The sequence below is a fragment of the Streptomyces sp. GL_140 genome, from assembly GCF_057834465.1.
This window is the reverse complement of sequence record NZ_CM174404.1, coordinates 6,235,368-6,293,038: the sequence shown is the minus strand read 5'-3', so window position 1 is coordinate 6,293,038 and position 57,671 is coordinate 6,235,368. Positions and strand designations below refer to the sequence as shown.

Genomic DNA, 57,671 nt, shown 5'->3' with positions numbered 1-57,671 from the left:
ACATCAACGGTTTCTGACTCGCCGACCGGCCGGCAGACCGATCAAAAGAATTCCCACAACCCCGCATGCGCAACCCCTGCCGGGTATCACACGCATACGGTTTGGCCTGATCCGGTTTCGCTCGCCACTACTCCCGGAATCACGGTTGTTTTCTCTTCCTGCGGGTACTGAGATGTTTCACTTCCCCGCGTTCCCTCCACACTGCCTATGTGTTCAGCAGTGGGTGACAGCCCATGACGACTGCCGGGTTTCCCCATTCGGACACCCCCGGATCAAAGCTCAGTTGGCAGCTCCCCGGGGCCTATCGCGGCCTCTCACGTCCTTCATCGGTTCCTGGTGCCAAGGCATCCACCGTGCGCCCTTAAAAACTTGGCCACAGATGCTCGCGTCCACTGTGTAGTTCTCAAGCAACGACCAGCCACCCATCACCCTCACCTACTAGAAGTGAAGTTCACTGGGGCCGGCATCGCAGAAGATAAGACCTTACGGCCGTACCCTCAGATACCCAACAACGTGCCAAGCACGATCCCCGCCACTCAAACTGTTTTCCACGCCGAAGCAGTACTCACAGAAGGTTTTGGAAACCGTGCCAACTAATCAACGTTCCACCCTGAGCTGACCGTGCAGAACGTTTGTCTGCAATCGGTACTGTGCTCCTTAGAAAGGAGGTGATCCAGCCGCACCTTCCGGTACGGCTACCTTGTTACGACTTCGTCCCAATCGCCAGTCCCACCTTCGACAGCTCCCTCCCTTACGGGTTGGGCCACCGGCTTCGGGTGTTACCGACTTTCGTGACGTGACGGGCGGTGTGTACAAGGCCCGGGAACGTATTCACCGCAGCAATGCTGATCTGCGATTACTAGCAACTCCGACTTCATGGGGTCGAGTTGCAGACCCCAATCCGAACTGAGACCGGCTTTTTGAGATTCGCTCCACCTCACGGTATCGCAGCTCATTGTACCGGCCATTGTAGCACGTGTGCAGCCCAAGACATAAGGGGCATGATGACTTGACGTCGTCCCCACCTTCCTCCGAGTTGACCCCGGCGGTCTCCTGTGAGTCCCCATCACCCCGAAGGGCATGCTGGCAACACAGGACAAGGGTTGCGCTCGTTGCGGGACTTAACCCAACATCTCACGACACGAGCTGACGACAGCCATGCACCACCTGTATACCGACCACAAGGGGGGCACTATCTCTAATGCTTTCCGGTATATGTCAAGCCTTGGTAAGGTTCTTCGCGTTGCGTCGAATTAAGCCACATGCTCCGCTGCTTGTGCGGGCCCCCGTCAATTCCTTTGAGTTTTAGCCTTGCGGCCGTACTCCCCAGGCGGGGAACTTAATGCGTTAGCTGCGGCACCGACGACGTGGAATGTCGCCAACACCTAGTTCCCAACGTTTACGGCGTGGACTACCAGGGTATCTAATCCTGTTCGCTCCCCACGCTTTCGCTCCTCAGCGTCAGTAATGGCCCAGAGATCCGCCTTCGCCACCGGTGTTCCTCCTGATATCTGCGCATTTCACCGCTACACCAGGAATTCCGATCTCCCCTACCACACTCTAGCTAGCCCGTATCGAATGCAGACCCGAGGTTAAGCCTCGGGCTTTCACATCCGACGTGACAAGCCGCCTACGAGCTCTTTACGCCCAATAATTCCGGACAACGCTTGCGCCCTACGTATTACCGCGGCTGCTGGCACGTAGTTAGCCGGCGCTTCTTCTGCAGGTACCGTCACTTTCGCTTCTTCCCTGCTGAAAGAGGTTTACAACCCGAAGGCCGTCATCCCTCACGCGGCGTCGCTGCATCAGGCTTTCGCCCATTGTGCAATATTCCCCACTGCTGCCTCCCGTAGGAGTCTGGGCCGTGTCTCAGTCCCAGTGTGGCCGGTCGCCCTCTCAGGCCGGCTACCCGTCGTCGCCTTGGTGGGCCATTACCCCACCAACAAGCTGATAGGCCGCGGGCTCATCCTTCACCGCCGGAGCTTTTAACCCCCGCCCATGCAGGCAGGAGTGTTATCCGGTATTAGACCCCGTTTCCAGGGCTTGTCCCAGAGTGAAGGGCAGATTGCCCACGTGTTACTCACCCGTTCGCCACTAATCCACCCCGAAGGGCTTCATCGTTCGACTTGCATGTGTTAAGCACGCCGCCAGCGTTCGTCCTGAGCCAGGATCAAACTCTCCATGAATGTTTACCCGTAATCGGGTGCACACGCACTTAGAGCGGGACAGTCATGTCGGAATAAGACCGACCGTCCACTGCGTCCTCGCTGTGTAATTGCCTGCAAGCATCACGGCAGAACCGCGACCTCACAGGTCTTTTTCAAAGGAACCTCATCCACCGAAATGGACGGGGTATCAACTTTATGGCGTTGATTTTTGGCACGCTGTTGAGTTCTCAAGGAACGGACGCTTCCTTTGTACTCACCCTCTCGGGCTTTCCTCCGGGCGCTTCCTTCGTTGTTCTTGCGTTTCCGACTCTATCAGACTCTTTCGTGTCCGATTTCCCAGTCAGCGGGATTTGCTTTCCAGTTCTTCGCTTTCGCGTTTCCCTTTCCGGCGATTCCAACTCTACCAGATCATTTCCGCACCCTGTCGGGATTGGATTTGGATTGGACGGCCATTGGAGAGCCATTCCCTTTCGGGCGAGCCAGACTTTATCAGGTTTCCCAGGTCTGGATTCCCACCCGCCCGCGCCGACGCGGCCGGACACACGTGTGTGCCGGGGTGTCGTGCGGGGTGGAGACGTAAACGTACTGGAGCGGGGCCCCCGGACGCAAATCCGGTTGCCCCGCTCCAGTGAGGTCGCTACGGCGAGGGTCAGACCTCGACGACGACCGGGAGGATCATCGGGCGGCGGCGGTAGCCGTCCGAGACCCACTTGCCCATCGTGCGACGGATGAGCTGCTGGATCTGGTGCGGCTCTGCGACGCCATCGGCCGCGGCGCGGGCGATGGCTTCCTCGATCTTCGGCAGGACCGCGTTGAAGGCGGAGTCCTCGATGCCGGAGCCGCGGGCCTGGATGTTCGGGCCGCTGACGACCTTGCCGGTGGTGCTGTCCACCACGACGTAGACCGAGATGATGCCCTCGTCGCCGAGGATCCTGCGGTCCTTGAGCGAGGCTTCGGTGACGTCGCCGACCGAGAGGCCGTCCACGTAGACGTAGCCGGCCTGGACCTTGCCGGAGATCCGCGCCTTGCCGTCGATGAGGTCGACGACCACGCCGTCCTCGGCGATGACGATGCGGTCCTTCGGTACGCCCGTCAGGGCACCGAGCTCGGCGTTGGCGCGCAGGTGGCGCCATTCGCCGTGGACCGGCATGAGGTTCCGCGGCTTGCAGATGTTGTAGAAGTACAGCAGCTCGCCGGCGGAGGCGTGACCGGAGACGTGCACCTTGGCGTTGCCCTTGTGCACGACGTTGGCGCCCCAGCGGGTCAGGCCGTTGATCACGCGGTAGACCGCGTTCTCGTTGCCCGGGATGAGGGACGACGCCAGGATGACCGTGTCGCCGGGGACGATCCGGATCTGGTGGTCGCGGTTCGCCATGCGGGACAGGGCCGCCATCGGCTCGCCCTGCGAACCCGTACAGACCAGGACGACCTCGTGGGGCGGCAGGTCGTCGAGGGTCTTGACGTCCACGACGAGACCGGCCGGGACCTTCAGGTAACCCAGGTCACGGGCGATGCCCATGTTGCGGACCATCGAGCGGCCGACGAAGGCGACCCTGCGGCCGTACTCGTGGGCGGCGTCGAGGATCTGCTGGATCCGGTGCACGTGGCTGGCGAAGCTCGCCACGATGATCCGGTTGTTGGCGTTCGCGAAAACCGTGCGCAGGACGTTGGAGATCTCGCGCTCGGGCGGTACGAAGCCCGGGACCTCGGCGTTCGTGGAGTCCGAGAGGAGGAGGTCGATGCCCTCTTCGCTCAGACGCGCGAAGGCGTGGAGGTCGGTGAGGCGGTTGTCCAGCGGCAGCTGGTCCATCTTGAAGTCGCCGGTGCAGACGACCATGCCCGCACCGGTGCGGATGGCCACGGCCAGCGCGTCCGGGATGGAGTGGTTGACCGCGACGAACTCGCAGTCGAAGGGGCCCAGGTTCTCGCGCTCGCCTTCCTTCACCTCGAGGGTGTAGGGGCGGATGCGGTGCTCCTGGAGCTTCGCCTCGATGAGGGCCAGCGTCAGCTTGGAGCCGATCAGCGGGATGTCCGGCTTCTCCCGGAGGAGGTAGGGGACTGCGCCGATGTGGTCCTCGTGGCCGTGCGTGAGGACGATGCCCTCGATGTCGTCGAGGCGATCCCGGATGGACGAGAAGTCCGGCAGGATCAGGTCGATGCCCGGCTGCTCCTCTTCGGGGAAGAGGACGCCGCAGTCGACGATCAGCAGACGGCCGTCGAACTCGAAGACGGTCATGTTGCGGCCGATCTCACCGAGGCCACCCAGAGGGGTGACCCGGAGGCCGCCCTTGGGGAGCTTCGGCGGCGGACCGAGTTCAGGATGCGGATGGCTCAAAAGGTTCTCCTTCACCACGCCCGCCACGTACCCCTCGAGGCACGTGGCGAGCGTGTCATTCGTGCACTTGCTGTTGTCTTGTGTGGTGCCGCTTGTTCAGTTGTGAAGTCTGATGTCAGAGCTGTACCCCGCCGGCAGCAAGATCGATCTTGAGCTGTGCCGTCTCTTCGGCGGTCAGCTCGACCAGCGGGAGCCTCAGCGGGCCCGCGGGCAGACCCTGCAGGTTCAGCGCGCCCTTGGTGGTGATCACACCCTGGGTGCGGAACATGCCGGTGAAAACGGGGAGCAGCTTCTGGTGGATCTCGGTGGCCTTCTGAACGTCGCCGCCCAGGTACGCCTCGAGCATCGTGCGGAGCTCGGGGCTGACCACGTGGCCGACCACGGAGACGAAGCCGACCGCGCCGACCGACAGGAGCGGCAGGTTCAGCATGTCGTCGCCCGAGTACCAGGCCAGGCCGCTCTGGGCGATGGCCCAGCTGGCGCGGCCGAGGTCGCCCTTGGCGTCCTTGTTGGCCACGATACGGGGATGCTCGGCCAGCCGGACCAGAGTCTCGGTGTTGATCGGAACACCGCTGCGGCCGGGGATGTCGTAGAGCATGACCGGCAGCTCGGTGGCATCGGCGATCGCGGTGAAGTGCCGGAAGAGGCCTTCCTGCGGCGGCTTGCTGTAGTACGGGGTGACCGCGAGCAGGCCGTGTGCGCCGGTGCGCTCGGCCTGGCGGGCGAGCTCGAGCGTGTGGCGGGTGTCGTTCGTGCCGATGCCGGCGACCACGTGGGCCCGGTCACCGACCGCTTCGAGTACGGCTCGTACGAGGTCGTTTTTCTCCGCGTCGGTGGTGGTCGGAGACTCACCGGTGGTGCCGTTGATGATCAGGCCGTCGTTGCCTGCGTCCACCAAGTGGACGGCGAGACGCTGCGCGCCGTCGAGGTCAAGTGCGCCATCCGCCGTAAACGGCGTGATCATGGCGGTGAGGACCCGCCCGAAGGGGGTCTGCGGAGTCGAGATCGGAGCCATGGGTAACACGCTACTCGCTGCCATGCTCGCGGTGTCCCCTCGGGGGACGTGATGACGGTGTTGGAGCCCGGCACTGCCTGCTCGGGGGTTCAAGCAGTGCCGGGTCCGTTTGATCAGCCTAGATGAACTTTACCAAACGCCGCAATACGGACACTTCGGACTTGCTTCGCACATATGTACGGTAAAGCCCGATTCGGCCCTACGGGGCGACGCGGCCGTTGCCGTTGAAGGCCGCGTACGTGAGCGGCATGAGGGCCGCCCAGTGCTGCTCCATCTTCTCGCCGACCATCTCGATCTCCCGCTGCGGGAAGGACGGGACCGCCGCCAGCTCGTGCTGGGTGCGCAGGCCGAGGAAGTGCATGAGCGAGCGCGCGTTGCAGGTGGCGTACATCGAGGAGAAGAGTCCGACCGGCAGGACCGCACGGGCGACCTCGCGGGCCACGCCCGCCGCCAGCATCTCCTGGTAGGCCTCGTAGGCCTGGACGTAGGAGTCCTCCATGACCCGGCCCGTCAGCTCCTGCTGCGCCTGGGTGCCTTCGACGAAGACGTACTTGCCGGGACGGCCCTCCTGGACCAGCTTGCGCTCGGCGTCCGGAACGTAGAAGACCGGCTCCAGCTCCCTGTAGCGACCCGATTCCTCGTTGTAGGACCAGCCCACGCGGTGCCGCATGAACTCGCGGAAGACGAAGATCGGGGCGCTGATGAAGAAGGTCATCGAGTTGTGCTCGAAGGGGCTGCCGTGGCGGTCCCGCATCAGGTAGTTGATGAGGCCCTTGGAGCGCTCCGGGTCCTTCTGCAGCTCCTCCAGCGACTGTTCGCCCGCCGTGGAGACGCGCGCCGCCCACAGCACGTCGGAGTCGGCGGCGGAGTGCTTCACCAGCTCCACCGTCACATCACTGCGGAAGCTGGGTTTCAGGTCTGAAGCGGCGGTCTCGCTCACCGGGGGTCCTTCCGAACGGGTCTTACTGGGGGCCGCGACCACTCTACGGCGGTCCGCGGGGCGTTCCGCGCAGAGCCGGACGGCCCGGCCCTGCCGACGCCCGATCTGACGCGGTGCCATAAAATTTGGTTAATGTCCCGAAATCCGGCACCGATCGGGGCTCTTGCGCGTCCTACGTAGCAGAACGCACAACCCACACCACCCCAGGGCCCCACGGCCCCGATCGTGAGGAGACCGCTCCCGTGTTTCGCCGGCGCGAACCCGTCCCGTTTGCCTTCGTCGCCGAGGCCGACCGTTTTCGCAGCAACGTCACTCCCCCGCCGCGCGAGAGTCTGAGCAGGACCCAGCTCGCCGCTCGTAGTCTGGTCGGACTGACCGTGGTGGCCGGGCTCGTCGGTTCGCTGCTCTTCGGGCTGCCCGCGCTCCAGCCGACCGCACCGGCGAAGTCGCAGCAGTCGGAGGCCTCCGAGGGGCGGTAGCCTCACGGGCACAGCCCAACCGAACGTGCATGTGAGTGAGGTCCTGCCGTGCCCCTGCCCTTCCTGACGGCCGACGGCGCATTCGACGCGCACGACAACGGGGAGACGCTCCCCTACGAGGACCCCGACCGCTGGCACCGCCCCTACCGTCCGGGGCCCTGGCGGGTGGCCATCGCCGCGATCCTGCTCCTGCTGGGATCCTTCATGCTGCTCGCCACGGTGATCATCGCCGCGGCGGGCACCTGGGGCGGCACCCTGGGCGGCCTGATCGCCTCGCTCGCCGTGATCGGCACCGCCCTGCGGCTGCTGCGCACGGGGGTCTGGGTCAGCCGCAAGGGGCTGCGCCGGGTCGGATTCTTCACGACCCGCTCGGTGCCCTGGAGCCAGGTCGGCGAAGTCCGCACGGTGCAGCAGCCCGTGCGGTGGCTCGGACTGCCGAGGACCGTACAGGGCCAGGCCCTGACGGCGACCCCGCGCGGTGGCGCGCCGCTGCCGGTGCTGCTGACCGACCACAGCGCCGATTTCCTCTCGCGCACCGAGGCGTTCGACCGGGCCGCCGGCTCGGTCGAGGCCTGGGCGGAGGAGTACCGGACGGCCGTACCCGCCTGAGCGGCGCCTGCCCGCGCGGCAGTGCCCGTACAAGGACCGTGCCCGTACAGGAGTCATTCCTGTACGGGCACGGTCGTGTACGGGCACGGTCGCCTAAGAGCGCTGCCGTCCGTCGTGCAGGGAGATGGCCCGCTGCATGGCCTGGCGGGCCCGCGGGGTGTCGCGGGCGTCGCGGTAGGCCACGGCGAGGCGGAACCAGTTGCGCCAGTCCCCCGGCGCGTCCTCCGTCTCGGCCCTGCGGCGGGCGAAGACCTCGTCGGCCGAGTCCCGCTTGATGCGGCCGTACGCGTCCCGTTCCAGCTCGTCCACGGGGAGTCCGCCCTCGGCCTCCAGCTCGGTCGCGAGCCGGTTGGCCCTGGTGACGAAACGGGTGTTCTGCCAGAGGAACCAGACGCCGATGACCGGCAGGATCAGCACCGCCAGCCCGAAGGTGACGGTGAGCCAGGTCCCGTGCCGGATCAGCATCAGGCCCCGGCTGCCGGCCAGGACGAAGTACACGACCAGGACGGCGGCCGTGATGAAGTAGGCGATCTTCGCGCGCATGGTTCCGCTGTCCGCTCGTCAGCCGAGTTCGAGGAAGTTTTCCAGGCCGAAGGTGAGGCCCGGGGTCTGCGTCACGCGGCGCGCGCCGAGCAGGATGCCCGGCATGAAGCTGCTGTGGTGCAGGGAGTCGTGACGGATGGTCAGGGTCTCGCCCTCGCCGCCCAGGAGGACCTCCTGGTGGGCCAGCAGGCCCCGCAGCCGGATCGCGTGCACCGGGACGCCGTCGACGTCCGCGCCGCGCGCGCCGTCGAGGGCGGTGGCGGTGGCGTCGGGCTGCGCGCCGAGGCCGGCCTCGGCGCGGGCGGCCGCGATGAGCTGCGCCGTACGGGTCGCCGTGCCGGAGGGGGCGTCGACCTTGTTCGGATGGTGCAGCTCGACGACCTCGACGGACTCGAAGTACCGGGCGGCCTGGGCGGCGAACTTCATGGTGAGGACGGCGCCGATCGAGAAGTTCGGTGCGATGAGCACACCGGTCTGCGGCGAACCGGCGAGCCAGGTGTTCAGCTGGGCGAGGCGGTCCTCGGTCCAGCCGGTGGTGCCGACCACTCCGTGGATGCCGTGGCGGATGAGGAAATCGAGGTTCCCCATCACCGAGGCGGGGGTGGTCAGCTCGACGGCGACCTGGGCGCCGGCCTCGGCCAGCGTCTCCAGCTTGTCCCCGCGGCCGAGGGCGGCCACCAGCTCCATGTCTTCGGCGGCCTCGACGGCCTTGACCGCCTCGGAACCGATGCGCCCCTGGGCGCCGAGGACTGCCACGCGCAGCTTGCTCATGATTACTTCGTCCCTCGATGAAATGCGGACTCGCGTCCTGATGGAACTCTGCCGGTGGAACTAGGCGACGGCCTCGTCGAGACGGGCCGCCTGCTTCTCCTTCAGCGGGCCGATCACCGCGAGCGAAGGCCGCTGGGCCAGTACGTCCCGGGCGACCGACCGCACGTCGTCCGGGGTGACCGCCGCGATCCGGGCCAGCATGTCGTCGACCGACATCTGGTCGCCCCAGCACAGCTCGCTCTTGCCGATGCGGTTCATGATCGCCCCGGTGTCCTCCAGGCCGAGGACGGTGGAGCCGGACAGCTGGCCGACGGCCCGCCGGATCTCCTCGTCGGTGAGCCCGTCGGCGGCGACCTTGTCGAGCTCGTCCCGGCAGATCCGCAGTACGTCGTGGACCTGGCTGGGGCGGCAGCCCGCGTAGACGCCGAAGAGACCGGTGTCGGCGAAGCCCGAGGTGTACGAGTACACGCTGTAGGCCAGGCCGCGCTTCTCGCGGACCTCCTGGAAGAGGCGGGAGGACATGCCTCCGCCGAGCGCGGTGTTCAGCACGCCCAGCGCCCAGCGGCGCTCGTCGGTGCGGGCCAGGCCCGGCATGCCGAGGACCACGTGGGCCTGCTCGGTCTTGCGGTTGACCAGCTCGACACGGCCGGAGGTGCGGATCCGCTTGGTGCCGGTGCGCGGGCCGATCGGCTCCGCGTCGGTCCGGGTCAGGGATCCGGCCTTCTCGAAGGCCGCGCGGACCTGTCGTACGACCTTGTTGTGGTCGACGTTGCCCGCGGCGGCCACGACCAGGTGGGTCGGGTCGTAGTGCTTCTTGTAGAAGCGGCGGATCCGGTCGGCCGTGAGCGCGTTGATCGTGTCGACGCTGCCCAGGACGGGGCGCCCGAGCGGGGTGTCCCCGTACATGGTCTGGGCGAACAGGTCGTGGACCATGTCGCCCGGGTCGTCCTCGGTCATCGCGATCTCTTCGAGGATGACGCCGCGCTCGGCGTCGACGTCGGATTCGAGGATCAGCGAGCCGGTGAGCATGTCGCACACGACGTCGATGGCCAGCGGCAGGTCGGTGTCGAGCACCCGCGCGTAATAGCAGGTGTACTCCTTCGCCGTGAAGGCGTTCATCTCCCCGCCGACCGCGTCGATCGCGGAGGAGATGTCGAGGGCACTGCGCTTGTCGGTGCCCTTGAAGAGGAGGTGCTCCAGGTAGTGCGTGGCGCCGTTCAGCGTGGGCGTCTCGTCCCGGGAGCCGACGTGGGCCCAGATGCCGAAGGTGGCGGACCGGACGGACGGCAGGGTCTCCGTGACGACGCGCAGTCCGCCGGGGAGGACGGTGCGCCGGACGGTGCCGATGCCGTTGGTGCCCTTGAGCACGGTTTGGGTACGGGCGACGGCCCGCCCCTCCGAAGAGGGGCGGGCCGTCACACGGGAACTACGCGACGTCACTTGTCGGAGTCGTCCTTGTCGGCGTCGTCGCCGGCGGCTTCGCCGTCGATCACGGGGACCAGGGAGAGCTTGCCGCGGGAGTCGATCTCGGCGATCTCGACCTGCACCTTGGTGCCGACCGCGAGCACGTCCTCGACGTTCTCCACGCGCTTGCCACCGGCGAGCTTGCGGATCTGCGAGATGTGCAGCAGGCCGTCCTTGCCGGGCATGAGGGAGACGAAGGCACCGAAGGTGGTGGTCTTGACGACCGTACCCAGGTAACGCTCGCCGACCTCCGGCATGGTCGGGTTGGCGATCTGGTTGATCGTGGCGCGGGCGGCCTCGGCGGCCGGGCCGTCGGAGGCACCGATGTAGATGGTGCCGTCGTCCTCGATCGTGATCTCGGCGCCGGTGTCCTCCTGGATCTGGTTGATCATCTTGCCCTTGGGGCCGATGACCTCACCGATCTTGTCCACCGGGATCTTGACGGTGATGATCCGGGGGGCGAAGGGGGACATCTCGTCCGGCGTGTCGATCGCTTCCATCATCACGTCGAGGATGTGGAGGCGGGCGTCGCGGGCCTGCTTGAGGGCGGCGGCCAGAACCGAGGCCGGGATGCCGTCGAGCTTGGTGTCCAGCTGGAGCGCGGTGACGAACTCCTTGGTGCCGGCGACCTTGAAGTCCATGTCGCCGAAGGCGTCCTCCGCACCGAGGATGTCGGTGAGGGCGACGTAGTGGGTCTTGCCGTCGATCTCCTGGGAGATCAGGCCCATGGCGATACCGGCGACGGGGGCCTTGAGGGGCACACCGGCGTTCAGCAGCGACATGGTGGAGGCGCAGACCGAGCCCATGGAGGTCGAACCGTTGGAACCGAGGGCCTCGGAGACCTGACGGATCGCGTAGGGGAACTCCTCGCGCGTCGGCAGGACCGGCACGATCGCGCGCTCGGCGAGCGCGCCGTGGCCGATCTCGCGGCGCTTCGGCGAACCGACGCGGCCGGTCTCGCCGACCGAGTACGGCGGGAAGTTGTAGTTGTGCATGTAGCGCTTGCGGGTCACCGGGGAGAGGGTGTCCAGCTGCTGCTCCATGCGGAGCATGTTCAGGGTGGTGACGCCCAGGATCTGGGTCTCGCCACGCTCGAACAGCGCCGAGCCGTGCACGCGCGGGATGGCCTCGACCTCGGCGGCGAGGGTACGGATGTCCGTGATCCCGCGGCCGTCGATGCGGACCTTGTCCTTGATGACGCGCTCGCGGACCAGGGCCTTGGTCAGGCTGCGGTACGCGGCGGAGATCTCCTTCTCGCGGCCTTCGAAGGCCGGGAGGAGCTTCTCGGCGGCGATCTCCTTGACGCGGTCCAGCTCGGCCTCGCGGTCCTGCTTGCCCGCGATGGTCAGCGCCTGGGAGAGCTCGCCCTTGACGGCGGCCGCGAGGGCCTCGTACACGTCGTCCTGGTAGTCCAGGAAGACCGGGAACTCGCCCTCGGGCTTGGCGGCCTTCGCGGCCAGGTCGGCCTGGGCCTTGCACAGGGCCTTGATGAACGGCTTCGCGGCCTCGAGGCCGGCGGCCACGACCTCTTCGGTCGGCGCCTCGGCGCCGCCCTTGACGAGGGCGATGGTCTTCTCGGTGGCCTCGGCCTCGACCATCATGATCGCGACGTCGCCGTCTTCGAGCGCACGGCCCGCGACGACCATGTCGAAGACGGCGTCCTCGAGCTCGGTGTGCGTCGGGAAGGCAACCCACTGGCCGCGGATCAGCGCGACGCGGACGCCGCCGATCGGGCCGGAGAAGGGCAGACCGGCCAGCTGGGTGGACGCGGACGCGGCGTTGATCGCGATGACGTCGTACAGGTGGTCCGGGTTGAGCGCCATGATCGTGGCGACGACCTGGATCTCGTTGCGCAGGCCCTTCTTGAAGGACGGGCGCAGCGGGCGGTCGATCAGGCGACAGGTGAGGATCGCGTCCTCGGAGGGGCGACCCTCGCGGCGGAAGAAGGAGCCGGGGATCTTGCCGGCCGCGTACTGCCGCTCCTCGACGTCGACCGTCAGGGGGAAGAAGTCGAGCTGGTCCTTGGGCTTCTTCGACGCGGTGGTGGCGGAAAGCACCATCGTGTCGTCGTCCAGGTAGGCAACGGCGGAGCCGGCGGCCTGGCGGGCCAGACGGCCCGTCTCGAAGCGGATGGTGCGGGTGCCGAAGGAACCGTTGTCAATGACGGCCTCGGCGTAGTGGGTCTCGTTCTCCACTAGCGTTTTCTCCATTTTCGTCGTCTCCGTCCGCCACCCGTGTGGTGGCCGACGGTTGCGGAGAAGCGCTCCTTGCGTGCGGGCCGGTCTTCGATCGAAGCATCCGGGCTCAAGCCCCTGGGGCTTTCCGGATGCCACTACCGAGGACCGGCGGCGTAGGGAGGGCGCTCCTCCTCTTCAGTTGTGCGCGTCCGTGGACGTCACGGCTTCCAGACTACAAAGGGTCCGTCCGCGGCGCGCACGTACAGCAAAGGGAGCGGCCCCCTCAGCGCGGGTGCCGCTCCCTCCACAGCGTTTTTACTTGGCGCCGGCCGCACCGCGGCGGATGCCGAGGCGCTCGACCAGGACGCGGAAGCGCTGGATGTCCTTCTTGGCCAGGTACTGCAGCAGGCGGCGACGCTGGCCGACCAGGATCAGCAGACCACGACGGGAGTGGTGGTCGTGCTTGTGGGACTTCAGGTGCTCGGTCAGGTCCGAGATGCGGCGGGACAGCATGGCGACCTGGACCTCGGGGGAGCCGGTGTCGCCCTCCTTGGCACCAAACTCTGCGATGAGCTGCTTCTTTACTGCGGCGTCGAGCGGCACGCGTACTCCTCGTAATAGGTCTTCGTTGCCACCGAGTGCCCCAGGTCGAATTCTCTGGGGATCTTCCGTAACTCGGGAGGCGGGGTCCGCTGAGCGCAGCCTCCAGAAGAATCCGGGGGCGCGTACACAAACGGCCGTCACACAGCGTACCAGGCTGCCGCTCCGCCCCGTCTCAGCTGGTGAGAGAGCGGACCCGGGCGTAGACGTCGAGCACGGCCAGGGTCAGCGGGACGAGGCTGAGCAGGACCGCCGCCTCGGTGAGGTCGAGCAGCCGCCCCCAGAAGGGTGACAGACCCTTGCGGGGAATGACCAGCGCAATTCCCGCGAGGAGGGCCGCGCCGGCGGTCACGGCCGCGGAGAGCCAGATCGTACGGAGGTCGAGGCCGCTGCGGTCCCCGTAGTCCGAGAGGTCCTTGAGCAGGGCCAGCGGCGGGTGCATCGCCAGGCCCAGGACGAGCAGGCCCAGGGCGGCCATGCCGGCCACGAGGGTGCAGGCGACCTGGGAGGTGTAGCGGAAGAGACGGGCGCGCAGCAGCATGGCGAGCCCGGTGGTCAGGGCCAGGAGCCGGGCCCAGGTGTTGTCGGAGAAGCCGAGGACGGCGGCGGAGCCCACGGCGACCGCGGCGCAGCCGCCGACGAGACCGAGGAGCATCTCGTGGCCGCGGCGGGCCTGGGCCGCGATGGCCTCGGCGTCGAGCGGGGTCCCGGAGTCGTGCTGGTCGGCGCCGGTGCGCTCACCGTGCGGCTCGGTCTCGTAGCGGTCCGGGGTCTCGTACTCGGCCACGGCGCTCTGCGGGGCCGCGTAGCCGATCGGGAGCCGGGCGAAGCGGGCCGAGAGGCCCGGGAGGAAGGCGACGAGGCCGACGGCGACGGGGGCGCAGACGGCCGCGGCGGAGGTCGCGCCGGCGTCGGCGGTGATGGCCGCGAAGGTGGCCAGGGTCCCGGTGGCGGCGAGGAAGGTGGTGGCGACGAAGGGTGCGTCGCCGTCGGGGGTGAGCGCGACGAGGGCGACGGAGGCGACGAGCACGCACACGCAGCCGAGGAGGAACTGGAGCCGGCCGGGTCCCTGGCCGGCGGCGGGGGCGACGATGCCGACCCCGGCGAGCAGCAGGTGGGGCACGGCCGCGAGGCCGAGGGCCACGGCGGAGCCGCGGTCCCGGTAGACCCGGGCGCGGACTCCGGCGGCGGCGGTCAGGAGCACGCCGACGGAGCCGGCGATGATGCCGGGCAGTCCGTGCATGTCGTGCAGGGCCGGGTCGGCGTACCAGAGGACGAAGCCGAGGAGCACGAAGAGCAGGGCGGCGCCGGCCAGGCCCGCGCCGCGCAGCATGTCGTCGCTCCAGCGGTGGCGGTCGCGGACCACGGCGGAGGCGACGGCGTCGGAGACGTCGTCGAAGACGGCGGGCGGCAGGGACTCGGCGAAGGGGCGCAGGCTGAGCACCTCGCCGTCGAGGACCTGCTGGGCCGCGAGGGTGCGGGCGCCGTCGAGGACGGTGCCGGAGCGCAGGACCAGGTGGAAGCCGGTGGGGGCGCCGACGGGCTGGGTCTGGCCGGTGAGGCGCAGCAGCTCGGGGTAGATGTCGGCGACGGCGATGTCCTCGGGGAGGGCTACGTCGATGCGGCTGTCGGGGGCCACGACGGTGACCCTGCGGAAGCCGGTCGCCTCGGCGGTGTTCACCTGGATGTCCCCCGGTTGCTGTGTGCGTGGTGTCGGTCGGTGTCTGCTGATGTCGCTGGTGCGCAGTCGATTCGCGGATGCGCATGCTGCGCGCGCCACCCTACCGGGAGTGCCGTCGACTGTCGGCAAGTAGGATCACCTCTCTGCGGAGGAGACCCCCTTCGCGCCCGGGACTTGAGGGCGCCGGTTGCGACGTCCCGTCTGTTTTCAAGGGATTGATGCTCCGGTGAGCCAGATCGTCGTCAAACGTCCGCCCCGGTCCCTGCCGCCCGAAGTGCCTTCGGACGAACTGCGGCTGGAGGCTCCGCCGGAGCTTCCGCGCGGGCAGCAGGAGGGCGTGCTGATGCAGCTCCTCCCGATGCTCGGGATGGGCTCTTCCGCCGTGTTCTTCTTCATGCCGGGTGCGCTTCCCGTGATGCGCATCATGGGCGTGCTGATGATGGTGTCGACGGTCGGCATGCTCGTCGCCCAGCTGATGCGCCATCGGCGCGGTACGCAAGGGCAAATGGCCGATACGCGGCGGGACTACCTCAAATACCTGGCGCAGACCCGTCGTCAGGTCCGCAGGACCGCGCGGGCGCAGCGTGACGCGCAGTTGTATCTGCACCCGTCGCCCGAGCAGTTGTGGTCGGTGGTGGCCGAGGGTTCGCGCCTGTGGGAGCGGCGGGTCGGCGACGCGGACTTCGGGCAGGTGCGGCTGGGGCTGGGCGCGCAGCGGCTGGCGACTCCACTGGTGGCTCCGGACACCGCTCCGGTGGACGAGCTGGAGCCGTTGACGGCGGGCGCGATGCAGCGCTTCCTGAAGGTGCACTCCTCGCTGGACGGGCTGCCGGTGGCGGTGTCGCTGCGGGCGTTCTACCACGTGACGGTGTCCGGGGAGCCGGAGTCGGCGCGGGGTACCGCGCGGGCGCTGGTGGCGCAGCTGGCGACGCTGCACTCCCCCGAGGACCTGGTGGTGGCGGTGGTGGCCGCGCCGGGCGCAGTCCCGGAGTGGGACTGGGTGAAGTGGCTGCCGCACACCCAGGTGCCGGGTCAGATCGACGGGGCCGGTACGAAGCGGCTGTTCGGCGACGACCTGGTCGAGCTGGAGGGGCTGCTGGGCTCCCGGCTGGAGGGGCGGCCGCGGTTCAGCCGGGAGGCGAACCCGGTGATGGACCAGCCCCACGTGATCCTCGTGCTGGATTCCGGTTCCCGGGGCGGTCTGGTGCCGCCGGACTCGGTGTTCGCGGCGGCCGAGGGGTTGCAGGGCGTCACCGTGGTCGAGGTGGTGGCGGGCGATCTGGACGAGGCGCGCGGCGGCCTGTCGGTCGTGGTGCGGCCGGGCCGGCTGCGGCTGGAGTCGGGTGCGGGCGTGGCCTACGAGGGCGTGCCCGACGTGCTGTCGCTGCCGGCGGCCGAGGCGCTGGCCCGGCAGCTGGCGCCGCTGCGCACGGGTGGCGGGGACGACGACGAACCGCTGCTGGCCAATCTGGACTTCACGGACCTGCTGAACCTGGGCGACGCCGCGGCCGTGGACGTGGCCCGGACCTGGCGGCCGCGTTCGGCCGGTGAGCGGCTGCGCGTGCCGATCGGTGTCGGCGAGGACGGCTCGCCGGTGATGCTGGACCTGAAGGAGGCCGCGCAGGAGGGCATGGGCCCGCACGGGCTGTGCGTGGGCGCGACCGGTTCGGGCAAGTCGGAGCTGCTGCGCACGCTGGTGCTGGGTCTGGCGGTCACGCACACCTCGGAGACGCTGAACTTCGTACTGGCGGACTTCAAGGGTGGTGCGACCTTCACCGGGATGGGGCAGATGCCGCACGTCGCGGCGGTCATCACCAACCTGGCGGACGACCTCACGCTCGTGGACCGCATGGGCGATTCGATCCGCGGCGAACTGCAGCGCCGCCAGGAGCTGCTGCGTTCGGCGGGCAACTACGCGAACATCCACGACTACGAGAAGGCCCGTGCGGCCGGCGCCCCGCTGGAGCCGCTGGCCTCGCTGGTGCTGGTCATCGACGAGTTCTCCGAACTGCTGACGGCCAAGCCGGACTTCATCGACATGTTCATCCAGATCGGCCGCATCGGCCGGTCGCTGGGCGTGCACCTGCTGCTGGCCTCGCAGCGGCTGGAGGAGGGCAAGCTGCGCGGTCTGGACACCTATCTGTCGTACCGGATCGGTCTGCGGACCTTCTCGGCGGCGGAGTCGCGGACCGCGATCGGGGTGCCGGACGCCTATCACCTGCCGTCGGTGCCCGGTTCGGGCTACCTGAAGTTCGGTACGGACGAGATGACGCGCTTCAAGGCCGCGTACGTCTCGGGCACCTACCGGGTGGGCGGGCCCGACCTGTCGGTCGGGATGTTCCCGGTGGAGCGGCGGCCGGTGCTGTTCACGGCGGCTCCGGTGCCGGTCGTCTACGCGGCCCCCGACCCGGCGTACCTGACGGCGCGGGCGGAGGAGGCCGCGCGCGGCGGGCAGGGCGACGACGCGCTGGCGGACACGGTGCTGGACGTGATCGTGGGACGGCTGGAGGGGCAGGGGGTGCCGGCGCACCAGGTGTGGCTGCCGCCGCTCGACCAGGCTCCACCGCTGGACCAGCTGCTGCCGGCGCTGGCGCCGTCCGCCGAGCGCGGGCTGCATGCGGAGGGGTACACGAGGCCGGGCGGGCTCGTGGTGCCGCTCGGGCTCATCGACAAGCCCTTCGAGCAGCGGCGCGAGGTGCTCTACCGGGACTTCTCGGGTGCGGCGGGCCACATGATGGTGGTGGGCGGCCCGCAGTCGGGCAAGTCCACGCTGATGCGGACGCTGATCACCTCGTTCGCGCTGACGCACACCCCGCGCGAGGTGCAGTTCTACGGGCTGGACTTCGGCGGTGGCGGTCTGGCCTCGGTCGCGGACCTGCCGCACGTGGGCGGGATCGCCTCCCGGCTGGACCCGGAGCGGGTGCGGCGCACGGTCGCGGAGGTCAGCGGCGTGCTGCGGCGGCGCGAGGAGTTCTTCCGGGCGAACGGCATCGACTCGATCGGCACCTACCGGCGCCGGCGTGCGGCGGGCGAACTGCCGGGCGAGGCCTGGGGCGACGTCTTCCTGGTGATCGACGGCTGGGGCGGGTTCCGCAACGAGTACGAGGCCCTTGACCAGATCGTCACGGACATCGCCGCCCGGGGTCTGGGGTACGGCATCCACGTGGTGATCACGGTCTCCCGGTACATGGAGGTCCGGGCCGCGCTGAAGGACCAGATGCTCAGCCGGCTGGAGCTGCGCCTGGGTGACGTCATGGACTCGGAGTTCGACCGCAAGGTCGCGGCGAACGTCCCGACGGGCATGCCGGGCCGCGGTCAGGTCGCGGAGAAGCTGCACTTCCTGAGCGCGCTGCCGCGCATCGACGGCTCGCACGCGGCGGAGGACCTCTCGGAGGCCACGGCCGCCTTCGTGGCGGCCGTCAAGCAGAACTGGGCGGGCCAGGCGGCCCCCGGCGTACGGCTGCTGCCGCGGCTGCTCCACGCCGACCAGCTGCCCAAGGGCGGGGAGTACCCGGAGCGCGGGATCGCGATCGGCATCGACGAGACGGAACTGGAGCCGGTGTTCGTCGACTTCGAGACCGATCCGTTCCTGCTGGTGTTCGGCGAGAGCGAGTCGGGAAAGACGAACCTGCTGCGGCTCATCGCCCAGCGGATCGCCGAGCGCTACACCCCGGACCGGGCGCGGCTCGTGGTCGGCGACTACCGGCGCAGCCTGCTCGGGGCGCTGCCGGAGTCGCACATGCTGGAGTACGCGCCGATGGCGAGCTCCCTGCAGATGCACATGGAGGCGCTGGGCGGGGTGTTCGCCCGGCGCCAGCCCCCGCAGGACGTCACGCCCCAGCAGCTCCGCGACCGGAGCTGGTGGACGGGCCCGGACGTGTTCATCGTCATCGACGACTTCGACCTGGTGGCCACGAGCCAGGGCAACCCGCTGGCCCAGCTGGTGGAGTTCCTGCCGTTCGCCCGGGACACGGGCGTCCGCTTCATCATCGCGCGCAGCTCGGCGGGCGCCTCGCGCGCGCTGTACGAGCCGTTCATGCAGCGGATCAAGGAGCTGGGCGCGCAGGGCGTGGTGCTGTCCGGCGATCCCTCCGAGGGCGACCTGGTCGGCAATGCCCGGCCGCGTCCGATGCCGCCGGGCCGGGCCTCGTTCGTCTCGCGCAAGCGCGGGACCTCGCTGATCCAGATCGGGCGGATGCAGGGGCACTAGCGCGGTGCCGGGCCCGGCGTCGGGCCCGGCACCGGTTCCTCACCCGGCGCCGCGCCGGGGGTTCCGCGTCAGGTTCCGCAAAGGCTCCCGCGGGCGGCGGGCCTGCACCGATAATCGGCAGCGACCGCACCACCGAAGGAGAGGCCGCACATGGGCACTCAGCAGGAGAAGGACGAGCTCTACGCGCTCGACATCAGCGGTGTCGAGTGGGAGGGCCCGCCCGGGACCAATCCGGACGAGGAGCGCGTCGAGATCGCCCGGCTGCCCGAGGGGGCGGTGGCGATGCGGTCCTCGCTGGACCGGGACACCGTGCTGCGCTACACCAAGGCCGAGTGGGAGGCGTTCGTACTGGGCGCCAGGGACGGGGAGTTCGACCTCGACCGCGGTCCGCGCCCGTAGGCCTCCCGGCGCATGAGGAAGGGGCGCGCCCGCTGCGGGCGCGCCCCTTCCTCGTACCACGTACCGCGTGGCATGCGGCCGGGCTCAGAAGGCCTCGGTGAACAGGCGCGAGGCCTTCACGTCGGTGGCGCGGTAGTCGTTCTTGCCGCGCTCGATGAGGTCCGCGACCTGGCGCAGCGTGGCGCGCATGTGGTCGGCCTTGGCGTTGTACTTGCGCTGCAGCTCGATGTACTGGGTGTGCGCCTCGCCGTCCCAGGTGTCGGTGACGACCGTCAGGGCCGCACCCATCTCGTCGAGGTCCTTCTTGATGTTGTCCGAGACGATGCGGATGCGGTCCGCCATCACCTGGACGCTCTCGTACCGGACCTTGGTGTGCCCGTCGTTCGCGGTCATGTTCTTCTCCTTCGCACGGTGCGGGGCAGGTGGTTGGGGGAAACGGTCAGATTCCGTTGAGGGCGGAGGTGTTGCCACCGCCGCCACTGGCGGCCTTGACCGCCTGGAACGCCGAAACCACGTCGTCGTCCTGCGCGTTGCTCAGGTTCTTGGTCTGCGAAACGGCGTTGTGCAGGACGCCGAGCAGCCGGCGGATCTCGTCGTGGTCCTCGTTGACGACCGTCTGAGCGGAGGTGAACCCCGACGCACCCACACCGGTCCAGCCGGCGCTGACGGTGGCGAGGATGTCGGCCAGCTCTCGGGACTGCCGGGTGACGCTGTCGGCGGTCTCCGAGATCTTGTTCATCGCTTGCTTGACCGGGTCATCAGCGAGTCCGAAATTGTTGGTCATCCGAAGCTCCTCATTATCTCAATTCACCAGACGGAACGGGTGGATCGCGCGGCGGAGCGGCAGCTCGGAGGCGCGGTTTCAAGCCACGCACCCCCGGAGTCCCCCTCCGCTTCACGCCACATCCCCGATCACAGTCGTGAAGCCTGCGATCACTTTAGTCAGTTCACCGGCCTTACCCAACACCGCTCTTAGGGATCGGTAGCAGAACCGTGACTGTTCACTGCAAACGGCGCCTTCGGTTCCGGGCATCCCGGACGACGGTCGCCGCACCGGCGATCACCGTGATCAGTACGCCGCCGATCCCCAGAGCGTAGGTGCCGATGCGCTCGTCGCGCTCGCGGGCCGTCTCGCTCGTGCGCATCGCGGCCGGTTCCGGGGCCACCGCGGGCGGCGGACCCGCGTCCGGTACGGGCGCCTTGGGCGTCTCGTGGTCCTGGCTCAGCGCGCGGACCGGGTCGACCACGCCCCAGCCGACGTAGTCGTCATGGCCGTTGACGGAGCGCTCGGCGGTGTTCTGGAGCTGCCAGACCACCTCCTGCGCGGACCACTGCGGGTGCTTGGCGCGCACCAGGGCCGCCACCCCGGCGACGTAGGGCGCGGAGAAACTGGTGCCGTTGTCCACGCACTGGCCGAAGCCTGGGACGGTGGAGACCATGTCCACGCCGGGCGCCGCGATCCCGATGAAGGAGCCGGGCTGGGAGAACGCGGCGCGCTCGTTGTTGCGGTCCGAGGAGCCCACGGCCAGGACGCCGGGGAAGGCCGCCGGGTAGGTGGGGCGCTTCTGGCCGCTCAGGCCGTCGTTGCCCGCCGAGGCGATGACGACCACGTTCGACTCGATGGCCTTCTTGACCGCCTGGCCGAGGGCGGAGTCCTGGCTGAGCGGTACGTCGGTGTCCTGCGAGATGTTGATGATCTGCGCGCCCTTTTCCACGGCGTGCTTGATGGCATCGGCCAGGGTCCCCGCGTTCCCGGCGCCCTGTCCGTCGTTCTGCCGGACCGGGATGATCGTGGCCTCGGGGGCGATGCCGACGAAGCCGGTACCGGGCTTCGCGCGGCCCGCGATCAGCCCGGCGACCTTGGTGCCGTGCCCGACGGTGTCGTTGGTGCCGTCGCCCTTGGGGTCGAGGAAGTCCCGGCCCGCGCCGATGTCGAGGGCGTCGCTGAGCTGCGGGTTCACCCGGTCGACCCCGGTGTCGATGACGGCGACGCGCACGCTCTTGCCGTCCTTGGCACGGCCCTTGGTGTCCGCCCAGAGCTCGTCGAGCAGCAGCCGCTGGAGCGCCCAGGGGCGGTCCTCGATCTGCTTCTTCATGGGGAAGGTGCACTCGCCGGCGCCGGCCAGGCCCAGCGGGTACGGGGCCTCGCGCGGACTCTCGTACGGGGCCTGCGGCGGCGCGGCCGCCAGAGCCAGGGCGGCGGCCGCGAGCAGAACCGCGACCGCGGGCTTCGATGCGGGCGTCCGTGCGGGCTGCGGCGCGGGCTGCGGCGCGGGCTGCGGTGCCCGCTTCGTGGCGCGGCCCATCACGAACCCTGCGGCTGGCGGGCGGCGTTGCTGTCGAGGCGCGGCCCCTTGGAGAGGAACTCCGACCACGCGATGGGCACTGTCACCGGGACCACGCCTCCGTAGCCAAGCCGGGCCTGGGCCTGGCTGGGTGCGGGGCGGCCGTCGGAGGTGGTCTGCCCGGTGGCGCCGGGGGCCGCGGAGGCGCCGGGCACCGGGCTCGACCCGCTCGCTCCGGGCGAGGGCTGGGCGGCGTCGCTGTCGCCGTTGGCCTGCACCGCGTACCGCAGTCCGGTGTCGGTGACCAGGAAGAGGGCGCCGCCCGCGGTGGTCTGGCGGCCCTGCGCCTGGGTGTAGAGCAGGCCCGTGCCGGGGGTGACGTAGGCGCTCGTACCGCTGGCGGTGATGTCCACGGGGAAGCCGGTGCCCGCCCAGGTGCTCACGGTCTGGTTGCCCTGGGCGTCGACCGAGCGCAGGACGCTGCAGACCGTGTCGCGGGCGGTGTCGGAGGCGGGTGCGGTGGCGCCGGCGGCGCGGACCTCGTTGATCCGATCGGTCTTCTTCTGCGGCCACTTCGCGTCGCCCTTGAAGGGGACGGTGTCCGGGTTGATGGACTGGAGGTCCACCTCGTGGGCCTTGCCGTGCATGTCGAGCCCGTCGGTCGCGGGCGAGGAGATCATCAGCCAGGCGACGAAGTCGGATACGGGGACCACCTTGCCGGGCACCACCAGGTAGTGCTGCGCGCCGGAGCCGGTCACGGCCTTGATCACCATGCCGACCTTGTCGTCGGCACTGGCCAGGCCCTTGACCCCGGCGGGGGTACCGGACTTGCCGGCGGGCAGCGGCGGGAAGGCGAGGTCGTCGCCGGAGTTGAGCGTGGCCAGCCACTCGTCGGTGACCGGCTGCGGGAGGGCGCTGCCTCCGACCAGGGCGTTGGTCATGGTGTTCGCGTCCGCGGTGCCCTCGGGGAACTTGTACTTCGTGCCCGCCGCGTCGACCAGGAACCGGGCCTTGACCGGGCCGGTGCTCTGGACGTACAGCGCCTGGGTGTCGGAGAGCCGGCGCCCGTCGTCCATCAGCTTCGCCTCGCGGTCGGCGAGGACGAAGGTGGCCGTCTGCACGCCCTGACCGTTGCCGCCCGGCTGCTGGCAGACCGCCCAGCGCTTGGCCTTCGCGGCCTCCGCGGGCGCGGGCAGCCGGTCCGGGGCGTACGGGATGCCGATGATCGGGCCGCGCGGCACCTTGCCCGCATCCAGCACCTTGTCGTCGACCTGTACGACCTTGGCCTTGTTCGGGTCGAGCAGGAGCCGTGCGGAGGCGAGGTTCAGGACGGGGTGCAGCCGGACCTGGTCCTTGCCGTCGATCTTGGTCGACAGGACGACGTACCGGGTCGTCGACTGCTTGCCGACGATCACCTGGGCGCCCGGGGCGTCCCAGCCCTTGGGGGCCGTCGGCTTGAACATGCCCCAGGCTCCGAAGGCCGCCAGCACGACCGCCGCCGTCACCACACCGGGCAGGACTGCGCGCAGCGGCCGCGGCGCGCCCTCTTCGGTGCCCGTCGCGGAAGGCTGAAGGAACGCGGCCACCGTGCGTCGCTTCGCAAAGGTGTACGCGTTGAGCTCGTCACGTCGTGATGCCATGGCCGCCTGCTTCTCCCCGCACGGCCCGGTCGGTGCATGCGGTCTCCGGGCCTCGATTGTCCGACCGGCCACCTACTATGCCTCTTGACGGAGGGTAGGCAGGGGCCGGGTAGGGTGAGGCAGCCGCTCCACGCCTTCCGGGCCGGGGGAAACAAGGGGTGTTGGGGCGGATTGGGGAGATTCCGGGGTCAAGCGGCCGGCTGTCGCGCGTGACGCCCGGGCTCAGGGGTCCGAGCCCTCGAAAGGGGAGGTGCGCGAGTGATGGCCACTGCTGTGAGGCCGCGGGCAGGGGCGCCCGCACCCGCGCGCGCCGGTGTGACGCCGTATCCGAAGTCCAGCCCGGGGCGGTTCGGGCCGTTCCGATTGCAACAACTCGTACTCCTCCAAGTCGCCGCGGCCGCCATGCTGGTGGCCTGGGTCGTGGAACCGCTGCTGCTCCTTCCCGCCGGTGCGCTCGCCCTGGTCCTCGTGGTCCTCGCGGTCGTACGCAGGCACCGGCGCTCGCTGCCCGAGTGGATCGGCGGCGCCCTCGCCCTGCGCACGCGCCGCCGCCGGGCCGCCGCCACCGCCGTGCCAGCGGGCACCGAGCCGGGGCTGGCCCCGCTCGTCGAGGCCGATCCGGCGCTGCGGACCCTCACGTTCAGCGAGCGCGAGCGGGAGCGCGGCCGGGACCGGCGGCCCGTAGGAATGGTCGGCGACGGCACCTTCCTGACCGCGGTCGTCCAGGTGGACATGGACTCCACCGCGCTGCGGCCCGACCGGACGGCGCGGCCGCTGCCGCTGGCCCTCGTACGGGACGTGCTCGAAGTGGACGGCATCCGGCTGGAGTCCGCGCAGCTGGTGCAGCACACGCAGCCGGCGCCGGCCCCGCACCTGCCGGCCCAGTCGATGGCGACGCGCAACTACGCCCCGCTGCAGGCCATGACGGGAAGTCCGGCGGTGCGGATCACGTGGATCGCGCTCAAGCTGGATCCGGAGCTGTGCCCCGAGGCGGTCACCGCGCGCGGCGGCGGGCTGATCGGCACACAGCGGTGCCTGGTCCGGGTCGCGGACCAGTTGGCGAGCCGGCTGGCGGGCGCCGGGTTCACGGCGACCGTACTGACGGAGCAGGAGCTGACGGGCGCCCTGGCGACCTCCTCGTGCGCGAACCCGATGGCGATCACCCAGGCGGGAAGGTCGGCGGCCACGGGCCGGCGCACGGAGGAGACCGCGCGGACCTGGCGTTGCGACGACCGCCGCCACACCACCTACTGGATCAGCCGCTGGCCGCAACTGGGCGGCTCCGGCGCGGGGCTGCCGCAGTTCGTGGCGCTGCTGACCTCGCTGCCCGCGCTGGCGACGAACTTCAGCCTGACGATGACCCCGGCCGCGCGGCACGAGGTGACGCTGGCCGGGCACGTCCGGGTCACCGGGCGCAGCGACGAGGAACTGGTCACCGCCCGGCGCGCCTTGGAGCAGACGGCCCGGGGCGTCAAGGCCGGGCTGGTGCGGCTGGACCGGGAACAGGTGCCGGGGCTGCTGGCCTCGCTTCCGCTGGGAGGGACACGATGAGGGGCTCCGGCGGATCCACGAGGCGCAGGGCGAGGGGCTCGGAGCGGGGACCGGCGGAGGGTTCCGCCGGACGTCCGGCCGAGCGCCCGGCGCGGGCCGCCTCGGCGGAGGCCGCGGCGCGGGTGTCCTCCCGGGGCGGCTTCGGCCTGGTGGGCCCGCGCAGGGAGCGGCACGTGGTCGCCGCGGCGGACCTGGACGCACTGGCACTGCCCGTCGGGGACGACGGGGTCGTCATCGGCGTGGACGCCCAGGGCCGTCCGGCGGTGCTCGGCATCAACCGGCCCGCGCCCTACGAGGTGACGCTGGTCGGCGGCCTGTGGACGGCGCAAGTCCTGGCGCTGCGGGCGGCGGCCACCGGCGCGCGCGTGGCGGTGGAGACCGGCCGCGGCCAGGTCTGGTCCGGTCTCGCCCAGGCGGCGGGCGGCGGTCAGCAGTGCGTGACCCTGCACGACGTGGGGCGGGTGCCGCCCCAGGGCGCGTCGGCGGGCAGCCCCGTGCTGGTGATCCGCGACTGCGGGATGCGCCCGCCGCGCGGACGGGTGGCGGCGGGACCCTGGCAGTCCGTGCTGACCCTGCTGCCGTACCTGAGCCCGACGGCCCCCCGACTGCTGCGCAACTCCTCCCTGGTGGGCGTCCAGCGGGTCTCCCCCGACGAGGCGGAGCAGATCGGCCGGCTGATGCGGCTGCCTTCCGGGGCGGTGGAGTCGCTGCCGACGCTGGGCGACGGCGTGACGCTGTGGTGCAACGCGCTGGACCGGCAGTTCGTGATGACGCAGCCGACGGACACGGAGACGGGGCTGCTCGGTCCGGCGCGCCGGATCGACTGACTCAGCCGACTCGGCTGACTCGGCTGACTCGACCTGGTCGAGCGCCGTGCTCGTCGGTTCCCGGGCCCGTCCGGTCGGCCCGGCGGAGATTCAGCCTCACGGGGGACGGGGAACCACGGACGGGCCGTGAGCGGGTGGAACGGCTCCGGGCCCGCGCGGGGCGGCACTTGGCGGCGACGCGCGGGGTGGCCGCCCCGCGCGGCCGACGGAGCGGCAGGATGGAAGCGGTCCGCGTCCCGTGGTCGACCTCGGGGAGCGGGCCGACGGGGGCGGATACTGGCTGCGGGGCGCGATTAGGCTGAGCGTCGGCGTGGCGTGGTGGTAGACGCCGGACCAGTGTTCGATAGACCAGGAGGACCAGTGAGCGGCGATCGGCACGAGAGGCGCGGCGGGACGTGGGACGTCCCGACGGACGATCAGTCCGACGCGGAGTCCGAGCTGACGGGCGAGTTCACCATCGACTACACGCCGCCGGCCTGGTACACCCAGGGCGCCGCGGCTCCGGCCGCCACGCCGGTCCCGGGTCTGCCCGAGGGCAGCGGCTTCGAACCCCACCGGCCGTCGGACCCGGTCGCACCGTCGACCATGCGGATCGCTCCGCCGGCTCCCCGCACGCCGTCGGACCCCCCGGCCCTGTCGGCCCCGACGGGCACGGAGCCCCCGCCGCCGCCGTACCTGAACACACCTCAGCCCATCGCCCCCGCCTACCCGGCTCCGGCCGCGCCGGCCCCGCCCTACGGCGTCCCGGCCGCGGGCGCGACCCCCGCCGAAGCGCCGTCCCACTCGGGCCATGCCCCGACCGCCCCCGCTCCGCTCGAGGGCCAGGGCCAGGCGGACGCGACGCCGTACGCGGGCGCGACCCCGGCGAACGCAGCGCCCAACGCGGGCGCGAACCCGACCGATGCAGCGCCCTACGCCGGCGCGACCCCCACCGGCTCCGGCTCGTACCCGGGGCAGGCGTCGGCCGACGCGGTGTCCCAGGTGGGCCGGGCCCCTGCGGAGGCAGCGCCTTACTCGGGCGCGACTGCCACCGACGCGGCCGCCTACCCGAGCCAGGCACCCGCCGACGCGGCACCGTACGCGGGCTCAGGCTCCGCCGACTCGGGCGCGCACCCGGGCCAGGCGCCGGCCGACGCGACGCCGGGGAGCACTGTCCCGGCCGACGCTGTCGCCGTGCCGTACCCGGGCGTGCCTTCGGCCGACGGTGCGGTCCTCGGCGGTTCGGCTCCGGCCGCGGTGCCGTACCCGGACGGTGCCGCCTCCGGCTCCGTGGACCGGACCCCGGCTCCGGCCGAGCCGGTGACGCCGTACCCGGGGGCCCCGCACGCCGGGGCCGCGGCTGCCGGACCGGTTCCGGCCGACGCGGAACCCCCGTACCGGGGCGGGTCCCTGCCCGACGCCACCGCTGCGGCCGGTCCGGCCCCGGACCCGGCTCCGGAGTACCCGGCCGCGCCGTCCTATCCGGCCGGCACCCCGGGCGATTCCGCATCCGGGGCCTTCGCCGACCGGGCTCCGGCCGAGGCCGTGTCCGAAGCCGCCGCGCCGCCGTACCCGGGCGCGGCTGCGGCCGACGGCGCGCCCTGGCCCGCGAAGACGCCTACTCCCGCCGCGGGGACGGCCGTTCCGGCCTCGCCGGCGCAGAGCCCGCTCGGGGTTTCCGCCCCGGCGCCGGACTCCCCCGCCGCAGTGCTCCCGGAGCCCCAGGACGCGGTGCCCGGCGCCGGACTTCCGGCGCTGCCCCCGGAGTTCCCGGCCTCCACCGCTCCGCAGCCCGGGTACGGATTCCCGCCCCCGGCCCAACAGCAGCCCGCCGGCTACGGGTTCCCCCCGCCCGCCCCGCAGCCGCACATCGCGCAGGCACCGCAGGACGGCTACGGGTTCCCGCCCGCGCAAGCACAGCCGCAACCGCAGCCGTACGCACCCCAGGCACCCCAGGCAGCCGGTCCCGCGCAGCCGTACCAGCCGCAGCCGCAGCCGCCGGAGGCAGCCGCCCCGTACACGGACCCCCGCACGGGCGGCCAGTGGCCGCACGGGCACGCACCGCAGCCCCCGCATGGTCCGGGACCGCAGGGTCCCCAGGCCGGCCACGACCCCCGCTACAGCGCCGCCCAGCCCTCCGGCGGCGCCCCGCTCGGCTACACCGCCGCCGTGGAGCTGTCCTCCGACCGCCTCCTCCGCGGCAAGCAGAAGCCGAAGAGCGGCAGCAACGCACCCGGCGGCGGCCTGTTCCGCTTCGGCGGCAAGGCGGCCGAAGCGGAGCGGCGGCGCAAGCTGGAGCTGATCCGTACCCCGGTCATGTCCTGCTACCGCATCGCCGTCATCAGCCTCAAGGGCGGCGTCGGCAAGACCACGACCACCACCGCCCTCGGCGCCACCCTCGCCACCGAGCGCCAGGACAAGATCCTGGCCATCGACGCGAACCCCGACGCCGGAACCCTCGGCCGCCGGGTGCGCCGCGAGACCGGGGCCACGATCCGGGACCTGGTCCAGGCGATCCCGTACCTCAACTCGTACATGGACATCCGGCGGTACACCTCCCAGGCCCCCTCGGGCCTGGAGATCATCGCCAACGACGTCGACCCGGCTGTTTCCACGACCTTCAACGACGAGGACTACCGCCGCGTCATAGAGACGCTCGGCCGCCAGTACCCGATCATCCTCACCGACTCGGGCACCGGCCTCCTCTACTCCGCGATGCGCGGCGTCCTGGACCTGGCCGATCAGCTGATCATCATCTCCACCCCGTCCGTGGACGGGGCGAGCAGCGCCAGCACCACCCTGGACTGGCTCTCCGCGCACGGGTACGCCGATCTCGTCTCGCGCTCCCTCACGGTGATCTCCGGGGTCCGCGAGACCGCAAAGATGATCAAGGTCGAGGACATCGTCCGGCACTTCGAGACCCGCTGCCGCGGCGTCGTGGTGGTCCCCTTCGACGACCACCTCGCGGCCGGTGCCGAGGTCGACCTGGACCTCCTTCGGCCCAAGACGCGCGAGGCGTACTTCAACCTCTCCGCCCTGGTCGCCGAGGACTTCGTCCGCGCGCAGCAGCAGGCACCCCAGAACCACTGGGCCCAACCCCAGCAAGCACAGCCCCAGCAAGCGCAGCCGCAGCAGGCACAGCCCCAGCAAGCACCGCCGCAGCCGGGACAGCCGCAGCAGCCCCAGCCCGGCGTGCCCTACGCCCAGCCCCAGCAGCCGCACCCGTACGCCCAGCAGCAGCCCTACCCGACCCCAGGCCAGCCCTGGCCGCAGCAGGCCCCGCCCCAGCCCGGTCAGCCGCCGCGCGACCCGCGCCTCGGCTGACGGGACCGCAGCAGCACGAAGGGCCCGTACCGTCCCCGGAAGATCCGGAGCGGTACGGGCCCTTCTGCGTTCCCTGCGCGTCAGCCCTCGGCGTCGTAGGACTCCGTCAGCACCCGGGAACGCTTCACGTCGTCCGCGATCGCGTCCAGCAGCCCGTCCAGCGACTCGAATTTCGCCATCCCCCGCACGTAGGCGAGGAAGTCGACGGTCACGTGCAGGCCGTACAGGTCCAGGCCCACCCGGTCGATCGCGTACGCCTCCACGGTCCGCTCGGTGGCGTCGAACTGCAGGTTCGTGCCCACCGAGATCGCCGCCGGCATCCGCTCGCCGTCCGCCGTGAGCCAGCCCGCGTACACCCCGTCCGCCGGGATGGCGGTGTGCGGCTGCGTCTCGACGTTGGCCGTCGGGTAGCCGAGCTCGCGCCCGCGCTGCGCTCCGCGCACCACCACGCCCTCGACCCGGTGCGGGCGGCCCAGGATCTCGGCCGCGCCCTCCATGTCGCCCTGGGCGACCAGCTTGCGGGCGAGCGTGGAGGAGAACGGCACTCCGCCGCCCGCCTCGCCGCGCTCCACCAGGTCGACGACCTCGACCTCGTAGTCGTAGGTGGCGCCCAGCTCGCGCAGGAACTCGACGTTGCCCGCGGCCTTGTGGCCGAAGCGGAAGTTGGGGCCCTCGATGACGGCGCGCGCGTGCAGCTTGTCGACGAGCACCTTCACGATGAAGTCGGCCGGGGACAGCTGCGAGAACTCCGCCGTGAAGGGCAGGATCAGCAGCGCGTCCACGCCCAGCCCGGCCATCAGTTCGGCACGCCGGTCGTACGGGGCCAGGATCGGCGGGTGGCTGCCGGGGCGGACGACTTCGCTCGGGTGCGGGCTGAAGGTCACGACGACGGAGGGAACGCCCAGCTCGCGCGCCTTGGCCACGGCCCGTCCGATGATCAGCTGATGACCCCGGTGCACGCCGTCGTAGGAGCCGATGGTGACGACGCTGCGTCCCCAGTCCTGGGGGATGTCCTCCAAGCCACGCCAGCGCTGCACTGTGACCGCTCCTCGCCCGAACCGTGTAGGCCCTGTCCTGGTTGCCGATTGCAGGTCTAAGACTGCCATGCCGGTGGCCGGGGCCCATCATCGGCGTCGGCCTGCCGCGAGGCGCTCGGACCGAGGGTCTCCACGGTCCGGCGCGCGCCCGGCCCGAGCAGCGCCGCCGCCTCGGCCGGAGCCTCCACCAGCCAGCGGGCGGCCAGCGCGCCGAAGGCCGGTTCGGCCCGCGCCAGCTCCACCGTGCGCAGCTCGAACACGGCCGGTCCGCCGGGCGTGCACAGCAGCCTGCGGCCCGTGCGGCGCAGCAGTTCCCGCGTACGGCCCTGCGGGCGCACGGCGGCTCCCGCCGCCAGCGCGCCCAGGAACGCGTCGAGCACCGCCGGATCGCACTCCTCGCGCAGCAGTACGTCGGCCAGCTCGCCCCGGAGCGTGTACGAGGCCTCCGTCCCCGGCGCGGCCAGTACGGCGGCCAGTGCGGCCCGCACCCCCGGCGGGCCGGTGCGCAGCAGCTCCAGCACGAGCGGGCGGAGCACGGGGGCGGCGGCCAGGCCCTGTTCGAGCCGCCGGTCCACGAACTCGGCGGCGTGCGGGGCGTCCTGCGGGTTCCGCGCCAGGTGCTCCCGTACGAGGTCACCCGCGCGGCGCGCCAGACCGGGCGTGGTCAGCGCGGCCAGCGCACGCACCACCTCCCCGTCGGCCCGGTCCCGCAGGGCCGCGAACACCGCGTCCGGGTCGGGCAGCACGGGCAGCGCGGCGACCAGCGCGGCGGCGGGCAGCCGTGTCGGGCGCTCGGGGTCGCGGAAACAGGCGAGGGCGTCGGGCAGGTGGCGGGCGCGCGCCCCGGGGTCGCGGAGCAGGATCCCGAGGGCGCTGCCGTGCAGGGTGGCGTCGTCGGGTCGGGCGAGCAGCGCCTCGGCGGAGTAGCGCAGCAGCTCGCGGTCGGCGGGGGTGCGCACGTGCGGGGCGGTGAGCAGCCCGTAGGCGGCGGCCGCGACCCGGCGGCCGGGCCGGGCGTCGTGGGCCCAGCGGTCCACGGCCCGGCAGAGCGCGGAGGGCTCGTCCTCGGCGAGCACGGCGAGCAGTTCGTCGGCGCGGGGGTGCGCGGCGGCGACGAGCGCCTCCGCGAGGTCGTCGACGGCGAGCTGCCGGTGGGTGTGCAGGAGCGCCTGCGCGGCGGTGGCGACGGTGGCCCCGGGCCGCCCGGACAGCCGCCGCTCGTCCGCGAACCAGCCGCAGAGCAGCGGCTGCACGAGCCGTGGTGCCCGGACGAGCCGCCGGGCGGCGGCGTCGAGGTACCGGTGGTCGCGGGCCGTCAGCCGCCGCAACAGGTCGAAGCGGTCCTCCTCGGCCAGCCGCAGGCGGTTCCAGAACCACCCGCCGAAGTCCTCCCGGGGCGGGTCGGCGGGCTGTGCCCGCTGCCGCGGATCGGTCACGTGCTCGGCGAGGGCGTGCAGGAGGGGGAGGTGTTCGGTGGCGTCGGGGGCGTGGAGCAGGATCTCGCGCACCAGCCGGCCGGCCCACCACCGGATCTCGGGATCGGTGGCGCCGTCGAGTACGGCGACGAGCCGTGCGAGCGCCACCGCGGCCTCGTCGCGCGGGAGCCGCAGCAGGGCTTCCAGCACGGGTCCGATGCGGTGGCGGGGAACGCCCCGGCCCAGGGTGTCGAGGGTCGCCAGGGCGGCGGGGAGGTCCAGGTGACCGGATTGCAGCCAGTCGGAGAGTTCCTCGTGCGCGAAGCGGTAGCCCTCGCCGGCGGGCACCAGCAGCCCCTCTGTGAGCACGGCGGAGGCCCAGCCGGTGCGCCACGGGAACAGTTCTTCGAAGCCGGCCCGGTCCAGCTGCCCCTGTCCCGGACCCAGGCAGCGGCGCGCGGCCTCGTGCACCCGCCCCGCCACCCGCGCGGCCAGCCTCCCCACCCCGGGCCCGTACACCCCGGCCTCCTCCCCCGCCGTCGGGAGTGCCGCGCAGACGCGGACGGCGATCCGCAGGCACAGCAGGTCCAGGTGGGCCGCGAAGACCTCGTCGCGGGCCGGGCGCCCGGTGGTGACCCCGGCGGCGCGGACGTCCGCGAGGAGGCGCAGCGTGAGCGGGTGGCGGGCGTCGGCTCCGTCGACCGCGTCGGCCGGGATGCCCAGGCGGGTCCGGGCCAGTGCGGCCTCGTCCGGGGTGAGATCGCCGATCGGGAGCGCGGGCGGCAGCCGCCGGGCCGGCCGGGCCGGGACGTGCAGCAGCTGCGGCGGGTACAGGGCTCCGGCCGACTCCCAGTGCTCGGGCCGGGCGGCGAGGACCAGGCGGACGCCGGCCGCCCGGAGCCAGCCGGCGGTGGCCCCGGTCCACGGTCCGAGGCCGTGCGCGAGCCGCGGGGGCATCTCCTCGGGCGAATCCAGCACGACGAGCAGCCCCCGCCCGGCGAGGGCCGCCACCTCGGCGACGGCCGAAGCCTCCCCGGCGGCTGCCGGGGCCCGGTCCGCGGCCGAAGCCTCCCCTGCGGCAGGCGGGACCCGGTCCGTGGCCGGGGTCGCCCCGGAGGCGGCCGGGGCGGCCTCCGGCATGGCCGGGACCGCCTCGGAGGTGACCCGGGTCGCCCGGGGCGTCGTCCCGGGGCCCGGCACCGACAGGATGCGGCCCGCCTCCGTCAGGGCGCGTGCCACCGCGTCGGCCAGTGAGGTGTCGCCGGTCCGCAGGTCGGCGCCGCGGAGCCAGAGGGTGGGGGCCGGGTGGGGGCCGAGGGTGCGGCGCAGGGCCAGGGCGGACAGGGCCGAGGTGCGGCCGGTGCCGGGGCGGCCCACCAGGGCCAGGACCGGGCGGTCCCCGGTCGCGAAGGCGTCCAGTTCGGCGGCGGTGTCCGGGCGGTCCACCAGTTCCGGGCCGCGCGCCGCGAAGGCCGCGCCCAGGGTGGTTCCGGTGAGCTGGAGGACTCCGGCGAGGTTGAGGTCGGCGCCGTGGCCCGGCACGGTGGCGGCGTTGCGCCGCAGCAGTGCGGCGAGGGGCCCGCCGGGATCGGCGGCCGCGGCCGCCGCGAGCGGCACCGCGAATCCGCCGGAGCGGTGCTCCGCCCGCAGAGCGGTGGCCAGGACCGCGAGCACTGCTCCGGTTCCGGCGTCGAGCACGGGGCCGCCGCACGCCTCCCCGCCCAGCCGCAGCGCGTCCTGCCCGTCGGTCCCGATGGCCAGTTCCAGGGCCGCCGGCAGCACGTGGCACCCGGCCGCCGCCGGATAGGTGGCCTCGGCCCCGCCCAGCACCCGCGCCTGCCGCCATCCCCGCGCTCGGAGCCGTACGTAGGTCCCGGGTGCGATCGCCGGGCGAAGCGCCACCGGCAGCGGCCGTACCCCGAGCCCGTCACTGCGTACGAGCGCCAGCCCGAGCTCCGGCAGGGCCGTCACGTCCGAGGCCCCCGCCAGCCACGTCCGCTCCGGGGCCCGGGGATCCGTGCCCGTGCCCGTGCCCGTACCGGTCCCGGTCCCGCTCAGGACCAGCCGGGAGAGTCCGTCCACGGCCGCGTGGCTGGTCACCACCGTCCCGCAGTCGTCTGCGACGAAGCCGCTGCCCCGTGGCCGACCGGCGAGATCGCAGATCCTGATCAGCTCCGCCGTCACCGCACCACTCCCCGCCGCGCGCGCCCCGTGGTGACGACGGTATGCAGGTGAAGATCAGCGGGAAAAGCACGCGAGGCGAAAGCGCCCCCTTACGCTCCCTCCATTCACTCCGAGCGCCTGCTCGGACGGGTGAATAAGGGGGTCCGGGTGGATAGAGACCTACCCGAGGGGGGTCGTGGAGCGGTGAGCAGCAGTCCATGTGCGCTCACCGCTCCACGTCAACATCAACCGGCCGTCCGGCCGTCCGGACGTCAGACGAAGACCGCCAGGGACTTCGCCTTGCCGCCCTTGCTCTCCACGAGTCCGAGCAGCTCGCCGCCCGGCCCGTAGACCGCGATGGCCTTGCCGGATTCGTACTCCTCCGGCATCTCCAGGCGCACGCCGTTCGCCAGCAGCGACGCCCGTCGGGCGTCCAGGTCCCAGCGCGGGAACGCCGCGGCGGCCGCATCGCCGATCGGCATGACGGTCAGCTCCTCCTGGAGCTGGTCCAGCGTGCGCGCCCGGTCGATCTTGTACGGGCCCACCCGCGTGCGCCGCAGTGCCGTGAGGTGCCCGCCGACGCCGAGGTCGGCGCCGAGGTCACGGGCGAGCGCGCGGATGTACGTACCGCTGGAGCAGACGACGGAGACGATCAGGTCGACGACCTTGGTGCCGTCCTCGGCCTCGGCCTCGCGCATGTCGTACACCTGGAACGAGGAGACGGTCACCGGACGGGCCGGGATCTCGAAGTCCTCGCCGTCGCGTGCGCGCTTGTAGGAGCGCACGCCCTTGATCTTGATGGCGCTGACCTTGGACGGGACCTGCATGATCTCGCCGGTCAGCTTGGCGATGCCCGCGTCCACGCCCTCGCGGGTGACCCCGGTGGCATCGGCCGAGGAGAGGATCTCGCCTTCGGCGTCGTCCGTCAGGGTGTTCTGGCCGAGCCGGATGGTGCCGAGGTACTCCTTCTCCGTGAGCGCGAGGTGGCCCAGAAGCTTGGTGGCCTTCTCGACGCCCAGGACGAGTACGCCCGTGGCCATCGGGTCCAGCGTGCCGGCGTGGCCGACGCGGCGGGTCTTGGCGATCCCGCGCATCTTGGCTACCACGTCGTGCGAAGTGAAGCCGGACGGCTTGTCGACAATGACCAAGCCGTCCGGAGTCTTCCCTGCGTTGGTGCTCATTCGGCGACTGCGTCCCCGTCTTCTTCGTCCTCTTCGGGCTTCTTGTACGGGTCGGCGTCGCCGGCGTACTTCGCGCCGGAGGACACCTCGCGCACCTGGGCGTCGGAGGTACGCGCCTTCTCGAGGAGTTCCTCGATGCTCTTGGCGGTCTCCGGGAGTGCGTCCGCCACGAAGGTCAGGGTCGGCGTGAACTTGGTCTGTGCCGCCCGGCCGACCGCGGAGCGCAGTACGCCCTTGGCGCTCTCCAGGCCCGCTGCCGCACTGATCCGGGCCTCGTCGTCCCCGTAGACCGTGTAGAAGACCGTGGCCTCCCGCAGATCGCCGGTGACCCGGGTGTCCGTGATGGTCACGTGCGTACCGAGGCGGGGGTCCTTGACACCGCGCTGCAGCTTCTCGGCCACCACCTCCCGGATGAGGTCCGCCAGCTTCTTCGCCCGCGCATTGTCGGCCACTGGTCCGTCTCCTTCTTATGTCTTGCAGTCAGTCTTCATCACCGTGCAGCCGCCGTCGTACCGACAGCAGCTCCACTTCCGGACGTGCCGCGACCAGCCGCTCGCAGCGGTCCAGTACATCCGAGAGGAACCCCGTGTCCCCACTCACCAGAGCGACCCCTATACGGGCCCTGCGGTGCAGGTCCTGGTCGCCCACTTCGGCCGCGCTCACAGAGAACTTGCGCTGGAGCTCGGCCACGATGGGCCGGACGACGGAGCGTTTCTCCTTCAGCGAGTGAACGTCGCCGAGGAGCAGATCGAAGGACAGAGTCCCCACGTACATGCAGTTCCGGATATCCCGCCGGTGCGGGTTCGGTGGCCTGCCGGCCGTCGCGCGGCAGGGTCACCAGAACCGTACACGCAACGGCCGGGGCCGATCGACGGATATTCCGCCGACCGGCCCCGGTGTTACGCGTTACGACACGGTGCGAACCGCCTGGCGCTTACGCGCGCGGCTTCTCGCGCATCTCGTACGTCGCGATGACGTCGTCGATCTTGATGTCGTTGTAGGAACCGAGGTTGATACCACCCTCGAAGCCTTCGCGGATCTCGGTGACGTCGTCCTTGAAGCGGCGCAGACCGGAGATGGTGAGGCTCTCGGCGATGACCTTGCCATCGCGCAGGAGCCGCGCCTTGGTGTTGCGCTTGACCTCGCCGGAGCGGATGAGAACACCCGCGATGTTGCCCAGCTTGGACGAGCGGAAGACCTCGCGGACCTCCGCCGTACCGAGCTCGACCTCTTCGTACTCCGGCTTGAGCAGACCCTTGAGGGCCGCCTCGATCTCCTCGATGGCCTGGTAGATCACCGAGTAGTAGCGGACGTCGACACCCTCGCGGTCCGCCATCTGCGCGGCACGGCCGGCCGCACGGACGTTGTAACCGATGACGATGGCGTCGGAGCCCATCGCCAGCGAGATGTCCGACTCGGTGACCGCACCCACACCGCGGTGCAGGACGCGGATGTCGACCTCTTCGCCGACGTCGAGCTGGAGCAGCGAGGACTCGAGAGCCTCGACCGCACCGGACGCGTCGCCCTTGATGATGAGGTTGAGTTCCTGGACGAGACCGGCCTTGAGGACCGAGTCGAGGTCTTCCAGGGACACCCGGCGGACGCGCTTGGCGAAGTTGGCGTTGCGCTCACGCGCAGCACGCTTCTCGGCGATCTGACGGGCGGTGCGGTCCTCGTCGACGACGAGGAAGTTGTCGCCGGCGCCGGGGACGTTGGTGAGACCCAGGACCAGGACGGGGGTCGACGGACCCGCTTCCTCGACGTTGTTGCCCTTGTCGTCGAGCATGGCGCGCACTCGGCCGTAGGCGTCGCCCACGACCATCGTGTCGCCGACGCGGAGGGTACCGCGCTGGACGAGGACGGTGGCGACGGCACCGCGGCCGCGGTCGAGGTGGGACTCGATCGCAATACCCTGAGCGTCCTGCTCCGGGTTGGCGCGCAGGTCGAGCGAGGCGTCGGCGGTGAGGACGACGGCCTCGAGCAGGGAGTCGATGTGCAGACCCTGCTTGGCGGAGATGTCGACGAACATCGTGTCGCCGCCGTACTCCTCGGCGACCAGACCGAACTCGGTGAGCTGACCGCGCACCTTGACCGGGTCGGCACCCTCGACGTCGATCTTGTTGACCGCGACGACGATCGGAACGCCGGCGGCCTTGGCGTGGTTGAGCGCCTCGATCGTCTGCGGCATCACGCCGTCGTTGGCCGCGACCACGAGGATCGCGATGTCGGTCGACTTGGCACCACGGGCACGCATGGCGGTGAACGCCTCGTGACCCGGGGTGTCGATGAAGGTGATCTTGCGCTCTTCACCGTTGACCTCGGTACCGACCTGGTACGCACCGATGTGCTGCGTGATGCCACCGGCCTCGCCCGCAACGACGTTCGTCTTGCGGATGGCGTCGAGCAGTCGGGTCTTACCGTGGTCGACGTGACCCATGACGGTCACGACCGGCGGACGCGGCATGAGGAATTCCTCGCCGCCCTCGTCCTCGCCGAACTCGATGTCGAAGCCCTCGAGGAGCTCGCGGTCCTCTTCCTCCGGGCTGACGATCTGAACGACGTAGTTCATCTCGCCGGCCAGCATTTCGAGGGTCTCGTCGGAGACGGACTGCGTGGCAGTGACCATCTCGCCGAGGTTCATCATCACGGCGACGAGCGACGCCGGGTTGGCGTTGATCTTCTCCGCGAAGTCGGTGAGCGAGGCACCACGCGACAGGCGAACGGTCTCGCCGTGGCCGCGGGGCAGCATCACGCCGCCGACGGACGGGGCCTGCATGGCCTCGTACTCCTGGCGACGCTGGCGCTTGGACTTGCGACCACGACGCGCCGGACCACCCGGACGACCGAAGGCACCCTGCGTGCCACCACGGGCACCGGGACCACCGGGACGCCCGCCGAAGCCGGGACGACCGCCGCCACCGGCACCGGCCGGACCGCCGCCGAAGCCGCCACCACCGGGACGGGGACCACCGAAGCCGCCACCGCCGCCGGGACGGGAGCCCGGACCGGCCGGACGACCGGCGAAGCCGCCGCCCGCGGGACGACCCGCGCCACCGGCACCGCCGGGACGGGGACCACCGGCACCGGGACCACGGCCACCGGGGCCGCCACCGGGACGGGGACCGGGACCACCGGCAGCGGGACGCTGCGGCATCATGCCCGGGTTGGGACGGTTACCGCCGGGAGCACCACCGGGACGCGGGGCGCCGCCCTGCGGACGGGGCATGCCACCGGGGGTCGGACGACCGGCACCCTGACCCTGCGGACGCGGGGCGCCGCCGGGGCCGCCCTGCGGACGGGGAGCACCCTGGCCGCCACCGGCGCCGGGGGCACCGGGACGCGGAGCGCCGGCCGGACGGGGCGCCTGCGGGCGCGCCATACCGGTGGAGCCACCAGAGGTGAACGGGTTGTTGCCCGGACGGGGACCGGCCGGACGGGCGCCCTGCGGACGCGGAGCCTGGGCACCGGGACCGGCGGGACGCTCGGCACGCGCCGGAGCGGCACCGGCCGGACGCGGGGCGCCGGGACGGGCGCCGCCCTGGGCAGCCGGACGCTCGGGGCGCTGCTGCGCCGGACGCGGGCCGGGGGTGGCGCCGGGACCGGCGGGACGGTCGGTGCGCGCCGGCGCCGCGGCGGCCGGAGCCGCCGGAGGCGCGGAGAACTCGGTCGCCACGGGAGCCGCCGGAGCGGGCTTCGGGGCGGCCGGAGCCTTGGGACCGGGACGCGGGCCGCCTGCGGCGGGGGCCGGGGTCACCGGGGCGGGCGCAGCGGCGGCCGGGGCCTCCGCGACGACCGGCTTGGGGGCCGGGGCGCCGGGCTTCGGCGCCGCGGGACGTGCAACGGCACCCGGGGTGGGAACCCCGGGCTTCGCGGGGGCGGCCTTGCGGGGCTCGCCCGGCTTCGCAGCGGGCTTGCCGGCGTTGCCGCCGGGCCCCTGCAATGCATCGGTCAACTTGCGTACAACCGGCGCCTCGATCGTCGAGGACGCCGAACGGACGAACTCACCGAGTTCCTGGAGCTTGGCCATGACGACCTTGCTCTCAACTCCGAACTCCTTGGCGAGTTCGTATACCCGGACCTTAGCCACTTCGCTCCTTTTAGGTCCGGGTTACGCCGGACCGTCTCTACTTCATGCTCGTACTCATCGCGTACTCATCGAGGGGTGCTCATCGCAATCTCGACCTACTTCCAACTCGCGAGGTACCTGACCGCACAGTGAATCCGTGCCGTACTACGTGCTTCTGAACTGCGTGCTACTTACGGTGTCGCCTCGGCCTCGGCGGCCATGGCATTGCGCAGGCCAGCCGTGTCGAGCGCTCCCGTGGACCGAAAGGCCCGGGGGAACGCCCTGCGGCGGACCGCCTGATCGAGGCAGACCAGGGCGGGGTGCACGTAGGCACCCCGGCCGGGCAGCGTACCGCGTGGATCGGAGACGCATTCGTCACCGATCGCCACGATGCGCAGCAGATCGCTCTTGGCCGCTCGCTCCCGGCACCCGATACAGGTGCGTTCGGGGCATGCGCGGGCTTGCGTCCGGCCAGACACGGTTCAGTCTACCTCCCCGTACCGACCTCACCCCTTCGGGCGAAAAATCGAACGGACGTTGTGTTTCTGTCTACCGTCCGGACAGCTCCGGGCGGTACCGGTTTTATTCCCCGCGACGGTCGTCGCGGCGGTCGTCCCGCCGGTCACGGTCGCCACCGCGGTCACGGTCGTCCTCGTCCGAGGGCTGCTCCGTGTCCGGACGGATGTCGATCCGCCAGCCGGTGAGGCGCGCGGCGAGGCGGGCGTTCTGGCCCTCCTTGCCGATGGCCAGCGACAGCTGGTAGTCGGGCACGGTCACCCGCGCGGAGCGGGTGTCCCAGTCCACGACCTCGACCTTGCTCACCCGGGCGGGTGACAGGGCGTTGGCGACCATCTCCGCCGGGTCGTCCGACCAGTCGACGATGTCGATCTTCTCGCCGTGCAGCTCGGCCATCACGTTGCGCACGCGGCTGCCCATCGGGCCGATGCAGGCGCCCTTCGGGTTGAGGCCGGAGCGGGTGGACCGGACCGCGATCTTGGTGCGGTGACCGGCCTCACGGGCGATCGCGCAGATCTCGACGCTGCCGTCGGCGATCTCCGGGACCTCCAGGGCGAACAGCTTCTTCACCAGGTTCGGGTGGGTGCGCGACAGGGTCACGGACGGACCGCGGACACCCTTCGCCACCCGCACGACGTACGCCTTGATGCGCAGGCCGTGCGTGTACTCCTCACCGGGCACCTGCTCCTGCACCGGCAGGATGGCTTCCAGCTTGCCGATGTCGATCAGGACGTTCTTCGGGTCCTTGCCCTGCTGGACCACGCCGGTGATGACGTCGCCCTCACGGCCCAGGAACTCGCCGAAAGTCAGGTCGTCCTCGGCGTCGCGCAGACGCTGGAGGATCACCTGCTTGGCGGTCGTCGCGGCGATGCGGCCGAAGTCCGACGGGGTGTCGTCGAACTCCTTGGCCTCCTGGCCCTCTTCCAGGTCCCTCGGGTCCTCGGTCGCCCACACGATCACGTGACCGTTGGTGCGGTCGAGCACGACGCGTGCGCGCCGGAAGCTTCCCTCGGTGCGGTGGTACGCGATGAGGAGGGCCGACTCGATAGCCTCGACGAGCAGGTCGAAGGAGATCTCCTTCTCCCGGACCAGACCCCGCAGGGCACTCATGTCGATGTCCACGGCTACGCCTCCTCTTCCTTCTTGTCCTTGCGGTTGAACTCGATCTCGACACGCGCCTTGGCGATGTCGGTGAATGCGATGCGCCGGGCGGTCGCCTTGCGGCCCTTCACGCCCGGGACTTCGAGGTCCATGCCCTCGTCGTCCACGTCGAGAATGCGGGCGATCAGTTCCCCGCCGTCCTCGGTCTGGAACTTCACGAGACGGCCGGTCGCCCGGATGTAGTGACGGTGCTCGGTCAGCGGGCGGTCCGCGCCCGGCGAGCTCACCTCGAGGACGTACTCGTCCTCACCCATCGCGTCGGTCTCGTCCAGCAGGTCCGAGACCTCGCGGCTCAGCTCGGCACACGCGTCCAGCTCCACGCCTTCGTCGGAATCCACGATGATCCGCAGCATCCGACGCTTGCCCGCCTTGGACGTCTCGATTTCCTCGAGGTCCAGGCCCTTGGCAGCGACCAGCGGCTCCAGCAATCCGCGCAGCCTGTCGCTCTGGGTGGTGCTCATCCGGGTGACTCCTCGGCCGCGTGTGCTGTTGTGGTTTCCGTCGTGTGTCAGGTCAAAGGGTATCCGGTCGCGGGGGGTGTTGCCGTCCGCCCTGTGGACAGGGCCCCGGGTACCGTGATCACCACCTGCCCCGCCCCGAGCCCAGCCGACACCCCAAGGACGTCCCCGTGCCCTCGATCATGCCGTCGCGAAGAAGCCTGCTCGCCGGTGCCGCGGGCATCACCGGCGCCGCGCTGCTCAGCGGTTGCTCCGACGGGGGCCCGCCAGAGGCAGAGTCCGAGATTCCACTCGAACGGCGGATGCGTCAGACGGCCGTACGTGACAGCGCGCGACTGCTGGAACGTTACGACGCCACGAGCGCGGCCCACCCGGACCTCGCCGAACGCCTCGGCCCGCTGCGGGCCTCGGTCGCCGCGCACGCCGCGGCCCTCGCCGCCGATCCGACGGCGTCCCCCTCGCCGTCCCGCTCCCGGGGCTCCTCCCCCTCGGCCTCCGCGTCCGCCGCGGTCTCCCCCGCACCCGGCCCCGAGCCGGTGCCGGCGAAGCCCGCCGAGGCTCTGGCCGAGCTCGCGGACGCCGAGCGGAGCCTGGCCGAGGCCCGGACGATCTCGCTGGCCGGGGCGCCCGGGGAGCTGGCCCGGATGCTGGCCTCGCTGGCCGCCTGTGGCCGCGTACACGCCTACCTGCTGACCTCGACCCCGCCGGGAGCCGCATCGTGAGTTCCGAACCCACCCCCGCCGGGCAGGTCCTGGAGGCCGCTCAGGCCGCGCTCGCCGCCGAGCACGCGGCCGCGTACGGCTACGGAGTCATCGGTGCCCGGGCCGCGGCCGCCCGCGCCGCCGAGGCCCGCGAGGCGTACGGGGGCCACCTGGCGCGCCGCGACGCGCTCGCCCGCACCGTGCGCGAGCTGGGCGGTTCGCCCCGGCCGGCCGAGGCGGCGTACACCCTGCCGTTCGCGGTGCGCACGCCCGCCGACGCCGAGCGGCTGGCCGCCGGGATAGAGGACCGGGTGGCCGGCGCGTACTCCGATCTGGTGCGGGCCGCGGAGGGCCCGTTGCGCCGCGAGGCGGCCGACGCGTTGAGCGCCGCGGCCGTGCGCGCGGCACGCTGGCGTGGTGTCGGCGTAGCCTTCCCTGGGCTCACGGAACGCGCTGACGCAGCGCAGAGGTAGCGCGCGACCACGCGCGACGAGCCCGAGCACAGCTGAAAGGGACCACGCACGCATGGCTTTCGAACCGCCGCAGCGGCTTGTACGGGCGCTCGGCGAGCTGCCGGAATCGGCGCAGGCCGCGGACTGGCTGGGGCGGTTGCCCCGGCTGGCGGAGACCGCGCTGACCCGGCGGGAGGTGGCGGCGCAGCGGGTGCAGGCCCCCGGTGGCCGCAGCAGTCTGGTCCTCCTCGTCCGGTACGCCGACGGGACTCCGGCCGCGCTGAAGCTGGCTCCGCCGGCCCTGCGGCCCGACCGGGAACTGGCCGCGCTGGCGCACTGGGGCGGCTTCGGGGCCGTCCGGGTCCTCGACTCGCGGCACCACGAGGAGGACGGGGGGCTCCTCCTGGAGCGGCTCCAGCCCGAGGTGTCCCTGCGCTCGCTCCCGGAGGCCAAGGCGCTGCTGGAGGCCTGCGGCACGCTGCGCAGGCTGTGGGTGGCCCCGGCGGCCGGGCACGGCTGGGAGACGGTGACGCAGCGCACGGCCGCGCAGGCCGAGGTGTTGCGCAAGGCCCCGCCGGAGGCGGCCGAGCTGGCCACCGCGGCGCTGGCGGCCCGCGAGGAGCTCACGGCCGCGCCGGCCGAGGAGCTGCTGCTGCACGGAAACTTCCGGCAGGGCAAGGTGCTGGCGGGCGAGCGGGCGCCGTGGCTGGCGGTGGGTCCCGACCCGATGGTCGGCGAGCGGGCGTACGACCTGGCCCGGCTGGTACGGGACCGGCTGGAGGACCAGATGGCCTCCTCGGCGGGGGCCGCGGGCGCCCGGCGCCGGGTGAACAAACTGGCCGACGCGCTGGAGGTGGACCGGGACCGGCTGCGCGGCTGGACGCTCTTCCGGGCGGTCGAGTCGGGCAACCGGGCACTGGCCGCCGGGCGTCGGCAGGACGCCGAGCTGCTGCTGGAGTTCGCGGGCTGGTTGTAGGGCATACCGTGAATAGGTAGGTGTGCCCGGCAGGAGGCCGTCATGGTCCAGGAACTGCTGATAGCGGGAGTCGCCGCGGGCGCGGGCATCGTGGTGTGGATGGGCGCCGCGTCCAGGGTGATCAAACAGTACGAGCGGGGCCTGGTCTTCCGCTTCGGTAGGCTGCGCGAGGGCATCCGCGGCCCCGGCTTCACGATGATCGTCCCGGGCGTCGACCGGCTCCGCAAAGTGAACATGCAGATCGTGACGATGCCGGTGCCGGCCCAGGAGGGCATCACGCGGGACAACGTCACGGTGCGGGTGGACGCGGTCGTGTACTTCAAGGTGGTCGACCCCGGGAACGCGATCGTCGCGGTGGAGGACTACCGCTTCGCCGTCTCCCAGATGGCGCAGACCTCCCTGCGGTCGATCATCGGCAAATCGGACCTCGACGACCTGTTGTCCAACCGGGAGATGCTCAACCAGGGCCTGGAGCTGATGATCGACAGCCCGGCGGTGGGGTGGGGCGTCCAGATCGACCGGGTCGAGATCAAGGACGTGTCCCTGCCCGAGACCATGAAGCGGTCGATGGCCCGGCAGGCGGAGGCCGACCGCGAACGGCGGGCGCGGGTCATCAACGCGGACGCGGAGCTCCAGGCCTCGCACAAGCTGGCCGAGGCTGCCGCCGTCATGTCGGACCAGCCTGCCGCGCTTCAGCTGCGCCTGCTCCAGACGGTCGTGGCGGTCGCCGCGGAGAAGAACTCCACGCTGGTCCTGCCGTTCCCGGTGGAGCTTCTGCGCTTCCTGGAGCGGGCGGCCCCGGCGCCGCCGGCGCCCGTCGCTCCGGGCTCGGCCGAGGCCGTCACCGGCCCGGAAGTCCCGGCCGTCGCCGCGCCCCCGGAGCCACCGGCCATCGGCCCGGCCGTGGACGGGTAGCCGCTGCGCGGAGCCGTCCCCTACCCGCCCTTCCACCGTTCCCCGGGCTCTGCCCGCACCCGGCTACGTCAGGCGGGCCAGGGCTTCCGTGAGCGGGAGCTCCTCGCGGGTACCGGCGGCGCGGTTCTGGAGCTCGACCACCCCGTCGGCCGACCGCCGCCCCGCGACCAGGATCCACGGGACACCGATCAGCTCGGCGTCGGTGAGCTTCACACCGGGCGAGAGCCCGGCCCGGTCGTCCAGCAGGACCCGCAGCCCCGCCCCCGCCAGGGACTCGGCCGCCGACTCCGCGAGAGCGAGCGGCACCGCCTTGCCCGCCGCCACGACGTGGACGTCCGCCGGGGCCACCGCCGCGGGCCAGCACAGGCCCCGCTCGTCGGCCGTCTGCTCGGCCAGCGCGGCCACCGCCCGCGAGACGCCGATCCCGTACGAGCCCATCGTGACCCGGACCGGCTTGCCCTCGCGGCCCAGCACGTCCAGGCCGAAGGCGTCCGCGTACTTGCGGCCCAGCTGGAAGATGTGTCCGATCTCGATCGCCCGGTCCAGCCGCAGCCCGGCCCCGCAGGACGGGCAGGGGTCGCCGGGCTCGACGACCACCACGTCCAGGTACTGGTCCACCTCGAAGTCCCGGCCGCAGACCACGTTGCGGGCGTGCGTGTCGGGCTTGTTGGCCCCCGTCACCCAGGAGGTGCCCGGCGCCACGCGGGGGTCGGCCAGGTAGCGGACCTTGCCCAGACCCTGCGGGCCCACGTAGCCCCGTACGAGGTCGGGCCGGTCGGCGAAGTCCTCGGCCGTCACCAGTTCCACGACGGCCGGGGCCAGGTGCTCGCCGAGCTTGCCGAGGTCGACCTCCCGGTCCCCGGGCACGCCGACGGCGGTGATCTCGCCGTCCACCTTGACGAGGAGGTTCTTGAGCGTGGCCGACGCGGGGACGCCGAGCAGCGCCGCCAGGGACTCGATCGTCGGGGTGTCGGGGGTGTCGAGCTCCTCCACGGGCCCGTGCTCCCCCTCGAGGGCCTTCAGCCCGAAGGTGACCGCCTCCGTGTTCGCCGCGTACGCGCACTGCGGGCAGTCCGCGAAGGTGTCCTCGCCCGCCTGGGCGGGGGCCAGGAACTCCTCCGACGCCGAGCCGCCCATCGCACCGGACACCGCCGAGACGATCCGGTGGTCGAGGCCGAGCCGCTCGAAGATCCGCTGGTAGGCCGCGCGGTGGAGGGCGTAGGACTCCGCCAGGCCCTCGTCGGTCACGTCGAAGGAGTACGAGTCCTTCATCTGGAACTCGCGGCCGCGCAGTACGCCCGACCGGGGCCGCGCCTCGTCCCGGTACTTGGTCTGGATCTGGTAGAGCATGACCGGCAGGTCCTTGTAGGACGTGCACTGGTCCTTCACCAGCAGGGTGAAGATCTCCTCGTGGGTGGGGCCGAGCAGGTAGTCCGCACCCTTGCGGTCCTTGAGCCGGAACAGCAGGTCCCCGTACTCCGACCAGCGTCCGCTGACCTCGTACGGCTCCTTCGGCAGCAGCGCGGGGAGCAGCACCTCCTGGGCGCCGATGGCGTCCATCTCCTCGCGGACGATCCGCGAGACGTTGTCCAGGACCCGCTTGCCGAGCGGCAGCCAGGTCCACACCCCGGCGGAGCTGCGCCGGACGTATCCGGCCCGGACGAGGAGGCGGTGGCTGAGGGTCTCGGCGTCGGCCGGATCCTCGCGGAGGGTCTTGGCCATGAGGCGGGACATGCGCTGCACGTGTTGCGTTGACATGACGGGAGGCTATCGGCCCGTCCACGGGGCCCGGAAACGGTTTCAGTTCCTGCGCAGGGGCAGCGGGGCTCCCATGACGGCGTACGGGAGGCTCGCGCTCGGGAACCGGACGCTGCGGGCGAGGTCCGTGTAGCCGAGTGCCCGGTAGAGCCCCCGGGCGGGGCTTTCGGTGTCGATCGCGGAGAGGATCGAGCGGGGCTCTGCGGCGGTGTCGGTGATCCCGGTGATGAGGGCGCGGCCGACACCGTGGCCCTGGAAGCCGGGGTGGACGTGCAGTTCGGTGATCACGAAGGATTCGTCGAGCCAGCCTTCGTGGCCGCCGGCCCGCAGGTAGGGCTCGACGACCCCGGACCACCAGTGCGCGCGGTCGTTGGGCATGCCGTAGACGAATCCGGCGAGCGCCCCGTCCTCGGTGAACGCGCCGAGCGCCCGGGCCCCGCGGCAGGTCATGTGGCGCTGGACAATGTAGCGCCGGATGCCGACCTCCTCCTCGCTGAGCCCGAAGGCCACGGCCTGGACGCGCAGGGCCTCGTCCACCCGGGCGACGAGGTCGAGGTGCCCGATCCGTACTCCGGCGGGCCGGTCGGGGGCGTCTCCCCCGGAGGTTGGCAGCATGCGGCGACCTTACTGGGCCGCCCCGGCCTGCGGGTATGCCGCCCGCACGCCCGGCCCGGCCGTCCGGCCCGCATGGGTCAGAACAGGACGCTCATGAACGCGCCGACCTCGCGGAAGCCGACGCGGCGGTAGGAGGCGCGGGCGGCGGTGTTGAAGTCGTTGACGTACAGGCTGACCACGGGGGCCACGTCCCTGAGCGCGTAGGCGACCACGGCGGCCATCCCGGTCTCGGAGTGCCCGCGGCCGCGGAACTCCGGGGCCACCCAGACGCCCTGGATCTGGCAGGCGCGGGCGGTCGCCGCGCCGATCTCTGCCTTGAAGACGACCTTGCCGTCCTCGACGCGGGCGAAGGAGCGGCCGGTGGCCACCAGCTCGGCGACCCTGGCCTGGTAGAGCAGGCCGCCGTCCCCGGCCATCGGGGAGATGCCGACCTCCTCGGTGAACATGGCCACGCAGGCGGGCATGATCAGGTCCATCTCGTCCCGGCGGATCCGGCGGACCAGCGGGTCGGCCACGACCTCGGTGGACCGCTGCTCGGTGACCATGAGGGGCTGATGGGAGCGGACGTCGCGGGCCGGGCCCCAGCTGGGCTCCAGCAGCTGCCACAGCAGCCGGGTGGCCTCGGAGGGACCCACGATGGAGGAGCAGCGGCGGCCGGTGCGCCGCGCCCGGTCGGCGAAGGCCCGTACGGCTTCGGGTCCGGCGCAGACGGGGACGAGGTTGGCTCCGGCGTAGCAGAGCGAGCGGAGCTCGCCGTCGGCGTACCAGCCCCACATCTCACCGCCCAGGCGCCACGGGTCCAGCCCGGCCACCTGGACCCGGGAGGTGACGAAGGCGTTCTCGACCGGGTCGCGTCCCAGGATTTCGAGCGCGGCGTCAAGATCACTGGGTTCCAGGACCCTGGTGGTGGTCTGCGTCAACACTGGGGCCTCACCATGCAAGTCTGCTGATCTCCGCACTGTACCCGGCGCGGCTCGCGGATGCCGCGTGGCCCCTGCGGCGCCCCGAGGGGGTGCTGGACGGGCCGGGCGCGGGCCGGGCGCCGACGGGGCCCCGGATGCGCGGACGGGCCCGGGGCGGCGTGTCCGCCCCGGGCCCGTCCGTACATCACCGGCGGAGTTACACGCCGATCGCGACCGTCGGCTCGCCCGACATCACGCCGTCCTTCTCCATCTGCTCGGCGATCTTCATCGCCTCTTCGATCAGCGTCTCCACGATCTTCGACTCCGGCACGGTCTTGATGACCTCGCCCTTCACGAAGATCTGGCCCTTGCCGTTGCCGGAGGCGACGCCCAGGTCGGCCTCGCGGGCCTCGCCCGGACCGTTCACGACGCAGCCCATGACCGCGACGCGCAGCGGGACCTCCATGCCCTCCAGGCCCGCCGTGACCTGCTCGGCCAGCTTGTACACGTCCACCTGCGCACGCCCGCAGGACGGGCAGGAGACGATCTCCAGACGGCGCGGCTTGAGGTTCAGCGACTCCAGGATCTGCCGGCCGACCTTGATCTCCTCCACCGGCGGGGCCGACAGCGAGACGCGGATGGTGTCGCCGATGCCCTCGGAGAGCAGCGCGCCGAAGGCCACGGCGGACTTGATGGTGCCCTGGAAGGCCGGGCCGGCCTCGGTGACGCCGAGGTGCAGCGGGTACTCGCACTGGGCGGCCAGCTGGCGGTAGGCGTTGACCATGACGACCGGGTCGTTGTGCTTGACCGAGATCTTGATGTCGCTGAAGCCGTGCTCCTCGAAGAGGGAGGCCTCCCACAGCGCGGATTCGACCAGCGCCTCCGGGGTGGCCTTGCCGTACTTCTTCAGCAGTCGCGCGTCGAGGGAGCCGGCGTTGACACCGATGCGGATCGGGGTGCCCGCGTCCTTGGCGGCCCGCGCGATCTCCTTGACCTTGTCGTCGAACTGCTTGATGTTGCCCGGGTTCACGCGGACGGCGGCGCAGCCGGCGTCGATCGCGGCGAACACGTACTTGGGCTGGAAGTGGATGTCGGCGATGACCGGGATGTTCGACTTCTTCGCGATCACGGCGAGCGCGTCGGCGTCGTCCTGCGTCGGGCAGGCGACACGGACGATGTCGCAGCCGGAGGCGGTCAGCTCGGCGATCTGCTGGAGCGTGGCGCCGATGTCGGAGGTCCTGGTGGTCGTCATCGACTGCACCGAGATCTGCGAGTCGCCGCCGACGGCCACCGAGCCGACCTGGATCTTGCGGCTGACCCTGCGGTCGGCAAGCTTCGTCGGCACGGCCGGCATTCCGAGAGAGATGGCAGTCATCTGCTGTGCAACCCCAAGGTGTGGATCAAGGCCCGAGATCGGCGGGCTCCAGCCTTCGAGATTACGCCAATCATCGCGCGCCCCACGCATCGGCAGGGGGTGTGCCACCCGAACGTAGGGAGCCGGACACGATGCGTGCCCGGCTCCCCACCCGTTGCTGTACCGGCCCCGCGGGGCCCCGGCCCGGCCGGCCCCGGTCAGGTGATCTTGATCGGGTTCACCACGTCGGCGACGAGCACCAGCAGGGTGAAGCAGACGAAGACCGCTGCCACCACGTACGCGGCTGGCATCAGCTTCGCCACGTCGAAGGGGCCCGGGTCGGCGCGCCGGAAGACCCGCGCCACGCCGCGCCGCACCGACTCCCACAGGGCTCCCGCGATGTGCCCGCCGTCCAGCGGCAGCAGGGGCAGCATGTTGAAGAGGAAGAGCGAGAGGTTGAACATGCCCAGGACGCTCAGCCAGCCCGCCACCTTCTCGCCGGCCGGCATGTCCATCATCGCGATCTCGCCGTTGATGCGGGCCGCGCCGACGATGCCCATCGGGGAGTCGGGCGCACGCTCGGCGCCGTTGAAGGCGGCGTTCCACAGCGCCGGGATCTTGCCGGGGAGGTTGGCCAGGGCCTGGACGCTGCCCTCGACGACCTCTCCGACGCGGTCCACCGACTGACCGAAGCTGAGCGGGGCGATCACCTTCTTGGCGCCGAAGCCGAGCCAGCCGGCTGGCACGTACTCGCCCTTGACGTAGCCTCCGTGGCCGTCCGACTTGGGGACGGTGTTCTGGACGAGCTTCGCGTCGAGCTGCAGCCGCTTGCCGTCGCGCTGGACGGTGATGACCGCGGGGCCGATGGTGTCGCGGATCTTGCCCGAGAGGGCGTCCCAGTCCTTGACCGGCTTGCCGTCGAAGGCCACGATCTTGTCGCCCGCTTGGAGACCGGCGGCCTTGCCGGGGGCGACCGGGTCGCCGTCCTTGCAGGTCTTGCGGGTCTCCTTCTGGCTGAGGACGCAGTCGGAGACGGTGTCGACCGTGGTGGTCGTCTGCGCCACCCCGTAGGTCATCCAAAGGCCGAAGAAGATCGCCATCGCCAGGACCAGGTTCATGAACGGTCCGGCGAACATCACGATCACGCGCTTCCACGGCTTGCGCGTGTAGAAGAGCCGCGACTCGTCGCCGGGCTGCAGTTCCTCGTACGCCGCCGAGCGTGCGTCCTCGATCATCGAGCGGAACGGCGACGTGGAGCGGGCGCTGACCTTGCCGTCCGCGCCGGGCGGGAACATCCCGATCATGCGGATGTAGCCGCCCATCGGGATGGCCTTGATCCCGTACTCGGTGTCGCCCTTCTTGCGCGACCAGATGGTCCGGCCGAAGCCGACCATGTACTGGGGCACGCGGATGCCGAAGAGCTTGGCCGTCGAAAGGTGGCCGAGCTCGTGCCAGGCGATGGAGATGAGCAACCCGATCACGAAGACGAGGGCACCGCCCAACATCAGCAATAGGTTCATGCGCGCGCCTCCACTGCGGCCCGTGCCGCCGTCTCCCGTGCCCGGGCCCTGGCCCAGGTCTCCGCTTCAAGGACGTCCGCGACCGTGAGGGAAGTTCCCGTGGCGGGACTCCCGTGCTCATCGACCACGGCAGAGACGGTATCCATGATTGCTGTGAACGGCAGCCGGCCGGCGAGAAACGCCTCGACGCACTCCTCGTTCGCCGCATTGAACACGGCGGGCGCGGTACCGCCCAGGGTGCCCACGTGGCGGGCCAGGCCCACCGAGGGGAAGGCCTCGGTGTCCAGCGGGAAGAACTCCCAGGTGGAGGCCTTGGTCCAGTCGAAGGCGGGGGCCGCGTCCGGGATCCGCTCGGGCCAGCCGAGGCCGATGGCGATCGGACCGCGCATGTCGGGCGGCGTGGCCTGGGCGAGCGTGGAGCCGTCCGTGAACTCCACCATCGAGTGGACGTACGACTGCGGATGGACCACGACCTCGATGCGGTCGAACGGAATGTCGTAGAGCAGGTGCGCCTCGATGACTTCCAGGCCCTTGTTGACCAGCGTCGCCGAGTTGATGGTGATCACCGGGCCCATGGCCCAGGTGGGGTGCGCGAGGGCGTCCTCGACGGTGACCCCGGCGAGCTCGGCGCGGGTGCGGCCGCGGAAGGGCCCGCCGGAGGCGGTGACCACCAGCTTGCTCACATCGGCGCGGGTGCCGGCGGCGAGCGCCTGGAACAGCGCCGCGTGCTCGGAGTCGACCGGGATGATCTGGCCGGGCTTCGCGAGGGCCTTCACCAGCGGGCCGCCGACGATCAGCGACTCCTTGTTGGCGAGGGCCAGGGTCCGGCCCGCCCGCAGCGCCGCGAGGGTGGGCGCGAGGCCGATGGAGCCGGTGATGCCGTTCAGGACGGTGTGGCACGGCGAGGCGGCGAGCTCGGTGGCGGCATCCGGCCCGGCGAGGATCTCGGGCATCGGCTCACCGGGGCCGTACTGCGCTTCGAGCGCTTCCTTCAGCGCCGGTACGGCGTCTTCGCGCGCGACGGCCACGGTGTTCACTCGGAGCAGCCGGGCCTGCTCGGCCAGCAGCGCGACCTTCCCGCCCGCGGCGGACAGGGCGGTGACCCGGAACCGGTCCGGGTGGCGCAGGGCGAGGTCGATGGCCTGGGTCCCGATGGAACCGGTGGAGCCGAGGATGACGATGTCCCGCCGGCCGGCCGCGGGGTCGAAGAGGAGGTGCGGATCGGCGAGGGGGGCTGGGCGGTCGCTCATGCTCCCATTGTTGCCGCAACTCAGGGGCGGTTGGACACGGAGCCCCCTTCGGTGATCCGCAGGAGGAGGTGCGGGAGCGTTCCGGCGAAGTCGGGGAGCGTGACGGCCACGCGCCACCAGGCGTCCGGATCGGAGCCGACGGCCAGGGCGAACAGCCGGTCGGCCTCCGCCCGCGCGGCGAGGACCGGCGCGGCCCAGTCGTGGCGGTCGGGGTGGTTCACGTCACCCAGCCAGTGGTTCTCGTCCAGGGCCCAGCAGGCGGGCGCCTTGTGCCGGATCACGTCCTCGCCGGTGAGCAGCCCGCGGGCGAGGCAGTCCCGTACCCATCGGATGTCCTCCTGGACGGTCTCCATGGGCACCGCGAGGCTCGCCAGGGCCAGCTCGCGCTCCACGCCCCCGAGGGGCGCGGCGGATCCGGGGGCCAAGGAGCGCACCGTCCCGGCGAGCCCGGGGACGTCCGGGGCGTCGGCGGGCTCCGGCAGGGTGCCGCGCACGATCCGGGCCACGAGGACCGGCAGGGTGCCCCGGAAGGCGGGGGCGTGGCGCAGGAGCTCCGCCCAGAGCCGGGGGTCGTCCCGCAGGGGGCGCAGCGCGCGGGCGACCGCCGTGCGCATCCCGGTCCGTTCGGGCAGGGACCAGCGCAGGCCCCGGGTCACGGGCAGGTCCGTGAGCAGCAGGGTGCGGTGGGCGGGGGCGACGTGGCCGGCGAGCTCGTCGAAGGTCAGGAGTCCCATCCGGACGGCCCGTACGGCGGGCCGGTGCCACCGCTGCCCGTCGGTCTCCCGCGGACCGGCGTCGAGGAGTGCCCGGCAGGCCTCCCGGGGCAGCCTTCCGACCAGCAGCAGGGCCTCGACCACGACGGGCGGCAGCGGTTCCCGGGCGTGCTCGCGCAGCAGCGTCCCGGTGTCGAGGGGGGCGTGCGGCATCCGCAGCAGGGTGAGGGGGATCCGGGGCCTGCGGCCGTGGCGGCGCAGCAGCGCGATCAGCTCTTCGGTGGTGAACGGCCCGGGGCCGGTCTCCAGCAGCAGCTCGGGCGAGGGCCCGGGGCGGGCCGCGTACCTGGCCGGGCCGGGCAGCCCGGGCAGGGGGCGTCCGACGACGTGGGGGTTGCGCGCGACGTACTGCCGGTCCTCCGGGCTCCCGTGGCGCAGCAGCAGCGTGACGGTGGAGGCCGACAGCCACTCGTCGCGGCACAGGTACTTGCGGGCCGGTGCGTCGAGCCGTCCGATCAGGTCGGCGACGACGTGGTCCGGTGCGTGGCGCAGTACGTGCGCCACGCACCAGGCCAGCCGTCGGCTGGCGCGGTCTTCCTCAGCCGTCGGCATCGTGTTCTCCGCCTTGCCCGTGCTCGTCCGTGTCCGGGTACGCCTACCCGTACAGGGACCCCTACCCATCCTCGTACATCAGTCCCGCGTCCGGGAACGGCCGGGTCAGCGGATGGGGCGGTGCACGTTCTTGTGCGTGGAGGGGCCGGGGGTGGCGTCGGCGATCCAGGGGCCGTCGCCCGAGGGGTCCAGGATGCCTTCCTCGAGCCAGGTGTAGGTGCCGGCCAGGACCCCGTCGACGACCTTGCGGTCCAGGTCGTCGGTGTTCGCCCAGAGCCTTCCGAAGAGCTCCTCCACCCGCAGCCGGGACTGCCGGCAGAAGGCGTCGGCCAGCTGGTAGGCCTCGCGGCCGTGGTCGCCGGTGGCCCGCATGTGCTCGGCGCGCACGCAGGCCGCGCTCATCGCGAAGAGCTCGGCGCCGATGTCGACGATCCGGCCGAGGAAGCCCTGTTTGGTCTCCATGCGGCCCTGCCAGCGGGACATGGCGTAGAAGGTGGACCGGGCGAGTTTGCGGGAGCCGCGCTCGACATACCGCAGGTGGGTGGCGAGGTCGGGGTGTCCGGCCGGGTGGAAAGCCCGGTAGGCCCCGGGGACCTGGCCGGCTCCGGTGGCGAGCTGGGGCAGCCAGCGTGCGTAGAACCCGGCGGCGCGGGCGCCCGCCTTCGCCTTGTCGCCCAGCGCCTTCTCGGGGTCGATGAGGTCGCCCGCGACCGACAGGTGGGCGTCCACGGCCTCGCGGGCGATCAGCAGGTGCATGATCTCGGTGGATCCCTCGAAGATCCGGTTGATGCGCAGGTCGCGGAGCATCTGCTCGGCGGGGACGGCCCGCTCGCCGCGCGCGGCGAGGGATTCGGCGGTCTCGAAACCGCGTCCGCCGCGGATCTGGACCAGTTCGTCGGCCATCAGGCAGGCCATCTCGGAGCCGTAGAGCTTGGCGAGGGCCGCTTCGATGCGGATGTCGTTGCGGTCCTCGTCGGCCATCTGGGAGGCCAGGTCGACCACGGCTTCCAGGGCGAAGGTGGTGGCGGCGATGAAGGAGATCTTGGCGCCGACCGCCTCGTGCTTGGCAACGGGCCGCCCCCACTGCTCGCGGACGCCGGACCATTCCCGGGCGATCTTCAGGCACCACTTCCCGGCGCCCACGCACATGGCGGGCAGCGACAGCCGTCCGGTGTTCAGCGTGGTCAGCGCGATCTTCAGGCCGGCTCCCTCGGCGCCGATGCGCTGGGCCGCCGGGACGCGCACCTGATGGAAGCGGGTGACGCCGTTCTCCAGCCCGCGCAGGCCCATGAAGGCGTTGCGGTGCTCGACGGTGATGCCGGGCGAATCGGCCTCGACGACGAAGGCGGTGATCCCGCCCCGGTGGTTCTCGCTCCTGGGCACCCGCGCCATGACGACGAGCAGGTCGGCGACGACGCCGTTGGTGGTCCAGAGCTTCACGCCGTCCAGGACGTAGGCGTCCTCCCCGTCCGGGACCGCCGTCGTGGCCAGGCGCGCCGGGTCGGAGCCGACGTCCGGCTCGGTGAGGAGGAAGGCGCTGATCGCGGTGGTCGCGCAGCGCGGCAGGTAGGCGTCCTTCTGCTCCTGCGTGCCGAACATCTTCAGCGGCTGGGGTACGCCGATCGACTGGTGGGCGGAGAGCAGTGCCCCGATGGCGGGGCTGACGGAGCCGACGAGGGCGAGCGCCTTGTTGTAGTACACCTGGGTGAGACCGAGGCCCCCGTACTTGGGGTCGATCTTCATGCCGAGGGCGCCGAGCTCCTTGAGCCCTCGCACGGTCGCGTCGGGGATCTTCGCCTCGCGCTCGATGCGGGCCCCGTCGATGGAGGTCTCGCAGAACTCCCGCAGCCGGGCCAGGAAGGCCTCCCCGCGCCGGACGTCCTCGTCGGCGGGGAGCGGGTGGGGGTGGATCAGGTCGAGCCGGAACCGTCCGAGGAACAGTTCCTTGGCGAAGCTGGGGCGCTGCCAGTTCTGTTCCCGGGCCGCTTCCGCGACCTGCCGTGCCTCGCGCTCGGTCACCTTGGGACGGGTGGACGGTGTGGGCTGGGTGTCGCCGGGCTGTGTTGCGGACATGGAGGAGACTCACCTCGCCGCCGAGAGGGGTGCTTACCGGTGGGTGCTACCAGTGAGTCGTACCCGTTTCGAACGGCGGGGAAGCAGCCGGGGCCCTTCCGTGACCCCGCCGGGGAACAGAAAGACGGCCGGAGCCCCCGCACAGTAGGCTCCGGCCGTCGGCTCTGTGGCCGTACGAGTCGGGTCAGATGTCCAGGCTGGTGAGGACCAGGACCCGCTCGTAGGTGTAGTCGTCCATCGCGTAGCGCACGCCCTCGCGGCCCACACCGGACTGCTTGACGCCGCCGTACGGCATCTGGTCGGCGCGGTAGGACGGGACGTCGCCGACGATCACGCCGCCGACCTCCAGCTCGCGGTGGGCGCGGAACGCGGTCTGGATGTTCCGCGTGAAGACGCCCGCCTGCAGACCGAACTTCGAGTCGTTGACGGCGGCGAAGGCCTCGTCGGTGTTCTCGACCCGGCGCAGCGTGAGGACCGGCCCGAAGACCTCCTCGACGGCGAGCGTGACGCCCTCGGGGACCTCGGCGACCACGGTGGGCTCGTACGAGGCGCCCTCGCGCTTGCCGCCCGTGAGCAGCTTGGCTCCGGCGGCCACGGCCTCGTCGACCCAGGCCTCGACGCGCTTGGCGGCGTCCTCGGAGACGAGCGGGCCGACGTCGGTGGCGGAGTCGTTCGGGTCGCCGGTGACCTGCTCGCGGACCTTGGCGACGACCTTCTCGACGAGGCGGTCGTAGACCGTCGCGTCGGCGATCACGCGCTGCACGCCGATGCAGGACTGGCCGCCCTGGTAGTTCGAGAAGGTCGCGATACGGGTCGCGGCCCAGTCGAGGTCGGCATCGGAGGACCAGTCGTCCAGGACCACTGCCGCGGCGTTGCCGCCGAGCTCCAGGGTGCAGTGCTTGTGGGGCACGGCCTGCTGGATGGCGTAGCCGACCTTGTCGGAACCGGTGAAGGAGATGACGGGCAGGCGCTCGTCCTTGACCAGCTCGGGCATCTTGTCGTTGGCGACGGTCAGCACGGACCAGGACCCGGCCGGCAGGTCGGTCTCGGCGAGCAGCTCGCCGATGATCAGACCGGAGAGCGGGGTGGCCGGGGCGGGCTTCAGGATGATCGGCGCGCCGACGGCGATGGCGGGGGCCACCTTGTGGGCGCACAGGTTCAGCGGGAAGTTGAACGGCGCGATGCCGAGGACCGGACCCTTGACGAAGCGGCGGGTCAGGGCCAGACGGCCGACGCCACCGGCGTCGGTGTCCAGGCGCTGGGCCTCTCCGCCGTTGAAGCGGCGGGCCTCTTCGGCGGCGAAGCGGAACACGGACACCGCGCGGCCGACCTCACCGCGGGCCCACTTGATGGGCTTGCCGTTCTCGGCGGAGATCAGCTGGGCGATCTCCTCGGTGCGCTCGACGAGCCGCTTGGACACGTGGTCCAGGGCAGCCGCACGCACGTGGGCCGGGGTCGCGGAGAACTCCGCCGTCACCGCGTACGCGGCGGCCACGGCCTCTTCGACCTGGGCGTCGGTGGGGACGCTGACGGTGCCTACGAGGCGGCCGTCCCACGGGGAGTGGACGTCGAAGCTGTCGTCGCCAGTGGCCTGGCGGCCGGCGAGCCAGAAGGCGTGGGTGGAAGTCATGCGAATCCCGGCCCTTCGGAGTTGTGCGGTGTCCTTGTCCCCTCCACGGTAGGACTCCGTGGCGGTTTCGGTGTTTGTCCGGCGTGGAGTACGTGCGTGGCGCGGCGCGCCGCTTTGTCAGTGTCGGCGGACGGGCCGGCCGTGCGGGCCCTACGAGGCAGACGGCACTTTGACGACAGGCCCTAGGAGGGGGCCGAGGTGGCCTTGAGGGCCAGCCACAGCTCCATGCGGACGTCCGGGTCGTCCAGGGAGCGGCCCAGGATTTCCTCGACCCGCCGCATCCGGTAGCGCAGGGTGTGCCGGTGGACGCCCAGGTCGGCCGCCGCAGCGTCCCACTGGCCGTGCCGGGAGAGCCAGGCCTGGAGCGAGGCCACCAGGTCGCCCCGGCCCTTCTCGTCGTGGTCGCGCAGCGCCCGCAGGGTGCCGTCCGCGAAGGCCCGTACCGCCTCGTCGGCGAGCAGCGGGAGGACAGAGCCCGCCGCCATCTCCTCGTGTTCGACCATGGGGCGGCCGCGCCGCCGGGCCACGGCGAGGGCCTGGTCGGCCTGTTTGAAGGCCGCCGCCACGCCGGAGGCCACGGCCGGCGCCGACAGGCCGAGCACCAGTTCGTCCGGTTCCGGCTCGCCCGAATCCCGGACGCGGCGCGATTCCAGCGCCTCCGCGTGCTCGGTGGACGCCTGGACCGCAGAGCCCCCGTCCGCCGCGAGCACCACCAGGCGCCCCGGCTCCGGAACGACCAGCAAGGTCTCCCCCGTGCGGGCGGCCGCGGACTCCACCGCGTCGGCCAGCAGGGCCAGGCCCTCGGGCTGTGCGGTGCCGGGCAGGGCCGGTTCCGCCACCAGGATCCGGAACGGCGCGTCCAGCAGGGGGCCGTACAGGTCCCCGGCCACGGCCTGCGCGTGCTCCGCCTGCCCGGCGAGCAGCATGCGCAGCACGGCCGCGCCGAGGCGGGATTCCGCGTCGTGCAGGGACCGGGAGCGTTCGGTGGTGAGGGTGAGCAGGGCCACCGCGGAGTGCACGGCGTACCGCTCGGCGGTGCCCAGCGGGGCGCCGGTTCCGACTGCCAGCGCACCGCGCGCCCGCCGCCCCGTGCCCAGCGACTGGAGTTCGACCCGGTCGTCGGAGCCGCCGACCACGGCGCTGGCCGGGGCGGGCCGCTCGCGCAGCCGCTCCACGTCGGGGGTGAGCCGGGCCGCCCGGCGCGCG

Annotated in this window: 43 protein-coding genes and 2 rRNA genes (2 of these 45 cut by a window edge); 11 read left to right on the top strand and 34 right to left on the bottom strand. The window is 71.5% G+C overall.

Annotation, left to right across the window (positions count from 1 at the left end; translation table 11 throughout):
• The 5 genes from AC3IYJ_RS29680 to thyX all read right to left on the bottom strand — a co-directional run.
• Positions 1–375 (bottom strand): 23S ribosomal RNA (locus AC3IYJ_RS29680); it reaches 2,749 nt to the left of the window's first position.
• Positions 376–661: 286 nt separating this feature from the next.
• Positions 662–2,186, bottom strand: a 16S ribosomal RNA gene (locus tag AC3IYJ_RS29675).
• Together the 16S and 23S rRNA genes form the textbook arrangement of a ribosomal RNA operon.
• 631 nt (positions 2,187–2,817) lie before the next feature.
• Positions 2,818–4,503: a ribonuclease J gene (locus AC3IYJ_RS29670; protein ID WP_489397594.1), complete on the bottom strand. Its 1,686-nt coding sequence runs from the start codon at positions 4,501–4,503 to the stop codon at positions 2,818–2,820.
• Positions 4,504–4,618: 115 nt separating this feature from the next.
• On the bottom strand, positions 4,619–5,518 hold the full coding sequence (gene dapA / locus AC3IYJ_RS29665; protein ID WP_371618185.1) for a 4-hydroxy-tetrahydrodipicolinate synthase: 900 nt from the start codon (positions 5,516–5,518) through the stop codon (positions 4,619–4,621).
• A gap of 199 nt (positions 5,519–5,717) precedes the next feature.
• Positions 5,718–6,458, bottom strand: coding sequence for an FAD-dependent thymidylate synthase (gene thyX, locus AC3IYJ_RS29660; protein WP_489397593.1), 741 nt, complete (start codon positions 6,456–6,458; stop codon positions 5,718–5,720).
• A 242-nt stretch (positions 6,459–6,700) separates the two neighbouring features.
• On the opposite strand from thyX, the gene AC3IYJ_RS29655 reads away from it, so the two are divergent.
• Positions 6,701–6,937, top strand: coding sequence for a hypothetical protein (locus AC3IYJ_RS29655; RefSeq protein WP_489397592.1), 237 nt, complete (start codon positions 6,701–6,703; stop codon positions 6,935–6,937).
• 48 nt (positions 6,938–6,985) lie between these two features.
• Complete coding sequence (locus tag AC3IYJ_RS29650; RefSeq protein WP_489397591.1) at positions 6,986–7,546, top strand: hypothetical protein; 561 nt, start codon at positions 6,986–6,988, stop codon at positions 7,544–7,546.
• A gap of 93 nt (positions 7,547–7,639) precedes the next feature.
• Here the strand turns inward: AC3IYJ_RS29650 and AC3IYJ_RS29645 are convergent, their stop codons facing one another.
• The 6 genes from AC3IYJ_RS29645 to eccD form a co-directional block, all read right to left on the bottom strand.
• Entirely contained in the window at positions 7,640–8,089 is a 450-nt protein-coding gene (locus AC3IYJ_RS29645) for a hypothetical protein (protein WP_489397590.1), read from the bottom strand.
• Between the two features lie 18 nt (positions 8,090–8,107).
• Positions 8,108–8,860 (bottom strand): 4-hydroxy-tetrahydrodipicolinate reductase, encoded by a 753-nt coding sequence (gene dapB / locus AC3IYJ_RS29640; RefSeq protein WP_330298885.1) that lies wholly within the window; start codon positions 8,858–8,860, stop codon positions 8,108–8,110.
• 60 nt (positions 8,861–8,920) lie between these two features.
• The gene (locus tag AC3IYJ_RS29635) at positions 8,921–10,300 is read right to left on the bottom strand and encodes a M16 family metallopeptidase (protein ID WP_489397589.1); all 1,380 of its coding nucleotides are present in this window, start codon (positions 10,298–10,300) and stop codon (positions 8,921–8,923) included.
• Positions 10,297–12,519: a polyribonucleotide nucleotidyltransferase gene (locus tag AC3IYJ_RS29630; RefSeq protein WP_384652822.1), complete on the bottom strand. Its 2,223-nt coding sequence runs from the start codon at positions 12,517–12,519 to the stop codon at positions 10,297–10,299. The genes AC3IYJ_RS29635 and AC3IYJ_RS29630 overlap by 4 nt, the downstream gene beginning before the upstream one ends.
• Before the next feature lie 297 nt (positions 12,520–12,816).
• Positions 12,817–13,104: a 30S ribosomal protein S15 gene (rpsO, locus tag AC3IYJ_RS29625; protein WP_384652798.1), complete on the bottom strand. Its 288-nt coding sequence runs from the start codon at positions 13,102–13,104 to the stop codon at positions 12,817–12,819.
• Between the two features lie 172 nt (positions 13,105–13,276).
• Positions 13,277–14,782: a type VII secretion integral membrane protein EccD gene (gene eccD / locus AC3IYJ_RS29620; protein WP_489397588.1), complete on the bottom strand. Its 1,506-nt coding sequence runs from the start codon at positions 14,780–14,782 to the stop codon at positions 13,277–13,279.
• 226 nt (positions 14,783–15,008) lie between these two features.
• Between eccD and eccCa the strand changes: the two genes are divergently transcribed.
• Together eccCa and AC3IYJ_RS29610 are read left to right on the top strand one after the other, a co-directional pair.
• Entirely contained in the window at positions 15,009–18,992 is a 3,984-nt protein-coding gene (gene eccCa, locus AC3IYJ_RS29615) for a type VII secretion protein EccCa (RefSeq protein WP_489397587.1), read from the top strand.
• Between the two features lie 150 nt (positions 18,993–19,142).
• Positions 19,143–19,391: a DUF397 domain-containing protein gene (locus tag AC3IYJ_RS29610; RefSeq protein ID WP_489397586.1), complete on the top strand. Its 249-nt coding sequence runs from the start codon at positions 19,143–19,145 to the stop codon at positions 19,389–19,391.
• 84 nt (positions 19,392–19,475) lie between these two features.
• On the opposite strand, the gene AC3IYJ_RS29605 is transcribed toward AC3IYJ_RS29610, so the two are convergent.
• The 4 genes from AC3IYJ_RS29605 to eccB all read right to left on the bottom strand — a co-directional run bounded on the left by AC3IYJ_RS29605 (position 19,476) and on the right by eccB (position 23,316).
• Positions 19,476–19,784 carry a WXG100 family type VII secretion target gene (locus AC3IYJ_RS29605; protein WP_489397585.1) on the bottom strand — a complete coding sequence of 103 codons (309 nt, stop codon included), beginning with the start codon at positions 19,782–19,784 and terminating at the stop codon, positions 19,476–19,478.
• A gap of 46 nt (positions 19,785–19,830) precedes the next feature.
• Positions 19,831–20,175 carry a WXG100 family type VII secretion target gene (locus AC3IYJ_RS29600; protein ID WP_489397584.1) on the bottom strand — a complete coding sequence of 115 codons (345 nt, stop codon included), beginning with the start codon at positions 20,173–20,175 and terminating at the stop codon, positions 19,831–19,833.
• A gap of 217 nt (positions 20,176–20,392) precedes the next feature.
• Positions 20,393–21,697, bottom strand: coding sequence for a type VII secretion-associated serine protease mycosin (gene mycP / locus AC3IYJ_RS29595; protein ID WP_489397583.1), 1,305 nt, complete (start codon positions 21,695–21,697; stop codon positions 20,393–20,395).
• Positions 21,697–23,316, bottom strand: a complete 1,620-nt coding sequence (gene eccB / locus AC3IYJ_RS29590) for a type VII secretion protein EccB (RefSeq protein ID WP_489397582.1) — start codon at positions 23,314–23,316, stop codon at positions 21,697–21,699. The genes mycP and eccB overlap by 1 nt, the downstream gene beginning before the upstream one ends.
• Positions 23,317–23,577: 261 nt before the next feature.
• Between eccB and eccE the strand changes: the two genes are divergently transcribed.
• The 3 genes from eccE (at position 23,578) to AC3IYJ_RS29575 (ending at position 28,997) form a co-directional block, all read left to right on the top strand.
• Positions 23,578–24,867: a type VII secretion protein EccE gene (eccE, locus tag AC3IYJ_RS29585; protein WP_489397581.1), complete on the top strand. Its 1,290-nt coding sequence runs from the start codon at positions 23,578–23,580 to the stop codon at positions 24,865–24,867.
• Positions 24,864–25,694 (top strand): hypothetical protein, encoded by an 831-nt coding sequence (locus AC3IYJ_RS29580; protein ID WP_489397580.1) that lies wholly within the window; start codon positions 24,864–24,866, stop codon positions 25,692–25,694. The genes eccE and AC3IYJ_RS29580 overlap by 4 nt, the downstream gene beginning before the upstream one ends.
• A 360-nt stretch (positions 25,695–26,054) precedes the next feature.
• Complete coding sequence (locus tag AC3IYJ_RS29575; RefSeq protein WP_489397579.1) at positions 26,055–28,997, top strand: SCO5717 family growth-regulating ATPase; 2,943 nt, start codon at positions 26,055–26,057, stop codon at positions 28,995–28,997.
• Positions 28,998–29,077: 80 nt separating this feature from the next.
• On the opposite strand, the gene AC3IYJ_RS29570 is transcribed toward AC3IYJ_RS29575, so the two are convergent.
• The 9 genes from AC3IYJ_RS29570 to rimP form a co-directional block, all read right to left on the bottom strand.
• A complete protein-coding gene (locus tag AC3IYJ_RS29570) occupies positions 29,078–30,034 on the bottom strand; it encodes a bifunctional riboflavin kinase/FAD synthetase (RefSeq protein WP_489397578.1) in 957 nt (318 codons plus the stop codon).
• Positions 30,035–30,090: 56 nt separating this feature from the next.
• On the bottom strand, positions 30,091–33,633 hold the full coding sequence (locus AC3IYJ_RS29565; RefSeq protein ID WP_489397577.1) for a serine protease: 3,543 nt from the start codon (positions 33,631–33,633) through the stop codon (positions 30,091–30,093).
• A gap of 251 nt (positions 33,634–33,884) precedes the next feature.
• A complete protein-coding gene (truB, locus tag AC3IYJ_RS29560; RefSeq protein ID WP_489397576.1) occupies positions 33,885–34,793 on the bottom strand; it encodes a tRNA pseudouridine(55) synthase TruB in 909 nt (302 codons plus the stop codon).
• Positions 34,790–35,245, bottom strand: a complete 456-nt coding sequence (gene rbfA, locus AC3IYJ_RS29555; protein WP_330298869.1) for a 30S ribosome-binding factor RbfA — start codon at positions 35,243–35,245, stop codon at positions 34,790–34,792. The genes truB and rbfA overlap by 4 nt, the downstream gene beginning before the upstream one ends.
• Before the next feature lie 28 nt (positions 35,246–35,273).
• Positions 35,274–35,567 (bottom strand): DUF503 domain-containing protein, encoded by a 294-nt coding sequence (locus AC3IYJ_RS29550; protein WP_030161467.1) that lies wholly within the window; start codon positions 35,565–35,567, stop codon positions 35,274–35,276.
• A 160-nt stretch (positions 35,568–35,727) separates the two neighbouring features.
• Positions 35,728–38,880 (bottom strand): translation initiation factor IF-2, encoded by a 3,153-nt coding sequence (infB, locus tag AC3IYJ_RS29545; protein ID WP_489397575.1) that lies wholly within the window; start codon positions 38,878–38,880, stop codon positions 35,728–35,730.
• Between the two features lie 170 nt (positions 38,881–39,050).
• Positions 39,051–39,338 carry a YlxR family protein gene (locus AC3IYJ_RS29540; RefSeq protein WP_489397574.1) on the bottom strand — a complete coding sequence of 96 codons (288 nt, stop codon included), beginning with the start codon at positions 39,336–39,338 and terminating at the stop codon, positions 39,051–39,053.
• Between the two features lie 103 nt (positions 39,339–39,441).
• Complete coding sequence (nusA, locus tag AC3IYJ_RS29535) at positions 39,442–40,497, bottom strand: transcription termination factor NusA (RefSeq protein WP_489397573.1); 1,056 nt, start codon at positions 40,495–40,497, stop codon at positions 39,442–39,444.
• Between the two features lie 2 nt (positions 40,498–40,499).
• Entirely contained in the window at positions 40,500–40,997 is a 498-nt protein-coding gene (rimP, locus tag AC3IYJ_RS29530; RefSeq protein ID WP_489397572.1) for a ribosome maturation factor RimP, read from the bottom strand.
• 167 nt (positions 40,998–41,164) lie between these two features.
• Between rimP and AC3IYJ_RS29525 the strand changes: the two genes are divergently transcribed.
• Genes AC3IYJ_RS29525 through AC3IYJ_RS29510 form a run of 4 tightly spaced genes read left to right on the top strand, consistent with a single transcriptional unit; the run spans position 41,165 to position 44,038 of the window.
• Positions 41,165–41,716 carry a hypothetical protein gene (locus AC3IYJ_RS29525; RefSeq protein WP_489397571.1) on the top strand — a complete coding sequence of 184 codons (552 nt, stop codon included), beginning with the start codon at positions 41,165–41,167 and terminating at the stop codon, positions 41,714–41,716.
• A complete protein-coding gene (locus AC3IYJ_RS29520) occupies positions 41,713–42,168 on the top strand; it encodes a ferritin-like domain-containing protein (RefSeq protein WP_489397570.1) in 456 nt (151 codons plus the stop codon). Before AC3IYJ_RS29525 ends, AC3IYJ_RS29520 begins: the two co-directional genes overlap by 4 nt.
• Positions 42,169–42,220: 52 nt before the next feature.
• Positions 42,221–43,123, top strand: coding sequence for an aminoglycoside phosphotransferase family protein (locus AC3IYJ_RS29515; protein ID WP_489397569.1), 903 nt, complete (start codon positions 42,221–42,223; stop codon positions 43,121–43,123).
• 42 nt (positions 43,124–43,165) lie between these two features.
• A complete protein-coding gene (locus tag AC3IYJ_RS29510) occupies positions 43,166–44,038 on the top strand; it encodes a slipin family protein (RefSeq protein WP_489397568.1) in 873 nt (290 codons plus the stop codon).
• A 63-nt stretch (positions 44,039–44,101) separates the two neighbouring features.
• On the opposite strand, the gene AC3IYJ_RS29505 is transcribed toward AC3IYJ_RS29510, so the two are convergent.
• The 10 genes from AC3IYJ_RS29505 to AC3IYJ_RS29460 form a co-directional block, all read right to left on the bottom strand.
• Positions 44,102–45,796 (bottom strand): proline--tRNA ligase, encoded by a 1,695-nt coding sequence (locus tag AC3IYJ_RS29505; protein ID WP_489397567.1) that lies wholly within the window; start codon positions 45,794–45,796, stop codon positions 44,102–44,104.
• Positions 45,797–45,838: 42 nt separating this feature from the next.
• The gene (locus AC3IYJ_RS29500) at positions 45,839–46,411 is read right to left on the bottom strand and encodes a GNAT family N-acetyltransferase (protein ID WP_489397566.1); all 573 of its coding nucleotides are present in this window, start codon (positions 46,409–46,411) and stop codon (positions 45,839–45,841) included.
• Positions 46,412–46,488: 77 nt separating this feature from the next.
• A complete protein-coding gene (locus tag AC3IYJ_RS29495) occupies positions 46,489–47,334 on the bottom strand; it encodes a GNAT family N-acetyltransferase (protein ID WP_489397565.1) in 846 nt (281 codons plus the stop codon).
• Between the two features lie 196 nt (positions 47,335–47,530).
• Positions 47,531–48,688 carry a flavodoxin-dependent (E)-4-hydroxy-3-methylbut-2-enyl-diphosphate synthase gene (ispG, locus tag AC3IYJ_RS29490; RefSeq protein ID WP_356653332.1) on the bottom strand — a complete coding sequence of 386 codons (1,158 nt, stop codon included), beginning with the start codon at positions 48,686–48,688 and terminating at the stop codon, positions 47,531–47,533.
• Between the two features lie 197 nt (positions 48,689–48,885).
• Positions 48,886–50,187: a M50 family metallopeptidase gene (locus AC3IYJ_RS29485; RefSeq protein ID WP_489397564.1), complete on the bottom strand. Its 1,302-nt coding sequence runs from the start codon at positions 50,185–50,187 to the stop codon at positions 48,886–48,888.
• Complete coding sequence (gene dxr / locus AC3IYJ_RS29480; protein WP_489397563.1) at positions 50,184–51,437, bottom strand: 1-deoxy-D-xylulose-5-phosphate reductoisomerase; 1,254 nt, start codon at positions 51,435–51,437, stop codon at positions 50,184–50,186. The genes AC3IYJ_RS29485 and dxr overlap by 4 nt, the downstream gene beginning before the upstream one ends.
• A gap of 20 nt (positions 51,438–51,457) precedes the next feature.
• Positions 51,458–52,762 (bottom strand): hypothetical protein, encoded by a 1,305-nt coding sequence (locus AC3IYJ_RS29475; RefSeq protein ID WP_489397562.1) that lies wholly within the window; start codon positions 52,760–52,762, stop codon positions 51,458–51,460.
• A gap of 105 nt (positions 52,763–52,867) precedes the next feature.
• Complete coding sequence (locus tag AC3IYJ_RS29470) at positions 52,868–54,835, bottom strand: acyl-CoA dehydrogenase family protein (RefSeq protein ID WP_489397561.1); 1,968 nt, start codon at positions 54,833–54,835, stop codon at positions 52,868–52,870.
• A gap of 184 nt (positions 54,836–55,019) precedes the next feature.
• Positions 55,020–56,465, bottom strand: a complete 1,446-nt coding sequence (locus tag AC3IYJ_RS29465) for an aldehyde dehydrogenase family protein (RefSeq protein ID WP_489397560.1) — start codon at positions 56,463–56,465, stop codon at positions 55,020–55,022.
• Positions 56,466–56,647: 182 nt separating this feature from the next.
• A protein-coding gene (locus tag AC3IYJ_RS29460) for a PucR family transcriptional regulator (protein WP_489397559.1) crosses the window boundary here: on the bottom strand, positions 56,648–57,671 show its 3' portion. It continues 557 nt past the right edge of the window; 1,024 of the gene's 1,581 nt are visible here — the last part of the coding sequence; the start codon falls outside the window, past its right edge — the gene reads right to left on this strand; the stop codon is at positions 56,648–56,650.

Bases quoted from the DNA above. Each gene is read 5' to 3' on its own strand.
- dapA (WP_371618185.1), bottom strand. From the start codon at position 5,518: ATGGCTCCGATCTCGACTCCGCAGACCCCCTTCGGGCGGGTCCTCACC.
- AC3IYJ_RS29645 (WP_489397590.1), bottom strand. From the start codon at position 8,089: ATGCGCGCGAAGATCGCCTACTTCATCACGGCCGCCGTCCTGGTCGTG.
- dapB (WP_330298885.1), bottom strand. From the start codon at position 8,860: ATGAGCAAGCTGCGCGTGGCAGTCCTCGGCGCCCAGGGGCGCATCGGT.
- AC3IYJ_RS29610 (WP_489397586.1), top strand. From the start codon at position 19,143: ATGGGCACTCAGCAGGAGAAGGACGAGCTCTACGCGCTCGACATCAGC.
- AC3IYJ_RS29605 (WP_489397585.1), bottom strand. From the start codon at position 19,784: ATGACCGCGAACGACGGGCACACCAAGGTCCGGTACGAGAGCGTCCAG.
- AC3IYJ_RS29600 (WP_489397584.1), bottom strand. From the start codon at position 20,175: ATGACCAACAATTTCGGACTCGCTGATGACCCGGTCAAGCAAGCGATG.
- mycP (WP_489397583.1), bottom strand. From the start codon at position 21,697: ATGGGCCGCGCCACGAAGCGGGCACCGCAGCCCGCGCCGCAGCCCGCG.
- eccB (WP_489397582.1), bottom strand. From the start codon at position 23,316: ATGGCATCACGACGTGACGAGCTCAACGCGTACACCTTTGCGAAGCGA.
- eccE (WP_489397581.1), top strand. From the start codon at position 23,578: ATGGCCACTGCTGTGAGGCCGCGGGCAGGGGCGCCCGCACCCGCGCGC.
- AC3IYJ_RS29580 (WP_489397580.1), top strand. From the start codon at position 24,864: ATGAGGGGCTCCGGCGGATCCACGAGGCGCAGGGCGAGGGGCTCGGAG.
- truB (WP_489397576.1), bottom strand. From the start codon at position 34,793: ATGAGCACCAACGCAGGGAAGACTCCGGACGGCTTGGTCATTGTCGAC.
- AC3IYJ_RS29550 (WP_030161467.1), bottom strand. From the start codon at position 35,567: ATGTACGTGGGGACTCTGTCCTTCGATCTGCTCCTCGGCGACGTTCAC.
- rimP (WP_489397572.1), bottom strand. From the start codon at position 40,997: ATGAGCACCACCCAGAGCGACAGGCTGCGCGGATTGCTGGAGCCGCTG.
- AC3IYJ_RS29515 (WP_489397569.1), top strand. From the start codon at position 42,221: ATGGCTTTCGAACCGCCGCAGCGGCTTGTACGGGCGCTCGGCGAGCTG.
- AC3IYJ_RS29510 (WP_489397568.1), top strand. From the start codon at position 43,166: ATGGTCCAGGAACTGCTGATAGCGGGAGTCGCCGCGGGCGCGGGCATC.
- AC3IYJ_RS29505 (WP_489397567.1), bottom strand. From the start codon at position 45,796: ATGTCAACGCAACACGTGCAGCGCATGTCCCGCCTCATGGCCAAGACC.
- AC3IYJ_RS29500 (WP_489397566.1), bottom strand. From the start codon at position 46,411: ATGCTGCCAACCTCCGGGGGAGACGCCCCCGACCGGCCCGCCGGAGTA.
- ispG (WP_356653332.1), bottom strand. From the start codon at position 48,688: ATGACTGCCATCTCTCTCGGAATGCCGGCCGTGCCGACGAAGCTTGCC.
- AC3IYJ_RS29485 (WP_489397564.1), bottom strand. From the start codon at position 50,187: ATGAACCTATTGCTGATGTTGGGCGGTGCCCTCGTCTTCGTGATCGGG.
- dxr (WP_489397563.1), bottom strand. From the start codon at position 51,437: ATGAGCGACCGCCCAGCCCCCCTCGCCGATCCGCACCTCCTCTTCGAC.
- AC3IYJ_RS29475 (WP_489397562.1), bottom strand. From the start codon at position 52,762: ATGCCGACGGCTGAGGAAGACCGCGCCAGCCGACGGCTGGCCTGGTGC.
- AC3IYJ_RS29470 (WP_489397561.1), bottom strand. From the start codon at position 54,835: ATGTCCGCAACACAGCCCGGCGACACCCAGCCCACACCGTCCACCCGT.
- AC3IYJ_RS29465 (WP_489397560.1), bottom strand. From the start codon at position 56,465: ATGACTTCCACCCACGCCTTCTGGCTCGCCGGCCGCCAGGCCACTGGC.